Source organism: Hymenobacter sp. UYP22 (genome assembly GCF_040547285.1).
Lineage (GTDB): Bacteria > Bacteroidota > Bacteroidia > Cytophagales > Hymenobacteraceae > Hymenobacter.
The window spans coordinates 57672-115342 of record NZ_JBEPPK010000008.1 but is presented as its reverse complement, the minus strand read 5'-3'; the positions used below and the strand labels follow the sequence as shown (position 1 = coordinate 115342).

General features: G+C 60.3%; 38 protein-coding genes and 1 tRNA gene (2 of these 39 cut by a window edge). 17 read left to right on the top strand and 22 right to left on the bottom strand.

Features of this window, described 5'->3' with window-relative positions:
* Window positions 1–938, bottom strand: partial view of a protein adenylyltransferase SelO gene (locus ABIB60_RS14200; protein WP_354580767.1) — the 5' portion only. 670 nt of this gene lie to the left of the window's left edge; the window shows 938 of its 1608 coding nt (coding positions 1–938); the start codon lies at window positions 936–938; its stop codon lies beyond the left edge, outside the window.
* Window positions 939–1258: 320 nt separating this feature from the next.
* Here ABIB60_RS14200 and ABIB60_RS14195 point away from each other — a divergent pair, with 320 nt between their 5' ends.
* Entirely contained in the window at window positions 1259–2104 is an 846-nt protein-coding gene (locus ABIB60_RS14195) for a universal stress protein (protein ID WP_354580765.1), read from the top strand.
* 16 nt (window positions 2105–2120) lie between these two features.
* Here ABIB60_RS14195 and ABIB60_RS14190 read toward each other — a convergent pair whose 3' ends face one another.
* Entirely contained in the window at window positions 2121–3392 is a 1272-nt protein-coding gene (locus tag ABIB60_RS14190) for a hypothetical protein (RefSeq protein ID WP_354580763.1), read from the bottom strand.
* Between the two features lie 377 nt (window positions 3393–3769).
* Here ABIB60_RS14190 and ABIB60_RS14185 point away from each other — a divergent pair, with 377 nt between their 5' ends.
* The 4 genes from ABIB60_RS14185 (at window position 3770) to ABIB60_RS14170 (ending at window position 10212) form a co-directional block, all read left to right on the top strand.
* The gene (locus ABIB60_RS14185; RefSeq protein WP_354580761.1) at window positions 3770–5308 is read left to right on the top strand and encodes a SulP family inorganic anion transporter; all 1539 of its coding nucleotides are present in this window, start codon (window positions 3770–3772) and stop codon (window positions 5306–5308) included.
* Window positions 5309–5647: 339 nt separating this feature from the next.
* Window positions 5648–6685, top strand: a complete 1038-nt coding sequence (locus tag ABIB60_RS14180; protein WP_354580759.1) for a 2Fe-2S iron-sulfur cluster-binding protein — start codon at window positions 5648–5650, stop codon at window positions 6683–6685.
* 10 nt (window positions 6686–6695) lie between these two features.
* On the top strand, window positions 6696–7733 hold the full coding sequence (locus tag ABIB60_RS14175) for an FAD binding domain-containing protein (protein ID WP_354580757.1): 1038 nt from the start codon (window positions 6696–6698) through the stop codon (window positions 7731–7733).
* A gap of 226 nt (window positions 7734–7959) precedes the next feature.
* A complete protein-coding gene (locus ABIB60_RS14170; RefSeq protein WP_354580756.1) occupies window positions 7960–10212 on the top strand; it encodes a xanthine dehydrogenase family protein molybdopterin-binding subunit in 2253 nt (750 codons plus the stop codon).
* Window positions 10213–10464: 252 nt separating this feature from the next.
* Here ABIB60_RS14170 and ABIB60_RS14165 read toward each other — a convergent pair whose 3' ends face one another.
* The 3 genes from ABIB60_RS14165 to ABIB60_RS14155 form a co-directional block, all read right to left on the bottom strand.
* Window positions 10465–12264: a M61 family metallopeptidase gene (locus tag ABIB60_RS14165; RefSeq protein ID WP_354580754.1), complete on the bottom strand. Its 1800-nt coding sequence runs from the start codon at window positions 12262–12264 to the stop codon at window positions 10465–10467.
* 99 nt (window positions 12265–12363) lie between these two features.
* Window positions 12364–14568 carry a T9SS type A sorting domain-containing protein gene (locus ABIB60_RS14160; protein ID WP_354580752.1) on the bottom strand — a complete coding sequence of 735 codons (2205 nt, stop codon included), beginning with the start codon at window positions 14566–14568 and terminating at the stop codon, window positions 12364–12366.
* A 262-nt stretch (window positions 14569–14830) separates the two neighbouring features.
* Entirely contained in the window at window positions 14831–16174 is a 1344-nt protein-coding gene (locus tag ABIB60_RS14155) for a glycoside hydrolase family 2 TIM barrel-domain containing protein (RefSeq protein WP_354580750.1), read from the bottom strand.
* A gap of 254 nt (window positions 16175–16428) precedes the next feature.
* Between ABIB60_RS14155 and ABIB60_RS14150 the strand changes: the two genes are divergently transcribed.
* Window positions 16429–18819 carry a glycosyltransferase gene (locus tag ABIB60_RS14150; RefSeq protein WP_354580749.1) on the top strand — a complete coding sequence of 797 codons (2391 nt, stop codon included), beginning with the start codon at window positions 16429–16431 and terminating at the stop codon, window positions 18817–18819.
* Between the two features lie 112 nt (window positions 18820–18931).
* On the opposite strand, the gene ABIB60_RS14145 is transcribed toward ABIB60_RS14150, so the two are convergent.
* Window positions 18932–20023 carry an SMP-30/gluconolactonase/LRE family protein gene (locus ABIB60_RS14145; RefSeq protein WP_354580747.1) on the bottom strand — a complete coding sequence of 364 codons (1092 nt, stop codon included), beginning with the start codon at window positions 20021–20023 and terminating at the stop codon, window positions 18932–18934.
* Between the two features lie 140 nt (window positions 20024–20163).
* Between ABIB60_RS14145 and ABIB60_RS14140 the strand changes: the two genes are divergently transcribed.
* The 3 genes from ABIB60_RS14140 to ABIB60_RS14130 all read left to right on the top strand — a co-directional run bounded on the left by ABIB60_RS14140 (window position 20164) and on the right by ABIB60_RS14130 (window position 24268).
* The gene (locus tag ABIB60_RS14140; RefSeq protein ID WP_354580745.1) at window positions 20164–21177 is read left to right on the top strand and encodes an SMP-30/gluconolactonase/LRE family protein; all 1014 of its coding nucleotides are present in this window, start codon (window positions 20164–20166) and stop codon (window positions 21175–21177) included.
* A 223-nt stretch (window positions 21178–21400) separates the two neighbouring features.
* Entirely contained in the window at window positions 21401–22483 is a 1083-nt protein-coding gene (locus ABIB60_RS14135; RefSeq protein WP_354580743.1) for a fatty acid desaturase family protein, read from the top strand.
* A 480-nt stretch (window positions 22484–22963) separates the two neighbouring features.
* Window positions 22964–24268, top strand: coding sequence for a flavin monoamine oxidase family protein (locus tag ABIB60_RS14130; protein WP_354580741.1), 1305 nt, complete (start codon window positions 22964–22966; stop codon window positions 24266–24268).
* A gap of 82 nt (window positions 24269–24350) precedes the next feature.
* Here the strand turns inward: ABIB60_RS14130 and ABIB60_RS14125 are convergent, their stop codons facing one another.
* From ABIB60_RS14125 to ABIB60_RS14090, 8 genes are all read right to left on the bottom strand, one after another.
* Window positions 24351–24755 carry a hypothetical protein gene (locus ABIB60_RS14125; RefSeq protein WP_354580739.1) on the bottom strand — a complete coding sequence of 135 codons (405 nt, stop codon included), beginning with the start codon at window positions 24753–24755 and terminating at the stop codon, window positions 24351–24353.
* 278 nt (window positions 24756–25033) lie between these two features.
* Window positions 25034–26041, bottom strand: a complete 1008-nt coding sequence (gene asnA / locus ABIB60_RS14120; protein WP_354580737.1) for an aspartate--ammonia ligase — start codon at window positions 26039–26041, stop codon at window positions 25034–25036.
* Between the two features lie 460 nt (window positions 26042–26501).
* The gene (locus tag ABIB60_RS14115) at window positions 26502–27218 is read right to left on the bottom strand and encodes a PD-(D/E)XK nuclease-like domain-containing protein (protein WP_354580735.1); all 717 of its coding nucleotides are present in this window, start codon (window positions 27216–27218) and stop codon (window positions 26502–26504) included.
* 221 nt (window positions 27219–27439) lie between these two features.
* Window positions 27440–28435 (bottom strand): NADP(+)-dependent, decarboxylating phosphogluconate dehydrogenase, encoded by a 996-nt coding sequence (locus tag ABIB60_RS14110; RefSeq protein ID WP_354580733.1) that lies wholly within the window; start codon window positions 28433–28435, stop codon window positions 27440–27442.
* Between the two features lie 100 nt (window positions 28436–28535).
* Window positions 28536–29150, bottom strand: a complete 615-nt coding sequence (locus ABIB60_RS14105; protein ID WP_354580730.1) for a cyclase family protein — start codon at window positions 29148–29150, stop codon at window positions 28536–28538.
* A 109-nt stretch (window positions 29151–29259) separates the two neighbouring features.
* A complete protein-coding gene (locus ABIB60_RS14100) occupies window positions 29260–31905 on the bottom strand; it encodes an MGH1-like glycoside hydrolase domain-containing protein (protein WP_354580728.1) in 2646 nt (881 codons plus the stop codon).
* Between the two features lie 81 nt (window positions 31906–31986).
* Complete coding sequence (locus ABIB60_RS14095) at window positions 31987–32805, bottom strand: glucose 1-dehydrogenase (RefSeq protein WP_354580726.1); 819 nt, start codon at window positions 32803–32805, stop codon at window positions 31987–31989.
* A 158-nt stretch (window positions 32806–32963) separates the two neighbouring features.
* Window positions 32964–33039: transfer RNA gene (locus ABIB60_RS14090), tRNA-Lys, on the bottom strand.
* Between the two features lie 195 nt (window positions 33040–33234).
* Here ABIB60_RS14090 and ABIB60_RS14085 point away from each other — a divergent pair.
* The gene (locus tag ABIB60_RS14085) at window positions 33235–33834 is read left to right on the top strand and encodes a hypothetical protein (protein ID WP_354580724.1); all 600 of its coding nucleotides are present in this window, start codon (window positions 33235–33237) and stop codon (window positions 33832–33834) included.
* A 197-nt stretch (window positions 33835–34031) separates the two neighbouring features.
* On the opposite strand, the gene ABIB60_RS14080 is transcribed toward ABIB60_RS14085, so the two are convergent.
* Both ABIB60_RS14080 and ABIB60_RS14075 read right to left on the bottom strand, forming a co-directional pair.
* Window positions 34032–34784, bottom strand: a complete 753-nt coding sequence (locus ABIB60_RS14080) for a TerC family protein (RefSeq protein WP_354580723.1) — start codon at window positions 34782–34784, stop codon at window positions 34032–34034.
* A 31-nt stretch (window positions 34785–34815) separates the two neighbouring features.
* Window positions 34816–35622 (bottom strand): SDR family oxidoreductase, encoded by an 807-nt coding sequence (locus tag ABIB60_RS14075; protein ID WP_354580721.1) that lies wholly within the window; start codon window positions 35620–35622, stop codon window positions 34816–34818.
* A 215-nt stretch (window positions 35623–35837) separates the two neighbouring features.
* Here ABIB60_RS14075 and ABIB60_RS14070 point away from each other — a divergent pair, with 215 nt between their 5' ends.
* The 6 genes from ABIB60_RS14070 to ABIB60_RS14045 all read left to right on the top strand — a co-directional run bounded on the left by ABIB60_RS14070 (window position 35838) and on the right by ABIB60_RS14045 (window position 48335).
* Window positions 35838–38084: a GEVED domain-containing protein gene (locus ABIB60_RS14070; protein ID WP_354580719.1), complete on the top strand. Its 2247-nt coding sequence runs from the start codon at window positions 35838–35840 to the stop codon at window positions 38082–38084.
* An 85-nt stretch (window positions 38085–38169) separates the two neighbouring features.
* Entirely contained in the window at window positions 38170–42780 is a 4611-nt protein-coding gene (locus ABIB60_RS14065; protein ID WP_354580717.1) for a T9SS type B sorting domain-containing protein, read from the top strand.
* A gap of 84 nt (window positions 42781–42864) precedes the next feature.
* Window positions 42865–45201 (top strand): erythromycin esterase family protein, encoded by a 2337-nt coding sequence (locus ABIB60_RS14060; protein WP_354580716.1) that lies wholly within the window; start codon window positions 42865–42867, stop codon window positions 45199–45201.
* Window positions 45202–45334: 133 nt separating this feature from the next.
* Window positions 45335–46744 (top strand): 23S rRNA (uracil(1939)-C(5))-methyltransferase RlmD, encoded by a 1410-nt coding sequence (gene rlmD / locus ABIB60_RS14055; protein ID WP_354580714.1) that lies wholly within the window; start codon window positions 45335–45337, stop codon window positions 46742–46744.
* Window positions 46745–47202: 458 nt separating this feature from the next.
* The gene (locus tag ABIB60_RS14050) at window positions 47203–47577 is read left to right on the top strand and encodes a hypothetical protein (RefSeq protein WP_125419697.1); all 375 of its coding nucleotides are present in this window, start codon (window positions 47203–47205) and stop codon (window positions 47575–47577) included.
* A gap of 188 nt (window positions 47578–47765) precedes the next feature.
* Window positions 47766–48335, top strand: a complete 570-nt coding sequence (locus ABIB60_RS14045) for a transposase (RefSeq protein WP_354580712.1) — start codon at window positions 47766–47768, stop codon at window positions 48333–48335.
* A gap of 145 nt (window positions 48336–48480) precedes the next feature.
* Here the strand turns inward: ABIB60_RS14045 and thiL are convergent, their stop codons facing one another.
* Complete coding sequence (gene thiL, locus ABIB60_RS14040) at window positions 48481–49503, bottom strand: thiamine-phosphate kinase (protein ID WP_354580711.1); 1023 nt, start codon at window positions 49501–49503, stop codon at window positions 48481–48483.
* A gap of 222 nt (window positions 49504–49725) precedes the next feature.
* The gene (locus ABIB60_RS14035) at window positions 49726–50802 is read right to left on the bottom strand and encodes a T9SS type A sorting domain-containing protein (RefSeq protein WP_354580710.1); all 1077 of its coding nucleotides are present in this window, start codon (window positions 50800–50802) and stop codon (window positions 49726–49728) included.
* Between the two features lie 364 nt (window positions 50803–51166).
* Here ABIB60_RS14035 and ABIB60_RS14030 point away from each other — a divergent pair, with 364 nt between their 5' ends.
* Window positions 51167–51751, top strand: coding sequence for a hypothetical protein (locus ABIB60_RS14030; protein ID WP_354580709.1), 585 nt, complete (start codon window positions 51167–51169; stop codon window positions 51749–51751).
* A gap of 89 nt (window positions 51752–51840) precedes the next feature.
* Here ABIB60_RS14030 and ABIB60_RS14025 read toward each other — a convergent pair whose 3' ends face one another.
* The 4 genes from ABIB60_RS14025 to ABIB60_RS14010 all read right to left on the bottom strand — a co-directional run.
* A complete protein-coding gene (locus tag ABIB60_RS14025) occupies window positions 51841–52689 on the bottom strand; it encodes an alpha/beta hydrolase (RefSeq protein ID WP_354580708.1) in 849 nt (282 codons plus the stop codon).
* Window positions 52690–52907: 218 nt separating this feature from the next.
* On the bottom strand, window positions 52908–54953 hold the full coding sequence (locus tag ABIB60_RS14020) for a HelD family protein (protein ID WP_354580707.1): 2046 nt from the start codon (window positions 54951–54953) through the stop codon (window positions 52908–52910).
* Window positions 54954–55120: 167 nt separating this feature from the next.
* Complete coding sequence (locus tag ABIB60_RS14015) at window positions 55121–56539, bottom strand: glycoside hydrolase family 125 protein (protein ID WP_354580706.1); 1419 nt, start codon at window positions 56537–56539, stop codon at window positions 55121–55123.
* Between the two features lie 249 nt (window positions 56540–56788).
* Window positions 56789–57671: the 3' end of a GH92 family glycosyl hydrolase gene (locus tag ABIB60_RS14010; protein WP_354580704.1), read on the bottom strand. 1424 nt of this gene lie beyond the right edge of the window; the window shows 883 of its 2307 coding nt (coding positions 1425–2307); the start codon falls outside the window, past its right edge; the stop codon is at window positions 56789–56791.

The window sequence follows — 57671 nt, the reverse complement described above, 5'->3', positions numbered from 1 at the left end:
TAGCGGTAGGTGCTGAAGTCGGTGGTGTTGGGGGTCCAGCCGGGCTCGTACGGCTCCAGCCAACCGTAGGGGCCGTAGTCGATGGTCAGACCCAAAATGCTCATGTTGTCAGTGTTCATCACCCCGTGCACAAACCCCACCGTCATCCAGTGGGCTATCATCACGGCCGTGCGCCGGCAAATTTCGGTAAACCACTGCTTGTATACTTCCTCCGAGGGCTCACCCAACTCGGGGAAATGGTGGCGAATTACGTAGTCGGCCAGCTGGCGCAGATTATCCAGCTCCTGGTGGGCCAGCAGAATCTGGAAATTGCCGAAGCGCACAAATGAGGGCGCCACCCGGCACACAATGGCGCCAGCTTCGGGGCGGGCATTGCCGTTGTAAAACATGTCGCGCACCACCTCGTCGCCGGTGCTCACCAGGCTCAGGGCCCGGGTGGTGGGTACGCCCAGGTGGTGCATGGCCTCGGAACACAGAAACTCCCGGATAGAGGAGCGCAGCACGGCCCGCCCATCAGCCCGGCGGGAGTAGGGCGTGGGCCCGGCTCCTTTCAACTGCAGCTCCCAGCGGCTGCCGTCGGTGGCCAGCAACTCCCCCAAGGAAATAGCCCGCCCGTCGCCGAGCTGCCCGGCCCAGTTACCAAACTGGTGGCCGCCGTAGCGGGCGGCGTAAGGCTGCATGGTGGTGGCCACGCGGTTCCCGGCCAGCAGCTCCACCGCCGGCCCTTGCTCAGACGGCCGCGCTACACCCAGAAACGCCGCCAACTCTTCTGACCAGGCCAGCAGCCGGGGGGCTTGTACCGGCGTAGGCTGCACCGGCGAGTAGTGGTAGCCGGGCACCTGCCGGGGTACGTTTTCCCGGGAAACATCCCCCTGTAGCTCCTCCACAAAGGAATTGGTGAAGGTAGCCTGCTCGAGCGGTTGGCGTGAAGTTGTCATAGGCGGTTAACGTGCGGCCGGGGGAAATAATGCCGGTCGGCTGCGGGTAGCTACTAGCAAAGCGTTTCGATTGTTTTGGGTTGAGCTTGGAAACTGGCCCGTACTGCCGAGCCTACGCTCAGCGGCAATACACTGTCTATCAACACACTACTCCTGTCTGGTTTTTCCACGTCAGGGCCAGCTTCCCCGCTCCCGAATTGTAATAATTCAATAACGGATAGTTGGTTTTCAGAAACAGAATCAGTATATTTTCCCACGTACTCCCCTGCAGACCATTCAGTTACTGTCCCGTTCAGCATCCATTTTTCAGCTCCCATCCCATGAAAAATCTGCTTGTTCCCACTGATTTCTCTCCGGAAGCCCATTATGCCCTTGAGGCAGCCCTGCAGCTGGCCCACCGCAGCGGGGGCCACATCACGCTGCTGCACGTGGTAGATGCGCCGCCGGCTTCGGGTATTGCTACTTCGGGCGGCATGCTGAGCAGTGATGGCCTCAATAACGTGTACATGCTCAAGCTGCTGCAGGCCACCAAGCGCCGCATGCACGAGTGGATGGCCGAGGCCCGCCAACTAATGCCCGATGTACCAGTGCGCGACCTGGTGCTGACGGCCGAGTTTGAGCCGGCCGTGCTGGAAACCATCCGGGAGCATCACATTGACCTGGTGGTGATGGGAGCCCACGAGCACACTTCCTGGACGCGGTTTTTCCTGGATTCGCACACGGAGCGCATCATGCGGCTGGCACCCTGTCCGGTGCTTACGGTGAAGCATCCGGCCACCGACTTCACAGTGCAGCACCTGGTTTTCGCCTCCGATTTCACGCCCGAGGCCGACCGGGCCGTACCGGGGCTCCGGCAGCTACAGGCCCTGTTCCCGGAGGCCACGCTGCACCTGCTGGATGTGACTCCTTCTGCCGACCGGCACGGCGCGGCCCTGCACTCCATTGAGGACTTCGCCCGCCGCCACCAGCTCACGCATTACGAGGCCGACGTGTTTGATGCCCCCCGGGTGAGTACCGGCATTCCGCGCTTCGCCGAGCAGGCCCACGCCGATTTGGTGGTGATGCTCACCCACGGCCGCTCCGCCCTCAGCCACTTGTTTCAGAGCAGCACTTCCGAGGCCGTGGCCCTGCACGCCCCCCAACCGGTACTAACCATGCACGCCTGAGCCGGTGCGGGTTCTATCAGGACCCGGTATCCGGTACCAGAAGGAGTTGGTTGGCTCCCTGCTGAAGCGTTAAAGCGCGCCGCCAGGGCTTGATCCGACGGATATTCCGCAGGCTGATGGGCTGCCAGGTGGTGCCATTGTCGGCAGTTGCCAGCACCTGGCCGGCTTCACTCAGGAGGTAGCCTTTTCCGGTATTGGCCACGAAAGCCACCTGCCCGAAGCTGCGGGCCTGGGGTAGCGCGTACGGCTGCCAGCGGCCCTGAGTGAAGCGCAGCAGCTGCCGGCTGGGCAGCGGCACGTAGCGTAGCACGCCCTTGGAAAGGCGCACTTTGCGGTTGTCCAGCGTGGCCCATAGCTCACCGGTATCGGCCTGGGCCAGGGAGGTGACTTCCACGGTATCGGGCACATCCAGCAGGCGGTAGGGCGGGCGCAACGACACCGGCAGCTCGTAGATATTACCGGCCGTGGCACTTACTTCATCCGGCGGCAGCGTCGGCATCCGGTCACTACCGAAGATGAACAGCTGTTCACCGGTGGCTGAGAAGCTGAAGCCCCGCACGGCCCGGTGCACCGCCAACCCATACGGACGCGCCGGGACGTTGCGGGCCAGCTCAGGGCTGAAAGTGGAGTCTTGCCCATAAATCCAGACGTCGCCATCGGCGTGCAAGGGGCTGGGGCTCTCGTGGGGGTTGGCATAGGTGCCCACCAGAAAATTGCGGCCGATGGCCGTGAGGGCCGTGACGTAGAAGTTGGACGGAATTTGCCGGGTTTCCCAGCTTGCGCCGCCCGTCTGCGTCAGGGCAATAAAGGATTTCTGGCCTTTGTTGCCCACGTACTGGTGGGTGGAATGTTGCTTGAGCTGGGAGCGGCTGAGCTGGGTAACACCTTCCCAGGCTGGGTCGGGCGTGCGGTATTGCTGCCACCCTCGGCCGCACCCCGCCAGCAGGCCACCCAGCAGTAGCAGGCTCAACAAAGCGGCCCTAAGCTGCTGCCCTACCGATTTACGCAGGAGCAGCACTAGCACCAGCGGCAGCAAAGCCACCACCCCCACACTGCCCTGCTGCACCGGCAGCGCCGCCGGCCGGTAGTTGCCGGCTACGGCCCCGTGCGTGGCATCCAGAAAGTGAAACTGAGTTACCGTGAAACCGGCTGGCGTGGCTACCGGCTCCGCGTGGTTGCCCCGGAATCGGTAAAGTTGCCCGCCGTCCGCCAGCACGTAACCGGAGGAATCGGTAAGAAACTGAAAATCCTGAATCTGCTTGATGGCATCCAGTGTGAATACGCGCATAGTTTTATAGACACAGGATTTTAAGGGAATTTTCAACGGGCTTTTGTCCCTGGTGCAAGGGCCCGGTTTCTGCTCAAAAGTAAGTGCCGTGCCCGGAGGAGTAGCGCGCAGGCCGCGTGGTTGCAGGCCCCGCGCGTGAATTGCGGCCCGAGCCTTAAGCACGTCCGCATTTCGTTGTAATGGTGTATGGTAATGTTGCATGCCTGGGTGGCAGCGGCCGGCTGCGTATCTTTGCTGGGCGTATGTTGCTCTTCCTCTCCCCTTCCTTTCCTGCCAGCACGCCCACTCCACCCTGAGAAATTGGCCCGCTTACCCTTTGCCGCCGCTTCCTGCCCGAAGCGTGCGGCTTTTCTTTTGCCTTTTCCTTAGTGAGTTCGATGAGTACCCTCCCCGCGTATTTTTCCCAGTACCGCGTTAATGCGAAGAACGAAGTGCTGGCCGGCCTAACCACGGCCCTGGCCCTGGTGCCGGAAGTGGTGGCTTTTGCCTTGCTGGCCCATATTAGCCCCTTGGTGGGTATTGGCTCGGCTTTCATCATCTGTCTACTCACCAGTGTATTCGGCGGGCGGCCGGGCATGATTTCCGGGGCGGCCGGCTCGGTGGCCGTGGTCATTGTGGCCCTGGTAGAGCAGCACGGCCCCGAGTACCTGTTTGCCGCCGTGGTCCTGATGGGCCTGATTCAGATGGGCGTGGGGCTGCTGCGCTGGGGCAAGTTTATCCGGCTGGTGCCCCAGCCAGTGGTGTTCGGCTTCGTCAACGGGCTGGCCGTCATCATCTTTATGGCCCAGCTGGAGCAGTTTAAGGTAGCGAGCCCAGGCGGCAAGGAGCACTGGCTCAGCGGCACTCCGCTTCTGCTAATGCTAGGGCTGGTAGCCCTGACCATGGCCATTGTGTACCTGCTGCCCCGCCTCACCAAGGCCATTCCGGCCTCCCTGGCGGCCATTGCCGTGGTGTCGGCCCTGGTTATTCTGGGCGGGCTCGATACCAAATCGGTGGGGGATATTGCTTCCATTGCCGGGGGCCTGCCCCAACCGCACTGGCCCCAAATTCCCTTCACCTGGGATACGCTGGTACTGGTCTTGCCCTACTCCATTATCATGGCGCTGGTGGGCCTCACCGAAAGCCTGCTGACTCTGACCGTAGTAGACGAAATTACCGATACCCGCGGCCAGAGCAATCAGGACTGCATGGCTCAGGGCCTGGCCAACGTGGCCTCGGGCCTTACCGGGGGCATGGGCGGGTGCGCCATGATCGGGCAGACGATGGTGAACCTGGAGTCGCGGGGGCGGGGGCGCCTGTCGGGAGTGGTGGCGGCCCTGGCGCTGGCGCTGTTCGTGGTGGCCGGATCCTCCCTTATTGAGCGGCTGCCGCTGGCAGCGCTGGTGGGGGTAATGTTTACGGTAGTTATCAGCACGTTTGAGTGGGCCAGCCTGCGGATTCTGCGCCGCATGCCCCGTACCGACGTGGTGGTGATGGCCCTGGTAACGCTGGTAACGGCCGTGTCGCAGAACCTGGCGCTGGCGGTGCTGCTGGGCGTGGTGGTGTCGGCCCTGGCCTTTGCCTGGGAAAACGCCCAGCGCATCCGGGCCCGCAAGTATCTGGATGCCAGCGGGGCCAAGCACTATGAGCTGTACGGCCCACTGTTCTTCGGCTCGGTGCAGGCTTTCACCGAGAAGTTCGACCCCGCCGCCGACCCGGCCGAGGTGGTCATTGATTTCCGGGAAAGTCGGGTGGCCGATATGTCGGGCATTGATGCGCTGCACAAGCTCACGGAGCGGTACCAGCGGGCGGGCAAAACCCTGCACCTGCGCCACCTCAGCCCCGACTGCCGCCGCCTGCTGCAAAACGCCGGGGCCCTCATCGAGGTCAATATTCTGGAAGACCCCGAATACGTGGTGGCTACCCCGGAGGGCTAGCCTGCTGCGCGTATGGGTTTCCTACCGCCCCGGTTGACCTGGCAGCCGGGGCGGTGTCTTTTCTCACCTGTTGCTTTTGTAGCACAGTGTGAGCAGATTTTAGTATGCATTGCCACTCCCTGCTCGTGCAGAATTATGCCGCTACCGGAAGCCGGGGCCAAGCACCGGCTTCCGTAAGGAAAGTGGGTTTCATAGGTAACAAGGCATCTTTTAGACTCCTGGCAGCCGGCTTATACCAGCCGGCCTATTACCGAGTTAAGTTACGGCCGCCTGCTTACCTGAACAATGAGGCCACATTACGGGCTGGTTCACGTATGGTAGTATGAACTTGCTCCTACCATGTCTGATCAATTACGGCTCCCGCTCGGCGCATCCGCCCCGAACTGCCTGCTTCCCAACGGCCTTCACTTGCACGATTTGCGCGGCCAGCCCGTGCTGCTGGCTTTCGCCCCCGATGAGTGGAACCCGGCTCAGGCTCACCAAAGCACGATTTTCACCCAACTGCTACGCGAGTTTGACCACGGCAATTTCGCGCCCGACGTTGCAACTTCCTACTGGCACTCATTGAGTTGCCACGAACCAGTGGCGGCACAGTTTGGCGTAGCGGGCCAGCGGGCTTTGGTGCTACTGGATGAGCAGGGCCGGGTGCGCTGGCAGACAACGGTACTCCCCGGGCTGGAACTGCGGGCGGGCCAGGTGCTGGCGGCCCTGGAGGCTCTGCGCCCGGAGGCCGCCGCTACTGAAGTTTCCGCTACTGCCGCCCCGGTACCGGCCGCAGCTAGCGGCTTGTCGCGTCGCACCTTCGTCACGGCTACGCTGGCCGCGGCGGCGTTGCTGATGCTAGTGGGGGTTGCGGAAGCCGCCGAGCCCGTGGTACCTACCGAAACCCAACCGCCCATGCCAGCTCCCAGCGCCGCCACAGTGCCTATTACCCTAACCATCAACGGCGAAACGCACCGCCTGGAGGTGGAGCCCCGCGTGGCCCTGCTGGATGCGCTACGTGAAAACCTGCACCTGACCGGTACCAAAAAGGGCTGCGACCATGGGCAGTGCGGAGCCTGTACCGTGCACCTTGACGGGCAAAGCGCCTTGTCCTGCCTCACGCTAGCCGTGATGAGCGAGGGCCGAAAAATTACTACCATTGAAGGGCTGGCTCAGGGCGAAAGGCTGCACCCCATGCAGGCCGCTTTTGTAAAGCACGACGCCTTCCAGTGCGGCTACTGCACCCCGGGGCAGATTATGGCGGCCACCGCGCTGGTGCAGGACAAACAGCGCCGCTCGGCCGCCGAAATTCGGGAGGCTATGAGCGGCAACCTGTGCCGGTGCGCGGCCTACCCCAACATCATTACCGCCATTCAGGGAACTCAAACCGCCTAGCCGCTACCCTATGCACCCCTTTACCTACCAGCGGGCCACCACGCCCGCCCAGGCCGTAGCGGCCGTAGCTCCGGCCCCCGGCGCGGCCTTCATAGCCGGCGGCACCTCCCAACTCGATTTGATGAAGGAAGACGTGGCGCGCCCCAACCTCTTGGTGGATGTGACCCAACTGCCCCTCAACACCATTAGTGCCCTGAATGGCGGACTACGGCTGGGCGCGGGCGTATCCAACACGGCGGCGGCCCTGCACCCCGAAGTGCTGGCCCGCTACCCGGCCGTGAGCGAGGCCCTGCTGGCGGGAGCTTCCACCCAGATTCGAAACATGGCCAGCCTGGGCGGTAACCCCTTGCAGCGCACCCGCTGCCCCTACTTCCGCGACCCGGCCCAGGCCTGCAACAAGCGGGAGCCGGGCACGGGCTGCGCCGCGCTGCAGGGCATCAACAAGGTGCACGCCCTGTTTGGGGCCTCGGCCGCCTGCGTGGCCACTCACCCCAGCGACTTAGCCGTGGCCCTGGCCGCCCTCGACGCCCAGGTGCAGGTTACCGGTCCCAGCGGTAGCCGTACCATTGCTTTCCCTGACCTGCACCGCCTGCCCGGCGACACGCCCCAGCACGATACCACCCTGGCCCACGGCGAGCTGATTACCAGTATCGACCTGTCCGATTTCAACGGCCGCTCCCATTACCTGAAGGTGCGCGAGCGGGCTTCATACGCTTTTGCGCTGGTTTCGTGCGCGGTAGCGCTGGAAATGGATGGCAAGAAAATCCGGCGGGCACGGGTGGCGCTGGGCGGCGTGGCCCACAAGCCCTGGCGGGTGCCCGCAACCGAGGCGCTATTGGCTGGCAAAAAGCCCTCAGAAAAGCTGTTCCAAGCCGCCGCCAAAGCGGCTTTTGCCGACGCCCAGCCCCTGGAGCATAATGCCTACAAGATTCCGATGGGCCGCAACCTGCTGGTGCGGGCGTTGCTGGAAACCAGCGGCCTGCAGCCCCTGCAGGGTCCGGCTGGCACGGCCTTCGCCGCCAGCGTAGGCGGCATGGGCGGCGAATAGCTATGGGTGGCTAGCGAATGACTTTCATCTCAAGCAACTGGAAAATATACATCGACAATAAAGCTATGGAGGTTTCCTGAACGGTGTAGAGACGCATACTTGCGTCTCGTCGTTGAACAGCACACGGCGCGGACGACGAGACGCAAGTATGCGTCTCGTCGTCCGCGGCTACATCGTTCGTGAATCGGCTACAACAGCCAACCGCACTAGCTAACAGCTCAATAAAATGGTAGAAGCAACCGGAAAACCGCTCGACCGAGTAGATGGGCGGCTGAAAGTAATGGGGGCGGCGCGCTTTAGCGCCGAGTGGGACGTGCCGGGCCTCGCCTACGGAGCCGTGGTGAGCAGCAGTGTAGCTCACGGCACGGTGCGCGCCATTGATAGTGCGGCAGCCTTGCGGGCCCCCGGCGTGCTGGCCGTACTTACCCACGAAAATGCGCCCCGCCTTCAGCCCATGCCCGAAAAGGTGAATGGCTCCTTGTTTCGGGGGGAGGGTGGCATTACGGAAACCCGCCAGCCTTTGCAGAACGCCACCGTGGAATACGCCGGCCAGCCCCTGGCCGTGGTGGTGGCCGATACGCTGGAGCGGGCCCGCCACGCCGCCAGCCTGGTGCGCGTGACCTACGATGCGCGCCCAGCCGAGCTGAAAATGGACACCTCCACCCGCCGCACCCTGCCCGAAACCTTTACCGGCAACAAAGAGGAGAAGCTGCAGGTAACTGTGGGCGACCCGAAAACGGCCCTGGCCGCCGCCCCGGTCAAGCTGACGCAGGTGTACGAATCGGGCATCACCCACCACAACCCCATTGAGCAGCTGGCTAGCATTGCTCGATGGGAAACGCGCAACGGAGCTGAGTTCCTGACACTCTACGACACCACCCGCGGCGTGGAAAACCTGCAGGAAGTGGTATCCAGTTCGCTGAGCCTGCCCAAGAACAACGTGCACGTTATCTGCCCCTTTATTGGCGGCGCGTTCGGCTCGAAAGGCTGGCTGTTTGCCCCGCCCCTGCTCACTGCCATGGCCGCACGGGTGGTGAAACGGCCGGTAAAAATAGAGTGGCGGCGGCAGGATATGTTTGCCGTGGCCGGGCAGCGCGCCGCCACCCGCCAAACCCTCAGCCTCGGCGCCACCCCCGACGGCAAGCTCACCGCCCTGCAACACGATACCCAAACCCATTCTTCCCAGTCAAGCGGCTTTACCGAGCCCTGCGCCAGGGTTTCCCGCATGATGTACGCGGTGCCCAATCTGGGTTTCGTGCACCAGCTTAATCACCTGCACCTACCTTCGCCCTGCCCCATGCGCGGCCCCGGCGAAACCGTGGGCGGCTGGGCCCTGGAGTGCGCCATAGATGAGCTGGCCGCCGAACTGAACCTGGACCCCGTGGAACTGCGCCTGTGCAACTACGCCGAGAAAAACCCCGAAACCGGCAAGCCCTGGAGCAGCAAGCACCTGCGCGAGTGCTACGCCCGCGGCCAGGAGCTCATTGGCTGGAGCAAGCGCAACCCCAAGCCCCGCTCCATGCGCGAGGGCAACAGCCTCATTGGCTACGGCATGGCTACCACCATGTACCCCGCCGCCCGCCGCCCCGGCGAGGCCAAGGCCACCCTATTTGCCGATGGCCGCGCCTTGGTGCAAAGCGCCACCCACGAAATGGGCAACGGGGCCTACACCATCTTCCGCCAAATCAGTGCCGACGGGTTGGGGCTGCCGGTGGAGCAGGTGCGCTTCGAACTGGGCGACTCCACGCTGCCGGCCGCCCCTACCAGCGGCGGCTCGGCCACTACGGCTACCATTGGGCCGGCCTCTTTGGCCGCCTGCCGCAATGTGCTGGCCGCCCTCAAGCAGTTGGCTATCCGGGATGCAAAGTCACCGCTGTACGGGGCTACCGAGGATGCACTGGAGGCCCGCGACGGGCGGCTGGTGCGCAAGGACAATCCCACTCAGGGCGAGGATTACGGGGCCATTCTGCGCCGGGCCAAGCTACCTTCTTTGGAGGCTACTGGTGAGGCTAAACCGGGTGAGGAGCGGGAGAAATACTCGTTTTACTCGTTCGGGGCAATATTTGTGAAGGTGCGAGTGGATGAATTGACCGGCACCGTGCGGGTGGATAAGCTGTGCGCGGTGCTGGACGTGGGCCGCCTGATGAATCCCAAAACGGCCCACTCTCAGATTATCGGGGGCGTGTCTATGGGCCTGGGCGCGGCTCTCATGGAGGAAACCCAGTACGACCCGCGCAACGGCCGCGCCGTAGTCCGCAACCTAGCCGACTACCACGTGCCCAGCATGGCCGATACTCCCAACATTCAGGTGGAGTGGCTGAATATTCCTGACCCGCACATCAGTGAGCTGGGGGCCCGGGGCATTGGTGAGATTGGCTGCGTGGGCACGCCCGCGGCTATTACCAACGCCGTGTACCACGCCACCGGCCGCCGCTTCCGCTCGTTGCCTCTCACTCCGGATAAACTCGTGCAAGGGTAGTCTTGCACTACTTACAGCAAAAAAGTCAGCCCCGGCCCTCAATCATGAGGGCCGGGGCTGACTTTGTATGATGCTGCTGTTTAGAAATTACTGGAACGTCCTGCAGAGCCGGCGGCGAAGCATCTGGCGTGCTGACGTCTGAATAGGTTGGTATACGTCAGCACGCCAGATGCTTCGCCGCCGGCTCTGCAGGACGACCTATTGATTTTTACGACTTTCTACATTACTTCAATCCTCCAGTTTGCGAAAGACTTACAGGTTTTTCATCCAGGTTTCCCGCAGGGCCAGCTGAGCCGGCGTGGCGTTGGGGTTTTGAGCGAATACGTAGCGTTGTACTTCCTCGGTGCTGCCCAGCTTCACGCGCACGGTTTGCTCTTGGCCGTTGCGGATGATGGTCAGCGGCAGCTCGGAACCGGGGGCGCGGCTACCGGCCCGGCGTAGGCCGGTGAAGTCGTTGCGCACCCCATCCACAGCTACCAGCTGGTCACCTACCTGGACGCCGGCGGCCTGCAAGGGGCCACCCACGCGGGTGAAGTACACGTTGGTTTCCCGCGGTGCCAGGCCCACTGGGCCCAGCGTAGCTACCTGTTTGCCGGTGTGTACAATAGGCTGGTAGCTGACGCCTACCTTGGCGTAATACTCGGCCAAAGGCAGCGGCTCGGCGCCCTGCACGTAGCGCTTGAAGAAGTCCCCGATTTCGGGGTAGGTGAGCTTGGTGAAGTCTTCGAAGAAGGTTTTCTCGCTGAAGGGCTTGTTGGGGCCGTACTGCTTGGCCAGTTGCAGCAGCACGTCGCGCAGGCCACGCTTGCCGCCGCTCAGCTCCAGCAGGCGCAAATCGAGCAGGCCGGCGGTGAGGGCCCCGCGCTGGTAGATGTTGCCGTACTGGCGCTGCCCCTCATCCGAAAACGAGTTTAGGCCCAGGCGGCTCAGGCTGTAGGTGGTGTCGGAGCGGGTGCGGTCATACTGCACTTTATCGTGTAGCATGCTCAGGTAATCGTCCAGGGGCACCAGGCCGCCGCGCAGCTGCATCATATGGGAGGCCCACTCGGTGGTGCCCTCGTACAGCCACAAATGCTCGGAGCCGGTGGGTTGCACGAAGTTGAACTGCTCAATCACCTCGGAGTGAATGTTGAGCGGGGTCATCACGTGGAAGAACTCGTGGGCCGCAATGTCCACCACGCCCTGCGCCGACTCGGGCGTGAGCGGCTGCTCGGGCAGCACGTACTCGGAGCTGTAGGAGTGCTCCCAGGCCCCGGCCGAGCGGTCGGCGAAGTGGTAGAGGAAGGCGTAGCGGTTCACGGGCAGCTGGCCGCCGAAAAAGCTCTGCGCGGCCGTCAGCATCTTTTGCATATAGCCCAGTAGGGGCTCAGCCTGCACCTTATCGGTGGCTGAGTAGCAGTAGAGCGCCACGTCGGCGTTGCCCAGCTTGGTACTGGCTTCGGTGAGGCGGCCCAGCAGAATGGGTGAGTCCACGGCGTGGTCATAGCTCTGCAGGTGGTAGTAGCCTTCCTTATCGGCCTGCAGCACCGAGCCGGCTTTCCAGCCGCTGGGGTACTGCAGCTTCAGGCGCAGGGGCTTGGCCTGCATGCCCTGGGGGAAGCCCAGCAGCGTCTGGCCGTTCAGCAGGGCGTGGTCCAGCTCCAGGGAGGAGCCGCACATGCGGTAGATGTTGTGCTCCTTGACCGGGGTATCCCAGGTTTCAGCAATGGTGTAGCGAATTTCCCGGGTTTTTTCGGGCTGGCTGAGCTGCCACTGGTTGGTGTTCAGCTGCTTCACCTCCAGGGCCTTTCCCTCGTCATCGAAAGCCTGGAAGTTGCTCACGAAGCGGCCCATGTCCATCACCTGGTAGGTGCCGGGGGCGGTGGCCGCAAACTGGTAGATAGCCTGGTCTTTTTTGAGCTTGGGCAGCTCCAGCTTCACCTGAAAGGCATTGCTGTTGGTGGCCGGGTCCATGCTCACGGTGTAAGTCAGCTCACGGGGGGCTTTGGCCAGCGCCGGAGCAGCCAGGGCGGTCAGCAAGCCCAGGGCAGCCGAGCGGAATAAGAAAGGCATTGAGAAAAAATGAAGTTGGTAGTAGCCCACAGACGCAGCTTCGCCGTCAGCCGTTGCCTCTACTGCATTATCTCCCCACAAGCGTAGGTTCTGCCCGCGCTATTGCCGGAGCAGCCTGGTAACGGTGCGCTGGCTACCCTGCTGCACCGAAAGCACGTACAGCCCCTGGGGCAGCTGGCTTACTTCAGGCAACACTATCGAACTAGCTCCTTTTGCCAGCTGCAGCTTGCGCACTACGTGCGTATGGCCCAGGGCATCTGTACACAGTAGCGTTACCAAGCCGGCCTCGGGGCAGTACAGCTGCAAGCTCACTTCCCCCTGCGCTGGGTTAGGCCATGCCTGCATTGCCAAACCAGAGGCCGGTGTACTCAGGGCCGCCAGCGTTAGAACAGACGAGTACGAGGTTTTGCCGTTTGCGTCCACCTGCTTCAGCCGATAATACACTACTGCCACCTGGTAACGGCCCAAACTCTCCGACCAGGAATACGCCGTTTGCTGGGTGGTAGTGCCGCGGCCCTGTACCCGGCCTACCGTCTGGAAAGCGTGGCCATCAGAACTGGATTGGATTTCAAAGTACGCGTTCTGAGTTTCAGTGGCCGTTGCCCAACGCAGCACTGCGCTACCGGCCTGTCGCTCCGCCGTAAAACTAACCAGCTCTACCGGCAAGGGAGTGGCTTCTTTTTCAGCAGCGCCCGGGTTGCCGGCGGCTCCCGCCGCAGTTGGGGTTCTGGCGCCAAAGAAGTCCCGGTCGCCGGGCTGCAGCCCGAACTCAGTGGCCAAGTTCAGCCCCTGCCCAATCAGCGCCGAGGTAGTTTGCAGCTTGTAGGCGTTCCAGGAAGGCTGCAGGCGGCTACTCACTTTATTATCCATGGTGCCGCCGCCGCCGGGACTCACAAACGCCGGATTCTGGGCCAGGCCTGCCACTCGGCTGCCTACCATTTCCTGCTGGGTGGCCGTGCGCCAAGCTGCCAGTTCAGTGTACATTGCTCCTCCCCACCGGATTTGCAGCGGTACCCCGGAGCCCCAGTAGCAGTTGCCCTGCAGCCGCACGTTTCCGGTGGCAACCACGCTAACCTGCGGCAGCCCGCTCGTGGTCTGAAAAATGTTGTTGCGAACCTCAATCTGGTTGACTCCGTTGCTGGATACATAGAAAGCCTTGGCCTCCGTGCCATCGGTAGCTGGCGTCAGGTACACGGTATTGTTGTGAATAGAAGCCCGCTGGATTCCGCCATTGGCCCCCGATGACCAGAGCATAATAGCTCCCTGCCCGTAGCGGCGGGCATCATTCTCACTGATGTTGTAGCGAATCGTCAGGTCGTGCATGGGTGGGGCCCCGTCGAACTGGGCCAGCAGGTAGCCGGCGCCGTCGTTGTCGTGGGAGTAATTGTACTGCAGCACGGAATTGGTGCAGCCTCCATCCAAGTCGAAGCCGCCCCCATCGTGGGCCAGCCCCGAGCGGTTGTGGTGCGATTCGCAATCCTGAATAACCAAGTTATTGCACAGCCAGCCCCAGATACCCACCGGCCCGCCGCCCGGGTTGCTGTTCAGCCAGCCATTATTGTACGCCTCGCAATGCTCAACCAGCGCTCCATCAATACCCGCCAGCACAATGCCGTTACCCGTATGGGTGGTAGTCACATCTTGGCGGCCCGCGTTGTTATACGCTTCGCAGTTTGTCACCACCCAGTTCCGATGGCTTAGCTGCGGATAGAACGAGTAAGAGGACAGTCCCGCCTCTCCATTATCGTGCACCCGGCAGCTATTGATGCGCACATCATCGTAACCGCTACCGGCGCTGGCGCTACCCAAAATGATACCCGATTTCAGGTAGCCGCTTACTTCCAGGCTATCCAACACCAGGTGCTCCAGCCGCTCATTTGCCAGGTCAGTGGTGAAGATGACGCCGGAGTTGTTGGTAGTTAGCCGCCCGGAGCCCACAAAACGCAGCCGCCGTAGTTCCACGCCGCCAGTATTCGGCGCCCAAAACCCGTAGTTGTTGCCGCTGCTGATGGTAGCGGCAGACGGGCCGTAAGAGCTAAACACGATAGGCCGGGCCGCAGTACCCCGGTTTTGCAGCCAGATGGAGCCCACGAACGTAGTCCCTCCTTCAAACATAATTTTATCGCCGGGCTGAAACTGCGCCGCGTTTACCCGCTCAATACTGCGCCACGCCGAAGCCACCGTGGTACCCGGTGCCGAATCGTTGCCAGCCGCACTGATATAGTACGTTGTGGCAAAAGCCACCGGAGCCAACAACAACGACCCTACAAATCCAACCAAAAATAGTACAAGTTTCAATTTCATGCAGCACGTTTCTTTTTCGCACTGCAATACTACTGACAGTTAGTAAATATAAAAATATAAATGTTTTATAAAGAAATATAATCCCTTACAGGGCTTATTTGCCAGGAACAGTGCTAGTTGGCAAAACAATGACTTCTAGACTACTCCAATCCATTACCCATTATTATCAACAGAAAAGTCATAAAACAGCTACTCATAGTCATAACCATATAAGTTGGCTTTTAACAAGATATTGCTTTGCCTAAATAGCTAGAATGCAGCCTTATTCCGCATTTTGCACGAAAAATGGCACATTAGCCGTGGCCACACTGCCTTTTCCATCAAACACACTCACGGTCAACCGGTAAGCTCCGGGCTTTGCTGGCGTACGTACCACGGCCCTGCCCCCGCCTGTGTTGTGAATGTTAGTATCATAGACAGAGGATGTAATATCCGTAGCGGGCTTAAGTATGCGGTCTTCAGTTAACACCCACTCAAACCGGAGCAAATCATTTTCAGGATCAGAGGCAGATACTTCGGCGAGGTATTCAGTATCAGGTAGCAGGCTCTGTTCTTTTATGAGCAGATAATCTGCGAAAGACAACTCCCTTATTTGTGGCGTTAGATTAGTGGGTTTATGGTTTGACCAGAGCTCCTGCATGATGTCCACAGTAGCCGTTTTCTCACCGTTAGGTGAAAATAGGCTATACCAAGTATCGGTGTATTCAAACTTGTTTCCCCAGTAGAAAACGTAGGAACCCATGCAGACACTTGGATTACCCAATATCGCCTGTATGTAACGCTCCTTGGTAAAATTCGCTTTTTCCGTACTGCTTTGCTCAGCCGCGGCACCCCATCTCCTCTTCGGCGACTCCCAATAGCCCCGAGCTCCAAACTCCGTCACGATGTAAGGGCCCTTCCAGCCTCTTTCTTGTAGTCGATCAACCAACGTAGGCAATTCACCAAACGAATTTATGCTAACGAAGTCTAAATCAGGACATAGATGCTTAATGTGTTTAACGTTAGGGAGCGAATTATCCAGGGTAGTGGTTACCGGATGAAATGGATCTAGCTGATGGATCATTTCCGCTATATCGTTGATACTCATGTATAAATGAGGATTATCAGACGAAAAGTCCACCTCGTTACCTATATCCCAGGCCAGCAGTGCGGGGTGGTAGCGGTAGCGCAGCACCTGTTGGCGAATTCGCTCCTTTTGCTGCGCCACTTGCTTGTTGTCGTAGTAGTCGAACTGCTTTGACTCGTGTTCCATCCACAGGCCCAGCAGCACGGTGAGGCCCTGCCGCTGGGCCTCGTTCAGGCGGTCATCGGCGTAGTCTGCCGACCAGAGCCGCACTGAGTTGGCCCCGGCCGCCCGGAGCTGATCGTAGTGCTGAAGCCCGGCCGCTCCTTTAACAAAGTACGGCCGGCCATTGCGCTGCAACTCAAACCCCTTGGCAGTACGCACTACCCGCACTGGGATTACCCCAGCGGGCACAACCCCAGGCGCATCCTGCTGCGCATGAGCAGCTTGCCGCCATGTGTGAGCCGCCACTCCCCCTAACAGTACAGCTAGCAAGGCGAGGCAATAGGGCGCGGCAGAGGCAACAATTGAATGTTTGAACATTAACCAGAAATAATAAAATACAACCAATACAGGATTGAAAAATATATTATATTTACCAAAAAAGTTTAATTTAAAATTAAAATGTGCCTATAAATAGAACTTTACGTATGTCTAACTCCTTGTTGTCGTCGTTGTGCGCCTGATTTATCCTGATTGGTATGAAGAGAAGATTTGTAGCGGAAGCACTACCCGTATCACCCAGTGCAGACAGAGCACGTTCTGGCAAGGCAGCCCCTGTTTCTTCCAACCCTGGCTTGGTTGTAAAGCAGGCCGCTGGAGTAGCGCAAATGCGGCTGCTGGTGGTTCTGGGGCTTGTCAGTCTCGCGTACTTCGTCGTCTGGTTTTCTACCGCCGATCCTATTGGCTACGCTCCCCTGTTCTGGCTACTCACTATTTCACTGGGCTTTAAGCTGTTGCGCGCCTTGCACGAGTGGTACCACTACGTGAGTGTCACGGAGCCAGTACCGCCAGCGGGGCAGTTGCCCTTATTCAGCGTAGATATATTGACTACTGCCTGCCCCGGTGAGCCGCACGCCATGATTGTGCACACGCTGGAGGCCATGCAGGCCATTACGTACCCGCACACCAGCTACCTCTGCGACGAAGGCGACGACCCCTATCTGCGGGCCGCATGCGAGCGGCTGGGCGTGGTGCACGTTACGCGCAAGCTAAAAGTTGACGCCAAAGCCGGCAACATCAACAACGCCCTCCGCCAGGCCACCGGGGAGTTGTGCGTAGTGCTGGACCCCGACCATGTGCCCGCGCCTGATTTTCTGGACCACGTAGTGCCGTATTTCACCAACTCCCAGGTGGGTTACGTGCAGGTAGTGCAGGCCTACGGCAATCAAGATGACAGCCTGGTGGCCCTGGGAGCAGCCGAGCAGACGTACCATTTCTACGGCCCCTTGATGATGGGCATGAATACGTACAACACTACCCAAGCTATAGGGGCCAACTGCACCTTCCGCCGGGCGGCCCTGAACTCCATTGGGGGGCACGCGGCGGGCCTCACCGAGGATATGCACACGGCCATGCGCCTGCACGCCGCCGGCTGGCAGTCGGTGTATGTGCCGCGGGTACTGAGCCGGGGGTTGGTGCCATCCACTTTGGGCGCTTTTTACGCCCAGCAGCTTAAGTGGGCCCGGGGGGCGTTTGAGCTATTATTTACCGTGTTTCCGCACCTGGTAAGCCGGTTTAGCTGGCGCCAGCGGCTGCATTACCTCACGCTGCCACTATACTTCCTCTCAGGCCTGGTCACCCTCATCGACCTGGCTGTTCCCATTGCTTCCCTGGTGCTATCGGTGTATCCCTGGCATATTTCCCTGCCCGATTTTGCCTTGCATCTCGCTCCCTTGCTGGGAATTAGTTTGCTGATCCGACTTAAAGCCCAGCAATGGCTACGTGAGCCGCACGAAGCGGGTCTGCACCTGGCCGGGGGCATTTTGCGGGTGGGCTCCTGGTGGATTTACCTGCTGGGCTTGGTGTACACTGTGTTGCGGGTACGGGTGCCCTACATTCCAACACCTAAAGAGGGCAATACCCGTAATGAGTGGCGTATCTCGGTGCCCAATATCCTGGCTGTTATGCTGTGTGCCGCTGCGGTTAAGTACGCCGGGTACGTCGACTGGAGTCCCTATTCGCGGCTGATGGCTTTCCTGGCGACCTGCAATGCGGCCATCTTGACGCTGGCCGTGGGCATGGGCCAGCATACCTGGGTGCGTACTCTGGTAGCCGATTTTCAGGAACGCCCCCTTGCCGATTTGATGCAAGCTGGCCGCCGCGTAGTAGCCGGTGCCACCACCCAAGCCCAAACTCTTGGGGCGGCCTTGGCCATGAGCAGCCTGCTCATGGTGGGCGGCATAGATGTAACCGCCTACGCAGTCAGAGAGTCGGGCGAATTTGCTTCGGCGGCCTGGTTGCTGGACGGGGGTACCAAACTGCGGCTGGGTGTTCAACAGAGCTATCCTTCGTTGGTACTGCCGGTAAAATTGTCCCCGTTTTCTACTTACTCCGCTCTGCCCAGCCAAGCCCCCGATGTAGTGGGGTTGCCCCTACTGGGTAAGGTACCGCTGGAAACTATAACAGCCCTGCAACGCCAGGGGGTTACCCCTTTGCTCAATTGGACGGTGCCTTCCTCCGCCGCTGATTGGCAGCCGATGATATCCGCCCTGAGCGAGTTGAAAAAGCCCGTTTTGCTTCGTCCTGTTCTTTCCAGCAGTTCTCCTGCCACCTTCCGGCAGGACTGGAAAGCACTGGTACAGAAGTTTCGGGCGGCCGGGCTTAACCATGTGGTATGGGTCTGGACTCCTCCCCGCGCCGCTGCCCTGCCCGCCTATTTTCCCGGGGAAGAGTGCGTTGATTGGGTAGCGGCTCCCTACGCCGGGGGTACCGACGAGGAAGAAGCCCATGCTCCCTCTTACGCCGCGTACCGCCACCAATTTGCCACCTGCATTGCGCTGCATCAAAAGCCCGTTATGCTGTTATCGACGGCGGCTTCTCCCAGCAATAACCAGTTAGCGCGCCAGATCCGACAGCGGTACCCTGAGGTGAAAGCCATTATTTTTCAACCACGGAGCCGAGCCAGAAGCATCCCTCTTCTCACTAGCCGAAAGCAGTACACGCAGGTAGCCCTCAACAGCAACTAAGCTGAGCGAATAGGAAAAGCCGGGGCCCGCACGCAAAACCTAGTGTGAGGGCCCCGGCTTTTTTCAGTAACTACCGCTGACAGCAGTTCCTGGCTGGCCTAGTGGCGGTTGCCTACAGTTTCATCCGGTACAGCCGAAACGGGTATTCCACGCGGTCCTGCCCGTTATTCCACTTGGGAGTGCGCTCAATCTGGGCAGCGGTGAGGTAGAGGTAGCCGTCGGCTCCCAACCCAAAGGAATCGGGCCAGAGCAGGCGCGCATCCTGCACCACGGTTTCCAGGCGGCCGGCGGGCGTTAGGCGGCGCACGGCGTGGCCCGGCGAGTCGGTGAGGTAGACGTTGCCGGCCGCGTCAGCCAGCATACCGTGTGAAATGCCTACCTCGCCCAAGTCCTCAACCTGCGCGGCCAGTTGCGCCGGGCTACTGGCCGGGTTGCGCAGTGCTTCGGTGGCAATGCGGTACAGCCGGGTCTGGTTGATGGCGCGGTAGTAGAGGTAGCGGAAGTCGTGGGTGAGGGCAATACCGTTTACGTTGCTACTGAAGGCCTTACCGTTCTTATCCTTTACTTCTTTACCATCAATGCGCAGCACGAAGCCCGGCGCGGCCATTACCGATTTGTGGCCCTGCAACACCACCCGGCTACGGCCGCTGCGCAAATCCAGCACAACCAGAGCGGCTAGTTTAGGGTCGGAGAGGTAGGCCACCTGGTGCTCGGTATCTACGCGCACATCATTCAGACCCGACCGTTCCCGGGGCAAATCTTCGAACCGATAAATGCGCTCCACTTTGTTGGTAGCCAGATTGATGTGCACCAACTCCACCCCAGCTACCACGGGGGCCTCATCATCGGGGTTGGCGGGGTCCAGCACCCAGAGGTGGTCGTTGCGGTCTACAAACAGGGCTTGCACATTCACCCAGCGGCTGGCCGCCTGCGTGGAGTCCCACTGGTTCCAAGGGGCGTCCGGAAAGGGCCGACGCTGCCCGTTCACTATTTCTGCCAGGCCCATGTCGTATTCTTTCTTCTTTTTAGGGAAGGTGACGAAAACGCGGTTCTGGCGGGATACAGCCACCCCAATGGGTTGGTGGCGTCCAAACTCAGCTACCGGCTCCAGCGTCGTCAGCGGCTGGCTGGGTTGGGCTGAAACGGTTAGGGCGCTACTACATGCTATTGCTGCCACTAGCAGCACAAGGCGGGATACAGGCATAAAAAAACGCGGGGTTCAGGCTTCCGGTTGAGGTTGCCTACGCGGGCGCTCGGCGCGGGGTTGACTGGCAGCCCCACAACCCTGCACCCAGTTGGCCGGTACATGAGGTACCGTCGTGTTGTATCACGCTGGCTCCGTGTATGCGCTTTTTCTGCTTTTCCCTGGGCTTCCTGCTGCCCCTGCTGGCCCCGGCCCAAACGCCGGGGTTTACTACCATCGGGCAGGTGCGGGCTGTAACTCCGGCTTTTAATCAGCTTATTGCCCCAGGCACACCCATTGAGATAGTGGCCTCCGGCCTGGGCCACTCCGAGGGGCCGCTGTGGGTGCCAGATAGCACCATGCTACTGTTTTCCGACTCGCCCACCCGCACTGTTTACCGCTGGTCGGAGAAAGCCGGGCTAAGCAAGTTTCTGGAGGGAAGCGGCTTTAGCGGGCGCATGCCCTACGGCAAGGAGCCGGGTACCAACGGCCTGGCCCTGGATCTGCAGGGAAATCTGCTGCTGGCTGAGCACGGTGACCGGCGCGTGGCGCTGCTGCCTCTTGCCCAGCCCAGCGGCAAGCGCACCCTCACCGATGCCTTTGAAGGCCGCCGCTACAACAGCCCCAACGATGTGGTAGCGCACCCCAATGGCTCCCTGTACTTCACCGACCCTCCCTACGGCCTGCCCCAGCAAGGCCAAAGCCCATTGCGTGAGCAGCCCGGCAGCTACGTATACCGGCGCGGCGCCAGTGGGGCCGTCAGTCGGGAAGTAACCGACCTCACGCTACCTAACGGCTTGGCGCTGTCGGCTGATGGCAGTCAGCTGTTTGTTACGCAATCCGACTCCCTGCGGCCCGTTATTATGGTGTATCCGGTGCGCGGCAGTGGCAAGCTGGGGCCAGGCAAGCTGTTTTTCGACATGCAACCCCTGGCCCGGCGCCCCAAAGAAGTGCCCGACGGACTAAAGCTGGACCGCGCCGGCAACGTGTGGGCCTCCGGGCACGGAGGGTTGGTGGTCATTTCGCCCCAGGGCCAGCACCTGGGTACTATTGATGTGGGCGAAGTAATATCCAACTGCGCTTGGGGCGACGATGGCCGCACTCTGTATTTCACGGCGGGCTCCTTGGTGTGCCGCGTCAAAACCCTGGTACAGGGCACTACCGGCGGGCGGTAGGGCCCACGAGTTGGGTGGTACAATGTTCCGGCATTTACCGAGCGCACGGAACGTGTACTACCCGAATGAAGTTGGCAGAGCAAGTATAGGCTACCTGTTAGGTTTCTGGTGTGCTCAAGTGGCGACCAGAGGCCCTCGTTAGTTGCCGAAGCCGTAGGTGTACGTTTTCTCTTTTTTTCATAGCCGAAGCGGTCCGGACTGCTCTAGCGCAGCCCCCTTCCTTATGCGTGCCACGCTCAAATTCACCAACGTAGCTCGTTCTACGTTCTTTTCCACCGTGCGCCAGCGGGCAGATGCCTACTTCACCAGCCAGCAACTCTCGCGCCATGCCAACGGGGCTATGTGGGCAAAGGCAGGGTTCTTTCTAAGCAGCTTTGTGGTTCTGTACTGCCTGATTCTGCTTGGCTCATTCACACCCCTAACGATGCTGTGGCTGGCGGGCCTATTGGGGGCTTGCAGTGCGTTTATTGGCTTCAACATCTGTCATGATGCCTTGCATAACGCCTTCTCAGCCAACAAGCGGGTAAACAAGGTATTCAGCTTGCTTTTTAATCTGATTGGAGCCAATCCCTACGTGTGGACCATCACCCATAACGTGGTGCATCATACCTATACCAACATTCCCGGTCACGATGAAGATATTGAGGTAGCGCCCGGCCTGGTTCGCTTATCCTCCGAGGATCCGCTTCGGCCGTGGCAGCGCTTCCAGCAGGTGTACGCCTTTCCGCTGTACGGCTTAGCCTCCCTGTCGTGGGTGTTGCGCAAAGACTACGTAAAGTTTTTTCAGGATAAAATTGGGGAACACCCCACCCCTTCCCACCCGCGCCGCGAGTACATCAACCTGTTTGCGTACAAGGCCCTGTACTACGCACTCTTCATTGTGGTGCCGCTGCTTGTACTGGAGGTAAGCTGGTGGCAGTTTTTGCTTGGCTTCCTGTTTTTGCACTTTGTTGAAGGCTTGGTGCTGGGCTTAGTATTTCAATTGGCGCATGTGGTAGAGGGCACCGCGTTTCCCCAGCCCACTGCGGAGGGAGATATGCAGGAAGCCTGGGCCATTCATCAGCTGCGTACTACGGCCAACTTTGCGCCCCGCAGCGCGCTGGCTAGCTTTCTGTGCGGGGGGCTCAACCGGCAAATCGAGCATCATTTGTTTCCCAACGTTTGCCACATCCATTACCCGGCACTTTCCCACATCGTCCGGCAAACTGCGCAGGAGTTTGGCTTGCCCTACCTGGAAAACCCTTCCTTCGCGGCTGCCCTACGCTCCCATTACCGAATCCTGCACAAAATGGGCCGCGCTGCCTAGGCTGTGTGGAGAGTCGGGTAGAGAGAATGTCATGCAGAGCAGAGCGAAGCATCTTGCGTGCTGAGGTTGAAGTTACTAGCACAACCTCAGCACGCGAGATGCTTCGCCTCCGGTTCAAGACGCCACATGCTCTGCATGACGTGCTAGGCAGGACAGTTTATCAACTCTGCACACGCTCTAGCAAGCTTAGCGTTCAGGCCCTGAAAAATGCCTACCAGCAAGCCCCCGCTTTTCTTCTCACTTGGAGGGAGGGGGCTTGTCGGCAGAAAGCAAAACAGGTTATGCAGTGCGCACCGAGCAGGACGCTTACTCCATTTACCGGACTGCTTTTGCCAAAGAAGTAATAAGCCGCCGGCCGGTTTCTCCCAACGATATGCAGCAGTAGCTGTTATCAGCTGGCGGAAGATTCGCTCTGGGTTTTTGGTAGGCGCTGGTCTTGGCCCCTTGCCGCCCTGCTATTTTGGTTTTGAGGATTACTTGATGCAACTAGATGTTTTGATACTGGGAGCCGGGGCAGCAGGCTTGCTGGCGGCCCGCGACTTGGCCCAGGCGGGCCGGCGTGTACTGGTGCTGGAGGCCCGCTCCCGGGTTGGGGGCCGCATCCACACCTTGCCCGCCGAAGCTGGTTTCAGCGCGCCCACCGAGGCCGGCGCCGAGTTCCTGCACGGCGACGTGCCCCTGACGCGCCAACTGCTGGGCTCCTACGGCATTGGGTGGCAGGCCACGGCCGGCACTACCTACGCGGTAACCCAGGGTCAGGCCGAGGAAGCCGCCGCCTTTCTGGATGAGATGCCCTTGCTCCTAGAACGGCTCTACCAGCTACCCCAGGATATGCCCTTGGCCGATTTCCTGACCCAGTACTTCCCAGGCTCCGAATACGCCCATCTACGCCGCCAGGCCACCAGCTTTGCCGAGGGCTACGACGCGGCCGATGCCCGCCGGGTTAGCTCGTTTGCGTTGCGCGAAGAGTGGAGCGGCACCGGTGCTGAGGACTCGCCCCGCCCCGTGGGTGGCTACATTGGGCTGGTTGAGGGCTTGGTGCGGGAGGTGCAAGCGGCCGGTGGGCGGCTGGAGCTTACGGCCCAGGCCGTCAGCATTAAGTGGCAGCCCGGCCGCGTGGAGGTTACAAGTCAGGATGGCCGCCTCTTTGCAGCTGCGCGCCTGCTCATCACCGTGCCCCTGGGTATATGGCAGGCCGAAGCCGCGCAGCCCGGCTACGTGGCCATTCACCCCGAGCTACCCGAGCACCGTGCTGCGGCCCGCGCCCTGGGCTACGGCCCCGTTATCAAAGTATTGCTGGAATTTCAGCAGCCCATCTGGCAGCAACTCTCCCCCCAGCTTCGGCAGCCCCTGCCGGGGGCCGGCTTCTTGTTTTCTGATGCTCCGATACCTACTTGGTGGAGCCAGCAGCCCGGCACGCAGCCCTTACTCACCGGTTGGCTGGCCGGCCCAGCTGCCGAACAACGCCGCCTTACCCCCGCCGCAGATCTGCTCACGGAAGCGCTGGAATCGTTGGCTTACCTGCTAGACACTGCTCCCGAATACCTACGACAACAGCTACGGGCGCACCAAGTAGTGAACTGGGCCGCCGACCCGCTGGCCCTGGGAGCCTATGCTTATCCCACGCTGGAGGCCATTGAAAATCGCACCATCTTGGCTACTCCGGTAGCCGGTACGCTGTTTGTGGCCGGGGAGGGTGTATACAGTGGCCCCTACACCGGCACCGTAGAGGCTGCCCTGGCTACTGGCAAGGCCGCTGCCCAGCAAATATTGCAAACTGAATAGTAGCCCGACTACGCATGCAACAGCAAGCCCCCGTTCCTTTAGAGTGGAACGGGGGCTTGCTGTTACCGAAGGAGGCTACCAACTAGCGCCGGCCATTGCGGTGCTGGGCTTCCCAGCGGGCTTTTTCACTGGGCGTGACGCGGTGGTTTTTGGAGTAGCCGTAGTTGAAGTCCTTGCCCTGCCGGTAGTCTTGGTCGTCGCGGCGGTCCTTGTTGCGCTGTTCATCCCGACGGTCGTTGTCGTATCGGTCGTTGTCGTATCGGTCGTCGCGGCGGTCATTTTTACGGCGCAGGGCTTCCAGGCGGGCTTTTTCGGCAGGGCTCAGGCGCCGGTCGTTGTCGTTGCGTTTGTCGTAGTTGTTGCGGCGCTTATCGTCATCGTGGCTGGCAAGGCTGGCTTTGGCTGCTACTGGGGCGGCCACCGCCAAGTTGCTGGCACTGCACAGAAGAACAAGGGCACTGGCAAAGGAAAGCAGGGAAGTTTTCATGATAGTAAAAGGAAAGAAGTGGAAGAAAATAGCCGTTTCCAAGACAGGAGCAGCGTTTTTACGCTGGGTAAGCGCTTGACACCCCACTTGCAAGCCTGGTGCCGAACCTGCCCGCTAACGGCCCCATCACCGGGTTTTCTCTTCCGGCTCCGCACTTTCATCGACCAACCTGCCGGATTTTCCCTACTACCCTACTAGACACAAAAAAGGGTGGGGAAGCTACGGCCGCCAAACCTGCTCCCCCACCCGGCTGCACGTCGCAGCATTTCCGGCTTACTCTACAGCAGCCCCACTCCGGCACCGGCCAGCTCTTCCCGCACCGCCTCGGGCCAGATGCTTACCTGCACCTCCCCTATGTGGCCCTTGCGCAGCATAAACATGCATACCCGGCTCTGCCCAATGCCGCCGCCGATGCTCTGGGGCAGCTCATCCTTCAACAAGCGGGAGTGAAACGACAGTTCCTGCCGATCCTGGCAGCCGCGCAGGGCCAGTTGCCGCACCAGTGCGTGCTTATCCACCCGGATACCCATCGACGACACCTCAAAGGACGTTTGCAGCACCGGGTGCCAGAGCAGAATATCCCCGTTGAGGCCGCGGTAGCCGCTTGCCGTTTCAGTGCTCCAGTCGTCGTAGTCGGGGGCGCGGCCGTCATGGGGCTCCCCGTGGCTGAGTTCATGCCCGATGCCTATCAGGAATACCGCGCCGTGTTGCTTTACTGCCGCGTGCTCCCGCTCCTTGGGCGTAAGTGTAGGGTATTGCTTTAGCAGGTCCTCGGCGTGCAGAAAGGTGATGGATGCGGGCAGCACCGGCGTAATTTCGGGGTACTCGGAAGCTACCCGGGCCTCGGTGGTTTTCAGGGCGTCATAAATGCGCTCTACAGTAGCTTTCAGGAACTCCGGGGTGCGTTGCTCGGCGCTGATGTGCTTTTCCCAATCCCACTGGTCCACGTAAATAGAATGGATGGGCGAATAGTCTTCATCGGGGCGCAGGGCGCGCATATCCGTAAGCAGGCCCCGGCCGGCCTCAATGCCCAACTCTTGCAGGCGCACCCGCTTCCACTTAGCTAGGGAGTGCACTACCACCGCCCGGCGCTCATCCAGGGCCTTAACAGGAAAGCCCACGGGACGCTCAATGCCGTTCAGGTCGTCGTTGATGCCGGTGCCGTCCAGCACGGCTATCGGCGACGACACCTTGCTTAACTGCAGTTGAGCGCTCAATTCTTTGGTGAAAATTTCTTTCACAAAGCCAATGGCTTCTTCCGTTTTTAATAATTCCTGCGCGGTCATGGTGGGTATTTATTTTAGGAGTTTATGAAAATTTTTATTTCGAAAAAGGCACACGAATTCCTCTCTCCCGCTGCGGGAGTTTTTTCAGAAATTCAACAAGTATTTGTGCACAATTAGCACAACTGGCTCCCGACTACTGCACGTGCTGGGCCGGGCCATAGGCACAAAAAAAGCCTTCCGGGCTGCGGAAGGCTTTAAAAGAAAATCAAGTAGTGATTTTTCAGTTCTCCAATGGAGCAATAGCCTTCCAGTCCCGAATAAGATTATTATTCGAGTTATTATTCTGGAGATTATTGCGGAAATGACGCATGAACTAGGTCAGTTTTTGTCTGATGTATGCAAGTATAGAAAACTCAATTTAAAATTACAAGAGCTGCCGCACTATTATTTTTATCAGCGCTACTCATACACCCTTATTGTATATCCTCGTTTTATTACCGTACGCAGCTGTACGCGGGCTTTATTCCGCTTCCCCGGTTAAGGCATTACGCACGTCGCGCACGGCTTGCACCACCGACAACGGCACTGGTGCATCGGGCTTGAGCAGGCGCAGCAGCCGCATGTACTTGGCCCGGCCTTCATTGCGCAGCAGCGGCGGCACTTCGTACGTGAACACCTTGAAGGGCTCCACCTTTTGCACTCCTACCAGCAAAAACCGGTCAGCCCGCAGGGCATCGGCGTAGAAGGCGGCCTGGCGGTCATAATCATACTGCGAGCATTGCTCCACGAAGTGGTTATGGTCGCGGGCCATGGTGGTTTTAAAGTCAATGATGGTATAGGGCTGGCCGGGCTGATCCACCACCAGGTCGGCGCGGAGCTTGCAGAGCGTATCCGTGACGGGCTCCGTAAAGATGCAGCTGGGCTCTGGAATACCAACTTCCAGCAGGGCATTCACTTCCGGGTTCAGCTTCACCCCTTCCACCATCCACCACACCAGCGTATCGTTGATGCCAGGCTCGCCGGGCTGGTACAAATCGGGCTCCAGCAGGGCCGTGTGGAAGGCCGTGCCCAACCCCAGGGCACCGCCTACGCTGTTGTGAGGACGAGGCGGGCGGCCATTTAACGCGTCGCGCAGGCGAGAAAGGTCGGAATTGGCAATGGCCGGCAGGGCACGGTAATCATCGTACGGAATGCGCAGCAGATCAGGACGGGCGGGAGTGGTGGTTGGTTCAGTCACGTAAAAAGAACAGCGGAGCCCTGGAAAAGGCTCCGACAAAGAAAGCAAAGTCGGTTTTGGTAGGGGAGTATACGGCTTTTTCCGGGAAGTGAGGCCGGTGCCTTCGCCCGCAACGCCCGGTAGCCCTGCTTGCCCGTAAGCCAGGCATTCCGGGCAGATGGCCTGTTGCGCCACCTACCCGGAATGCCGGTACTGCGTAAGCATCACGCTCCCAGGGGGCTCTAGTGCGAACCGCTGGGTTCTTTATCGGCCCGCTCCCCGGTTTCCTCGGGCATTTCGTACTCGCCCACGCGGCCATACTGCCGCTCCCGCTGAATGCCCTTGTCCTCGCCGTAGGGGTGGCCGCCGAAACCGTGGCGCATCATGGCAATGGATTTGGCCCAAGTGGGCTCTTTGTCGCGGGAGGTGAACAACTGCATGACCGACTGCGTGATGACCGGAATGGGCACCTCCATGTGCAGCGCATCGGCCACCAGCCAGTTTACCTCGCCAGTGTCCTCAATGTAGCTGGGCACGTTGAAGCCGCCTTCCTCGTCGTACATCTTCTTCATGAGCTCCACCAGCCAGCTGCGCACCACTGATCCATTGTTCCACAGCCCCAGAATGGCGCTGATATCCAGCTTTTCGCGGAAGTGGGTGAGCATGCCCATGCCTTCACCAATGGCCTGCAGCATGCCAAACTCAATGCCGTTGTGCACCAGCTTCACGTAGTGCCCGGTGCCGGCGGGGCCGGTGTGCAGGAAGCCGTTGGGCACGGCCGTTTCCACAAAAAACTCCTTCAGCTGACTCACCGCTGCTTCCTCACCGCCTACCATGTAGCAGGCGCCGCTACGAGCCCCACCAGGGCCACCGCTGGTACCGCAGTCAAGGAAGTACAGGCCCTGCTCCTTGAGGCGGGCCGCGCGCCGGATGGAGTCGCCCCAGTAGGAGTTACCACCATCCACAATAATGTCGCCTTGCTCCAGGTGGGGCTGCAGCTGCTCAATCAGGCCATCAACGGCTACCCCGGCCGGAATGTACAGGAACACCTTACGCGGGCGTTGCAGCTTTTGCACCAACTCTACTAAACTACCCACTACGTGCAGGTTTTCCGATTCCAGATCGGGGCGCGGGTGCAGGTCCATGCCTACTACGGGGAAGCCTTTCTCGGCGGCTTGCCGGGCCAGGCCGGCCCCCATTTTACCCAGGCCAATAACCCCAATTTGCGTTTTACTCATGATGACAAGTGGTAAAGTTGTGGGATGGTGAAGTTGCGAAACAAGGGGTCTGGGCTTTTATACCGCGCGAACGAGGCGCCAGACTCTCTGCTTCACTTGCTCACCGTTTGCGGGCAATTACCCGGGCCGGAGCCCCATCGGCGCCGGCAATTTTCAGGGGCAGGCAGATCAACTCATACTCCCCGGGCTCGGCATGCTGCAGAGCCAGGCCCTCAATTACACTAATGCCGGCTTCCAGCAGAATGTGGTGGGTATCGGCGGGGCCTACCGAAAGGTAATCGACGCCCACGCACACCACGCCCTGGTCGCGGAGCCACTCGGCGGCGTCGGCGTGCACCCGCACAAAATCGGGGTTGAAGGGTTGGCGCGCCCAGTCCTGCCGGGAATTTTGGGTTTTGAACAGCACCCGGCTACCACGCGGCAGCGGCAGATGCTCAATTTCAGCCTTGGTAACAAACTGCGCATCCTGGATTTCCACCAGCAGCGCCGGCCCCATCAGGGTAGACAAGTCAAGCTGCGTGACGTCTGGTCCATCTTTGAGAAAATGCAGGGGCGCGTCTACGTGGGTGGCGGTGTGCACACTCAGGCTCATTTCCGTTACGTTGGCGGCGTCACCGCCCGCTATGCTCAGTGTTTTTTTGATGTGTACCGGCGCATTATCGGGCCAGTAGGCCATGCCGTCGGAAATGGTGGTGGTGAAATCAAGCCAATCCATATTTTTAGTTGTCGGTTACTGGTGGTCGGTTGTTCGGTTAAAGATTGTCCGTTTCTATTGGTTGGATGATGAGCTAACAACTGACCACCAGCAACTGGCAACCACCATTTCATTCATCAGACGAGCGGGGCTGCAGCAGTTTGGCAATCAGGCCCGTCCAGCCGGTTTGATGGCTGGCCCCAAGGCCGCTGCCCGTGTCGCCATGGAAATACTCGTGAAACAGCAGATGGTCGCGGAAGTGGGGGTCATTTTGCAGCTGCTTATCCTGTCCGAAGCAGGGCCGCTGCCCCTCCGCATTGCGCAGGAACAGGGCGGTGAGACGTTCGGTAAGAGCCTGGGAAATTTCCAGCAGCGTGCAGTAGCGCCCGGTACCGGTGGGGTATTCCACTTTAAAATCGGGGCCGTAGTAGTGGTGAAACCGTTGCAGGGATTCCACCAGCAGGAAATTCATGGGCATCCAGATGGGGCCCCGCCAGTTGCTATTGCCCCCGAATAGGGACGTGGTAGACTCGGCAGGCTCGTAGTTTACCACTGCTTTGTCGCCTTCATCCCGCTGAAATACAAAGGGGTGCTCCAGGTGAAACTTCGACAGGGCCCGCACGCCGTAGTCCGACAGAAACTCAGCTTCATCCAGCATCCGACGCAGCAGCAGCTTCATGCGGTGGCCGCGCAATAGGCTCAGCAGGTGGCTTTGGCCTTTGCCGGGCTCCTGCCAGCGGCTGACCAAGGCCGCCAGCTCGGGGCGGTGGTCCAGAAACCAGTTGAGGCGGCTGATAAAGCGGGGCACATCCTGCAGGGTATCGGTATCCAGCACCTCCACGGCAAACAGCGGAATCAGGCCTACCATGGAGCGGACCCGCAACGGAAAGCGGCCGTGGTCGGGTGTGCTGAGCACGTCATAGTAGAAGCCGTCCTCATCATCCCACATGTCTATTTTCTGGTCGCCCATGTTGCTCATGGCCGAGGCAATGTAGAGGAAGTGCTCGAAGAATTTGCTGGCCAAATCCTGGTACACGGGGTTAGTGCGGGCCAGCTCCAGGGCAATGCGCATCATGTTCAGGGCAAACATGGCCATCCAGGCGGTGCCATCGGCCTGCTCCATATGGCCGCCGGTGGGCAGCGGGGCACTCCTATCGAACACGCCAATGTTGTCGAGACCCAGAAAACCGCCCTCAAACACGTTGCGGTTGTGCTCGTCCTTGCGGTTCACCCACCAGGTAAAGTTGAGCAACAGCCGGTGGAACACGCTTTCCAGAAACGCCGTGTCGCCCTGGCCGCGCTGTTTGCGTTCCATCTTGTACACCCGCCAAGTGGCCCAAGCGTGCACGGGCGGGTTCACATCCTCCAGCTTCCACTCGTAGGCCGGCAGCTGTCCGTTGGGGTGCATGTACCAGTCCTGGCACAGCAGGCGCAGCTGGTTTTTGGCAAAATCCACATCCACCATCGCCAGCGGAATGCAGTGGAAAGCCAGGTCCCAGGCCGCGTACCAGGGGTATTCCCACTTGTCCGGCATCGACACCACATCGGCGTTGTTTAGGTGGGGCCAGGTGTGGTTACGGTTGTCCAGGCGACTCTCGGGCGGGGGCGGCAGGGCCGGGTCGCCGCGCAGCCACTCGGCCACATCATAATAGTAGAACTGCTTGTTCCAGAGCATACCGGCCAGGGCCTGGCGCTGCACGTTGCGGGCGTCGGGGCTGTCGAGGCCGGTTTGCAGCTCCTGGTAGAATGCATCAGCTTCGGCCTTGCGCTGGCTGATGATGCCGGCAAAATCGGCAAACGGCTCAGGATGGCCCGGGGCTGCCAGCCGCACGCGCACCGTGCGGCTTTCCCCGGCCGGCACCAACAGCTGGTAGTGCGCGGCCGCCTTGGTGCCTTCCCGCGCGGGGTTTACGGCGGCGGCTTCACCGTGGAGTAGGTAGTTGTTGATGCCGTCCTTGCAGAAGGCAGAGGCCCCGGGAGCCCCGTACAGCCGCCGGGCATTCGTTTCGTTGTCACAGAATAGCAGCTCTGCCGCCGGGCCCTCTCCTTGCTCATAGTACAGGCACAAATCGGGTAGGTTGGCGTGCGCAACCCGGATGGCGCCCTCAGTAGCCGCTGTCAGGTTAGGCTTGTCCTCGGAATAGCCCCAGGCCCAGGTGTTGCGAAACCACACTTGCGGCAGTACATGCAGCGGGGCTTCCTGCGCGCCCCGGTTGTGCACCGTTATCTGCAGCAGTAAGTCCTCGGGGCCGGCTTTGGCGTATTCCAGAAAGATGTCGAAGTAGCGGTTCTCCCGAAAAACGCAGGTATCCAGCAGCTCAAACTCCGGTTTTTGCCGGTCGCGGCGGGCGTTTTCCTGCACCAGCCAGTCGTACGGGAAAGCGTGCTGCGGATACTTGTACAGCATCCGCATGTAGCTGTGCGTGGGCGTATTGTCGAGGTAATAATACAACTCCTTTACGTCCTCGCCGTGGTTACCCTCGGGGCCGCTCAGGCCAAAAAACCGCTCCTTCAGAATGGCATCCTGCCCGTTCCAGAAGGCCGGCGCCAGGCACAGGAGCTGCCGCTCATCACAGACTCCACCAATACCCTCTTCGCCCCACCGGTAGGCGTAGCTGCGGGCCATGTCGTGGGTAGTGTAGGTCCAGGGTTGGGAGTCGGCGGAGTAGTCCTCGCGCACCGTGCCCCACTGCCGGTCCGATACGTAAGGCCCGAACCGGTGCCATGGGGCGCTACCTTCCCGGGCAGCCTGCTGCCGTTGTTTTTCCTCGCTCATTTTGGAGTAGTTATCAGGTGCTGGTTGGCCAGTTGGTAGTTGTCAGCAACGCGTCCTGAAAACCACCAGCTAAAAACCGCCTCACCCATTATCCGCGAAGCCAGGGTACAGGGTCATGCCGCCGTCGGCAAACAGCGTAGTGCCCGTCACGTAATCCGATTCGTCGGAGGCCAGCCACACGGCTACTTTGCCAATATCGGCGGGCTCGCCAATGCGGCCGTAGGGAATAAGAGTAAGCAGGCTTTTTTCCTCCTCGGGCGTATCGCGGGCCGATTCGTTGATGGGCGTGGCAATGGCACCCGGCCCAATGCTGTTAACCCGGATGCGCTGCGGAGCCAGCTCCTGGGCCATGCTCTTCATCAGCTGCATGATGCCACCTTTGCTGGTGGCGTAGTTCACGTGGCCGGCCCAGGGAATTACCTCGTGCACCGAGCTCATGCAGATAATCTTGCCGGTAGCCTTTGATATTTCCGGCTGCGGGCCCCGGCGCACGAACTCCCGGGCGGCCTCCCGGGCACACAGGAATTGTCCCGTCAGGTTCACGTTGATAACGTTCTGCCACTTTTTCAGTGTCATCTCCAGAAACGGCGAGTCATCCTGAATTCCGGAGTTGTTTACTAGGATGTGTAATGTACCACACTGCCTCCGAATCTCCTCAAACATGGCCAGCACCTCTTTCTCCTTGCTCACATCGGCGTGCACGGCGTAGGCTTTACCCCCGGCTTCTTCTATCTTTTTGACCACTTCCGCCGCGCCCTCCGGGCTGCGCGCATAGTTCACGAAAACGGTAGCGCCTTCTGCGGCCAGAGCCTCAGCTACTCCGGAGCCAATACCGGAGCTACCGCCCGTTACCAGGGCAATTTGGTGTTGTAGTCGCTTTGCGGACGCAGAGTTAGCCATGCTGGTAAAGAGGTTGGTTTCTCTACCTAGACTAGGAATACTGCCCTTTAGTTACATGAATTTCTGATGAAGATCTGACTATCAGTTATATAACAGTAAAAATAACTGAACTATGTAGCCCCAACAACAAAAAAGCCCTGTCGTATCCGACAAGGCTTTGGTGATCCCGCTGGGATTCGAACCCAGGACCCATACATTAAAAGTGTATTGCTCTACCAGCTGAGCTACAGAATCAGTTTCTTTGTAACCAGCGGGCGTTTCTCGCTGATTGTGGCACAAAAGTAGAGGCCCAAACCTAACCGTGCAACTGTTTTGCTGAAAAAAGCCTACCTTTTTTTTCTATTTCCAGCGGTACTTTCCCAATCCGTTCAGGCCCAAAAAGTTAGTCCGGCTCTTCTGAAGGCCGATTCTTTGTTTCAGGCCGGGCAAGTGGAGAAGGCATATCCGCTTTACCGCCAAGCCAGGGAGCAAGACCAGCAACAGTCGGCCCGGCAGTTGCTGCGCATGGCCTACGTGCAGGAGGCATTGGGGCATTACCCGGCGGCTCTGTACTACCTGAGTACGGCGCAGGCCTGGCAGCCGCGCCAAGCTACCTGGCGCAAAATGGTAGGCTTGGCGCAGGAGCACCGCCTTACCGGCTACCCCGATACCTGGCGGCAAAACCTGCTGATTACGGTGCAGCGCTACTATTACCGGCTGTTGCAAGGGCTGCTGATTCTGGCGGTGGGGGGTGGCACCTTGCTGCTGATCCGGCGACGTACGGCCGACCGGGCCTGGTGGGCTACGTACGCCGCGTATTTGGCCGCGGTGGGCGTGTTTCTTAATCTGCTGGCTCCGGGCCGGGTTGGGCTGGTAGCCCGCCCCCGCGCTCCGCTTATGGCCGGGCCCAGCGCCGGCTCGGCCTGGCTGACCACGGCAGCGGCCGGTGACCGGTTTGAGGTGCGTGGGCAGCAGGATATCTGGTTTCGGGTGCAGTGGCAGGGCCGCGACGCTTACATCCGCCGCCCCGATTTGCTGCTGGTGGAATAAGTGGTGAAGCTGTCAGTGGTGAACTTGTGAAGTGGGTAGCACAGATGATGACAGCAGCCAAAAAGAAGGCCCTTACCCCATCTGAATGGCCATTACTATGATGGTTTGTTCAGATGGGGTAAGGGCCCTGCTCCGTTAAGGCCGAGGGGCTTATCCCCGGTTAATGCTTTATACCTTCACCTTGCACAACTCTCCTGTTAAGCCACGCGCCGCCGCACCCAAGTTACCAGCAGCGGCACCGCAAACACCGCCACCGTGAGCAGTGTGAGGCCGATTTCGGCGGTTTCGCTGGTGAGGAAGCGGCTGAACGGGTGCGTGGGGGCGTAGTGCTCTACCAAGGAAAGCAGCAGCTTCAGCCCCAATATACCGATAACCACGAATGCGGCCGTTTCCAAAAAGGGGTATTTGGCCATCAGCAGCACGAATGCCTGGGCCACCAGCCGCATAGCCAAAATGCCGATAAATACACCCGTACACACCAGAATCAGGTTATCGGTGAAGGCTACCACGGCGAATACGTTGTCGATGGAAAAGGCCAGGTCCATGAGCTCAATGAGGGCCACGGTGGCCCAAAACTGCCCGAAGGTCCCCAGGGTACGGCGGTAAATCCAGCTCTTCTCCTTATCCACTCCATCATCTGCCTGAGCGCCGCGCTTGGGCAGAAAGTAGCTGGCAGCCAGATACAACAGGTACAGACCGCCCAAGGGCTTGAGAAACCAGACCTCTACTAAATAGGAGGCAAACAGCAGGCAGATACCCCGGAACACGTAGGCCCCAATGATGCCGTAGCGCAGAGCTTTCTGGCGCTGCTCCTTGGGCAAGTCGCCCACCATGGTAGCCAGCACGGCCGCGTTATCCACGGAGAGCAAGCTTTCGATAATGATCAGGTTGCCCACTACTGCCAGGGCCGCCAGCGGATTATCCAGAATTTGCTGCAGGTGATGGTTCATGCAGAACAGTGGCCCCCGGCCGGCTTAAAAGTTACAGTACAAAATCAGGCTCCTCCTTACGGAAGTGGTTCAGCACCAACTTATCAGCCAGGCCGGGCAACCACTTATTCAGGAACACGGTGAGCTTGCCCGTGCTGGTGAGCACCAAGTCGCGGCGGCGCTGGCGCACGGCTTCCAACAGATGCTGGGCCACTTCCTCGCTGCTCATCATCTTCTGCTCATCCCGCGGCGACTCCCCTTGCTTAGAGCCATCGGCGGCCAGGGCTACGTTGCGGATGTTGGAGGCCGTAAAACCCGGGCAGGCCAGCAGCACGTGCACGCCCTGGGGCAGCAGCTCGGTGCGCAGGGCTTCCAGAAAGCCGTGCATGGCAAACTTGGAGGCCGAGTAGCCGGTGCGACCAGGCAGCCCCCGGTAGCCGGCAATGCTACTGATGCCCACAATGGAGCCCTTAGTCTGGGTGATGTAGGGCAGGGCAAACTTGGTGGTGTACACCGTGCCGAAGAAGTTGGTTTGCATCAGCTGACGAATCACGTCCAGGCTGGCGTCGCGGAAGAGGGCGCGCATGCTGATGCCGGCATTGTTGATGAGTACATCTAGGCGGCCAAACGCGGCCAGGGTTTCCTGCACGGCCCGCACCGAGTCGGCCTCCACGCCCACATCGGCCCGCACGGTGCGGTGCTGAATACCCAGACGGGCCAGCTCGTGGGCCGTTTCCTGCAGGCGAGCTTCGTCGCGGCCAGTAATAACGATGCGGGCGCCGGCCCGACCAAACTCCAGGGCCGTGGCCCGGCCAATGCCAGAGGTGCCACCCGTGATGAGCACAACTTTATCTTTCATGCAAGGGAGAAAAACTATCAGGATATTCCGGTTGGGAATACGGCAAAACTACGCGGATTTCGGCAGAGCGCCGGGCAGAATCCCGCATCCGTCGAATTTCGGGGAGCTGGAGCATTAGAAGCTGATATATTGAATTCGCAGCCGAGAAAATTGTATTTTGGTTCGCCGTTATTCCCGGAGTTTCCCATCCTCTTTTTTCCCTTTAGTGCTTTTCTATGATGCAACCCTTACGCACTCAATTGGGTGAGAAGATGAGGTACGTCTTCGGCTTACTCAGTGTACTGATACCCTTTTTGGCTTTGCAAGCCCGGGCCCAAACCTGCCCGCCGGCAGCCGCGGCCTGCACGCCCGGCAACGCACCCGCCGCCAATTACCCGTTTGCCATGGGTATTTTGAACGTGACGCTGGGGGGCATCAACTCTACCACCGCCGGCGTGCAGGAAGGCTACAAGAACTACGCTTGCACGCTGGCAGCCGCAGCCCTCACCGTTGGCATTGATGCGCCCATTTCTATCCGGACCAACAGCAACGCCGACGAAAATGTGCGGGTGTGGGCCGATTTGAACAACGACGGCACCTTCAGCCCCAGCTCCGAATTGGTGTTCAGCTCCAATGCCAAGCGCGTGCACACGGGCACGGTGCGGCTACCAGTAGGTACCGTTACGGGCGTGGGCCTGCGCCTGCGCGTGGCGGCCGACTACGTGAATGCTCCGGTGCCCACGCCCTGCTCTACGCCTCAGTACTCGCAAACCGAGGATTACGCTCTGGTGGCTTCTGCCAGCGCGCAGGCCCCGGTAACCGAGTTTACGGCCGACCAGACCCGCACCTGCTCCGGCACCGTGCAGTTTACCGACCAAACGCAGAATGGCCCCGGCAGCTGGCTCTGGAACTTTGGCGACGGCACCACCAGCACCCTGCAGAACCCCAGCCACCGCTACACCACGCCCGGCACGTTTACCGTGGCCCTGACCACCACTAACAGCGTAGGCAGCAACACCAAAACCCGCACCGGCTACATCATCTACGATAGCGCCGTGCCAGTGGCCGCCACCTGTACTGCCACCACCTCGGCGTACTGCTGCGGCTACGGTATTACGAGGTTTGCCCTTGGAGGCTTTGTCTCCACCTCAGCCGATGGGCAGGCTGGCTACGAAGACTTTACCTGCACGGGCAAGCTGGAATTGCTGGCCGGAAACCGCTACCCTTTAAGCGTGCTTACCGGTGGCAGCAACCCCCACGATACCCGCGCGTGGCTGGATGTGAACAACAACGGCACCTTTGAAGCCAGTGAGCAGATATTTCAGGCCCTGAACACCAGAAACCCCAGCGGCACCTACACAGTGCCGGTTAATGCCCCGCTCAACCAGCCCCTGCGCCTGCGCGTGGCCGCCGATTTTGTGGGTTCCGGCTTTACGGCTTGTGCAGGCATCCAGTACGGCCAGGCCGAGGACTATACCGTAACGCTGCGCCAGAGTACCCAGCCACCGGTAGCAGGCTTCACATCCAACTACGTGCCGGGCTCCTGCCAAACCACCGTGCAGTTCACCGATCAGTCGCAGAACGTGCCCACCAGCTGGCGCTGGAACTTTGGCGACGGCACCACCAGCACCCTGCAGAACCCCAGCCATACCTACACGGCAGTTGGCAGCTACCAGGTAACCCTGACAGCCACCAACGCCTACGGCACCAACACCTTTACCAGCGGCACTACGGTACTGGTAACCATTCCGTGCCGGCAGTATTGCTACGCCACCGGAGACAACACCTCCTTTTGGATTACGAACGTGGCGCTGAGTTCCGGCCAAACCACCGTATTCGCCAATACTTCCGATGCTGACCCCAACGGCTACGGTAACTATGCCGGCAAGCTCATGACCCTCCGACTGGGCCAGACCTATGCGTTAACGGTAGCCAGCAATATCAATGCCCAGCGAATAACTACGGTGTGGCTGGACTGGGACCGGAACGGGGTGTTTGATACCTCGGAGCTTGTTGCCAACCAAATCACCACGAATCCGGGCATCATCTCAGTGGCAGTGCCTAATCAGCAGAGCCTGATAGGGTTTACGCGGATGCGCATCATTGCCCGCCTCAATAACAACTCCCCGTATGCCTGCACGGGCATTGTTGCTCAGCCTAATACGGAAATCGAAGATTACAGCGTGCAGGTTGTGTCGACTACTGCCACCCGGGCGGCGCAGTCGCTGCCGGGCCTGTCGGTTTCGCCCAACCCTACCGCTACCGGCGTGGTGGCGTTGCATGTGGCAGATACCGGTGCGGCCGACACCTACGCGGTGGAAGTAACCAACAGCGTGGGCACCTGCGTGCACCGCAGCACCGTGCGCCTGAGCGCCGCTACCGACGCCTCCCTCAACCTGAGCCATTTGCCCCCGGGCCTGTACGTGCTGCGCCTGGCCGGTACCCACGGACAGACGGCCATCCGGCGCGTGCTGCGCAACTAGCCTGCCTTCCTCCCGCTCTGCCTCCCTCCCGCTCTGCCGCCGGCCCCTCGGCGGCGGGCGCCCTCCCCTACTTTCATTTGTTTATATGCGCACAACTTTACTGCGTACCTGTCTGCTGTTGCTTGTTGGCTTATTACTAGGCGCCCGGCCAGCGGCAGCCACCCATTTGCTGGGTGGCGAAATGAATTACAAATACCTGGATGCGAAAGGCCCCACTGGGGCGCCTTTCCGCTACCAGGTAACGGTATTGGTGTATCTGAATAAGGAGTTTGGCTCGGCGGCACCCGATGGGCGGCCCAGCGTGGAAATTACGTTTTATAACAAGTCGCAGAATGGGGCGCGCATCACCAGCATGACGGTTCCCCGCACCAGCTTCGCGGAAATTACCCCGCCTACGCCGGGCGGCTGCACGCTGCCTACCAGCCAGCCACCCCGCGTAACGCTGGCCAAGTACGTAACTACCGTGAACCTGCCGCTGTCGTTTGATGGGTATTACGCCGTGTACACCGACATAGCCCGCAACAACGACGTAACCAACCTGCAGAGCCCCGGTGCCACCAACATGACGCTGTACATGGATATGGCGCCGCCCCTGTTGCCGAATACCTCCCCCGTATTTTCGGATACAGCCGTGGCCGTTATCTGCCAGGGCGATACCACCATCCTGCTCAACAACGCCTACGATGCTGACGGGGACCGGCTGATTTACTCCTTTGGTACTCCTTACCAGGGCGCTGCGCCCTTCGGCAACTTTGCCCCGCCGCCGCCCCCCGTTACTTACGCCAGCGGCTACAGCGTAACCAAACCATTCGGGCCGGCGGCCGGCAGCTATGCGGCGCTGAATGCCAGCACCGGCATTAGCACGTACGTGGCTCCTAACCAAGGTAAGTATGTGGTGGCCGTGGATGTAAAGGAGTACCGCACGGTTAATGGCCGGGAGGTGCTGGTAGGCACCACCCGCCGCGACATTCAGCTGGTATCGAGGCCTTGCCAGGCCAACCTGGCCCCGGTATTTACGCCTACCTCGGTGGCTGTACGGGAATTTACGGTGGAGGAAGGCCGCTCCTTGAACTTTGGGGTTACCTCCACCGACCCCGAGGGCAAATTGTTGACCATGCGAGTAAACAGTGCGCTGCTGGATGGCAGCGGCCCGTTTGATTTTAGCGTGAACGGCAACCAGGGAACTGTGCCGGCCGGCAGCCCAACAGGTAGTGCCACCGTTACGGCCACAGCATCCGTAACGGGCGCTTTTGTGTTCAATACGCGCTGCGGCAACGCCCGTGCCACACCTTATGATGTGGTAGTAACGGTGAGCGACAATACCTGCGGCAGCAAAACCATTGCCGGGGTATACCGCATAACAGTAACGCGGGCGGCCGGCCCCAACCGCATCAACGGCGACACCATCATCTGTGACCGAACGCAGAGCCTGCCCTACACGGCGGCGGGCCCGACGGCCGGCTCCTACCGCTGGACGGTGCGCGGCGGTACTATTCAGGGTTCTGCTACCGGCAACTCAGTACAGGTACTGTGGGGCACCACCGGCACCGGCACACTCACGGTACGCGGCGTATCCGGCCTGGGGTGCCCCACTGATTCCGTTCAGCGCACCGTGGATATTCGGCCGGCCTCCACGCTGGCTGTCAGCGCCGATGTAAGTATCTGTCCGGGAAGCTCAACTACCCTCACGGCCAGTGGCGGGCAGCTGTACAGCTGGACCAGCAGCAGCGGCCAGACGTTTACGGGAGCCAGCATTACAGTGAGTCCGGCCCAAACTACTGTGTACACCGTGCGTTCTACGGATGGGGTGTGCACGGCTTCCCGACAGGTAACCGTAACGGTGAACCCGGCGGCCGTAGCCAGCCCTGGGCCAGCGCAAACAGTGTGCTCGGGGGTGCCGGTAACGCTGGGCAGCGCGGCCGTGGCAGGCTACACGTATCAATGGAGCCCGGCTACCGGCCTGAGCAGCAGCACAGTTGCTCAACCGGTACTCACGCTCAGCAACACCACCGGGGCCATCCAAACCTACACCTACACGCTCACGGCCACCACGGCCCAGGGCTGCACCGCAACCAGCGCCGTTACCATCACCGTAAACCCTGCTGCCACCGCCAACGCCGGCCCCGACCAGTCCGTGTGTTCAGGAACGCCCATTACGCTGGGCAGCGCGGCACTGGCAGGCTATACTTACCAGTGGAGCCCCGCCACCGGCCTGAGCAGTAGTACCACGGCTCAGCCGGTACTTACCCTCAGCAATACCACGGCTACTACCCAGGTATTCAGCTATGTAGTAACTGCCACTACGGCGCTGGGCTGCGTAAGCCAGGATACGGTGCGCGTCACTATTTATCCGGCGGCCGCAGCAGCGGCCGGGGCCAACCGCACCGTGTGCTCCGGGGAAACCACGGTGCTGGGCACGGCGGCCGTGGCGGGCTTCAGCTACCAGTGGAGCCCCGCCGCCGGCCTGAGCAGTGCTACCGTGGCCCAGCCCATTTTCAACCAGCTTAACACCAGCACCCAACCCCAGACCTATACCTACACGCTCACCGTTACCACGGCCCAGGGCTGCGTAGCCACCAGCACCGTCACCATCCGGGTGAACCCCGCCGCCACCGCCAATGCGGGCCCCGATGCCGCCCTCTGCGACGGCAAGCAGTTGACGCTGGGCACGGCGGCGCTGACCGGTTATACCTACCAGTGGAGCCCGGCCGCCAACCTGAGCAGCGCCACTGCTGCCCGCCCAGTGTTCACGGCCCGCAATGCCACCCAAACGCCCCTCGTGCTGACTTACGTGCTAACGGCTACCACGCCCCTAGGCTGCGCCACCCGCGATACGGTAGTACTCACGGTGAACCCGCGGCCGGTGCCCGACAGCATTCAGGGCTCGGCCTCGGTGTGCCCCACGGTGCAGGGCGTGCGCTACAACATCCGCAACCCGCGCAACACAGCCTACCAGTGGCTGGTAACCGGCGGCACCATTGCCAGCGGCCAGGGCACGCCGGTTATTACCGTTAACTGGGGCCCGGCCACTGCCTCGGCTTCGGTGCGCGCGTTTCAACTGAACTCCTTCGGGTGCTCGCCGGATACCGTTACGCTGCCCGTGCGGGTAAACCAGCAACTGGCCACGCCCCGGCCCACCGGCCCCTTGCAGGTGTGCCTGGCCGATGGCCCTTTTACCTACCAGACGCAGTTCACCAACGGCTCCGTGTATGCCTGGCAGATTGTGGGCGGGACGCAGGTAGGCACCAATCAAGCCACGGTGCAGGTGCGCTTCACCCGCGTGGGTTTGGCGAAGCTGGTAGTTACGGAATCGAGCAACCCAGCCGGCGGTATCTGCCGGGGCACCAGTGATACGCTATACGTAAACGTGCTGCCCTCACCCGCTACTACCCTGGCCATTAGCGGCCCCAGCCGAGTGTGCGCGGGCGCGGGCAATGTAGTATTCTCGCTACCGGGGGCGGCTACTTCCTCCTATACCTTCACGCTGAATGGCACTACGGTAGCCGGTACGGGCAACTCAGTTACCATCAATAACCCCGTTGCCAGCGCCACACCCTACACCCTTACCATCCGGGAAACCACGGCCAGCGGCTGCGTGGGCCAACCCTACACCAAAACCTTTGTGGTAGTGCCGCCCCTGGCCATCAGCGGCCCGGCCAGCTACTGCCCCGAGGCGCGCACCGGCCTGGCCTACTCTACTACGGGCCTGGCAGGCGGGCAGTACCAGTGGACGCTTACAGGCGGCACCATCACCGGCGGCCAGGGCACTAACGCCGTTACCATTGATGTGCCGGCCGGCTCGGCCAACGCCACGCTCAGCGTAACGGAAACCACCAGCCAGAGCTGCACCGCCACCTTCACCATCCGTCCGGACAACGCCACGGTGGCCCTGAACACGGCCTCGGTGGATGCTGCCACCCAGGACCGGAGCATTACGCTGGCTCTACAAGTGCCCAACAACACCGGCAACACCAACCGCGTGCAAATTCTGCGCCGCGAGGCCGGCAGCACCGGCGCGTACACCACGGTGGGCAACGTGGCTAACTCGGCCACCACTTTCACCGACAACGCCGTGGATGCCGATGCTAAGGCCTACCAGTACCAAGTCAACCTGACCAATGCCTGCGGCACCGTGCTCAGCAGCCAAACCCACACCACCATCCTCACCCGCGCCACCGCCACCCAGAGCACCGGGGGCCGCGACGTAGGTAAGGTGCAGGTGAACTGGAGCGCCTACCACGGCTTCGCAGTTAAGGAGTACCGCGTAAGCCGCGTGGCCGACAACGGCACCGCCGAGTTGGTGGGTACCGTGGCCGGCTCAGTGCTGACGCTGGAGCTGCCCAGCAGCACGGCCGGCTTTGCCCAGTGCTTCCGGGTGCAGGCCATCAGCACCGAGGCCACGACCCGCATTTCCTTGTCCAATGATGCCTGCGTAAGCTTCGACAACAAGCTGGGCTTCTACAACATCATCACCCCCAACGGTGACGGCAAGAACGACGTGCTGTTCATTGATAACGTAGCTCTGTACCCGCGCAACACGCTCACCATCTTCAACCGCTGGGGTAAGCAGGTGTATCAGACCAGCAACTACCGCAACACCTATGGCGGCCAGGAGCAGGCTCAGGGTGTATACTACTATATGTTTAAGCTGGAGGACGGCACCAGCTACAAGGGGTGGTTTGAAATTGTGCGCTAATCCGTACCAGCCATACTAGCCACTCGCAAAAGGCCGTTCGGAATAGCCGGGCGGCCTTTTTACTTGCTCTGTTTTCCATATACGATGCGCTACCTCTGCCTGCTGCTCCTGCTCATTTCAGTTCCCCAATTTGGGTACGCTCAGGCCCGGCTCAACCTCAGCTTCGAGCCCGAGGCTAACCGGCACCAACCCTTCCTGCTCTGGAATGCCCGGGTTCCGGCGCGCGTGCTGCGGCTGGACACACTTACCAAGGCCGCCAACGGCCAGGGCAGCTTGCTGCTGGATGTGAGCCAGGCCGAAGAGCCCGTGGGCGGAGCGGTGTACACCAATATCTCGCCCATCGACTCTCTGCGCGGGCACACGGTGACCATCAGCGGGCAGCTCCGCACCCAGAACTTCACCGGCAAGGCCTTTTTGTACGCCCATGCCCAGGCGGCCACAACGGGCGAAAACCTGGCCAGCCACGACGACTTCTCAGCCCCGGCCCTGCCACCCAACTCGGACTGGCAGCGGGTACAGATTCAGCTGCCGGTGCCGGCCGGGGCTGTCAGCCTGCTGCTGGGGCTACGGTTCCTGGGCCAGGGGCGCGTGTGGCTGGATGATGTGCGGGTAGAATGGGACTCTGGCCAACACTACCCCGACCACCTGCTGCCCGGCACCGAGCCTCTGGTGCTTAGCGCCGCCGCCCGCCAGCCCAACTGGGACTTTGAGCGCCGCCCCGCCGCCCTACCCGACCCGCGCTACCGCGCCCAGCCCGATTCAGCAGCTCCCGCGCACGGCCGCTACAATCTGCGGCTGGAACCTGTCCGTTCGGGTGTTCCTGCCTACGCCTACCTCGGCCAAGCCCCGCTGGACTCCAGCCTGCGGGGCAAAACGCTGGTGGTGCAGGGGCAGTTGCGATACGCGCCAGCTACGCCCGCACCTGCTCTGTACTACACCCTACTGGCCGAAAGCAATGGCCCGGGAGGCCGAAGCGGAGCCCGGGGCCCGTTGCAGGAGCTGCCCTTAACCGCCGCCACTCAACCTGGCACCGGCTGGCAGCCGTTTCGGGTGGAGGTGCCAACCACTTGGAACGCCTACTATACGCAGCTGGTGCTGGGGGTGCGCCTGGCGGGCCCGGGGCCGGTGTGGGTGGATAACGTGCAACTGCTGGTAGATGGCAAGCCCTACACTCCTCCACTCGACCCCGCCACCCCGGCCCGCCCCACGGCAACCGAGCTGACCTGGCTCCGGCAGGCTGCCGTGCCGCTGCGCACCACCCTGCCCGATGCCGGCGACACCAAAGACCTGGCCGCGCTAGGCACCCTGGTTGGCAAGGCCCAGGTAGTCGGGTTGGGCGAAACCACCTATGGCTCCCGCGAAATTGCCCAGCTTCGCCACCGCCTGCTCCGCTACCTCATCGAGCAAAAAGGCCTGCGGACAGTGGCCCTGGAAGCTGATGCCGCCGCCTGCCTTGCCCTTAATGACTACCTGCAAACTGGCCAGGGCAACCCGCGCCAACTGGTGCAGGCGCTAGGCTCCTACAACTCCCCGGAAACCCTGGCCCTGGTGCAGTGGCTGCGCACCTACAATGAGCGGGCCACCGGCAAGGTGCAGGTGTGGGGCCTGGAATGTGGGCAGCCAGCGGCCCTCACCGCCTACCTGCGGGACATGCTGCCCGAACGCGCCACTGCTTTACGGGGCCGCCTGGATGAGCTGGGCCGCCAGCTGCAACAGCTGCCCGCCGCTGCAATCCGGCTGAACCCCTTCACTGAACCTGGCCAAACCACTGCGCAACTCACGGCGGCGCGGGCTACCCTGCAGCAGGTACACACCGCCCTGGAGGAGCAGAACCGCCTAAGCGGCAGTCTACTCCTGTCCGAAGCTGCCTTGCAGCGCCAATTACTGCTTCTATTGGAGCAGTTTGCTGGCTTGCACACCCTCGACTCGGACCTCACTACTACCTACCGCGCCAACACCCTAGCCGAAAACATCTACTGGCTGCATCAGCAGGCTGCTGATGGGCGGCTGGCGGTGCTGGCCCACAACTCCGTGCTGGCCGCCACCAATGGCACCGGCCAACGGCTGCGGGCCACCTATGGTCCCGACTACGTAGCGCTGGGCATGGCCTTCGGCGCCGGCAATTTTCGCACGGCAATTCGCGCGGAAAACGGCACGGCGGGTTTCCGGCCGGCCGTAGCGGCGGCCGCTGAGCCGGGTAGCTACGAGTATTATTTCCAGGCGGCGCGGCTGCCACTCTCCTACCTCAACCTGCGCACTGCGGGCCTAGCGCCTGGCACCCAGTGGCTACACCAAAACCTGCTCTTCCGCGACGTTGGCTATGCCCTGCCATCAATGCAGTTCCTGCGCCACGATGTGCGCCGGGAATTTGATGCCGTTCTGTTCCTGCCCACCACCACCGCCCTCCAGTCTCTACCCTAGCTTGCCGCGTGTCGGAAACGACTCCCGGGCCTTCACGAACGACGCCCAGCCCCTGCTCAACGCCTCTGGGCAATCCTCCACAAAATCCGACCAGTCCATCAAATCCGCTGTAATCAGTGGTTATCTTTGCCGGGTGAGGAAATCAGTTAAAAACATCCCGGCGGAGCTGCTCCGCGAAGTCGAAATTACCGACATGGTGGCCGAGGGCAAGTGCCTGGTGCGCCGCGAGAACCTGGTCATCTTTGTGACGCAAGTGGCCCCCGGCGACGTGGTGGATCTGCGCGTGACCAAGGCCAAAAAGAATTTCCTGGAAGCCGTACCCACGCACTTCCACAAATACTCGGAGCTGCGCGTGCAGCCGTTCTGCGAGCATTTCGGTACCTGCGGGGGCTGCAAGTGGCAGCACCTGGGCTACGAAACCCAGCTCCGGTTCAAGCACCAGCAGGTGGCCGACACATTGCAGCGCATCGGCAAAGTAGCCCTGCCCGACATCCTGCCCATCCAGCCCTCCCCCGACCAGACCTACTACCGCAACAAGCTGGAGTACACCTTCAGCCACAACGGCTGGCTGACGAATGAGCAGATTGCCAGCGGCCACAACTACGAGCGGCGCGTGCTGGGCTTCCACACCCCCGGCCGCTTCGATAAGATTCTCGACATCAATCATTGCTGGCTGCAGCCCGACCCCAGCAACCAGATCCGGCTGGCCGTGCGCGACTACGCCTTGGAGCACGAGTTGCCCTTCAACAACCTCGTGACCCAGGAGGGCTTCCTGCGCAACCTCATCATCCGCACGGCCAACACCGGCGACCTGATGGTGATTCTGCAGTGCTACTACGCCCACGACGCGCTGTTTCCGCTGCTGGATTTCCTGCACGAGCGGTTCCCGCAAATCACCTCCCTCAACTACGTGCTCAACGACAAGGGCAACGAAACCTTCCACGACCTGGAGGTGGTGTGCTACAAAGGCGAGCCGCACATTCACGAGGAAATGGAAGGCCTGCGCTTCCGCGTCGGCCCGAAATCCTTCTACCAGACCAACTCCGACGGCGCCTTCAACCTCTACAAAATCACCCGCGACTTCGCCCAGCTCACCGGCTCGGAGCTGGTGTATGACCTCTACACCGGGGCCGGCACCATCGCCAACTTCGTGGCCCGGCAGGCCCGGTACGTGGTGGGCGTGGAGTATGTGGAATCAGCCGTGAAGGACGCCTACATCAACTCCGAAATCAACGGCACCACCAACACCGAGTTCTACGCCGGCGACATGAAGGACGTGCTCAACGCCGAGTTCATCCAGAAACACGGCCGCCCCGACGTCATCATCACCGACCCGCCCCGCGCCGGCATGCACCCCGATGTAGTGGCCCGCCTGCTCGAAATGCGCGCCCCCCGCATCGTCTACGTCAGCTGTAACCCCGGTACCCAGGCCCGCGACCTGGAACTGCTAGACGAAGCGTATAAAGTGGTGAAAGTGCAGCCCGTGGATATGTTCCCCCACACTCACCACGTGGAAAATGTGGTGCTGCTGGAGTTGAAGTAGACAATCCTGTTTGGTAAAAAGTCGAAACATCGTGCATAGCTACAGCCTTGCTTCCTTTATTGCTTTCGTTATTGGCTGGGCAGCAATGCAACTTGCAGCGTTTGCATGTATGCTTATCGATAGTCAGAAAATCACATTTTCGGATACAAGAGGATTATTGTTCCTTGCCACGGTCACTTGGTTCACCAGCCTAGCTTTCAATATTATCTGCATCCAGCTACCTAGAAAATACATCAAATCACTTTGTCTTAGGTTAAGGTCTTTCTCGTTCGCTCTTCTTATAAGTTTATATGGCCTAATGGTATTTATATCCGTTTTTTCCTCTCTTCTCTTCAGAGAAGACTCAAGTTCAAGCAGAGGATTCGAGTTTGCATTATTATTAATGGCAGCTGTTAACGGATTTTCTTTCGGAGCGGCCTTTCACCTGTTGTGGAAACCTGCCCAAACTGAATAACAACATGGACTACACCAACGACCCTGAACTAAACGGCAAATACCTCGGCACCATCACCAAGGACTTTGCTACCGTGTCCGATACGCTGAGCGAGGCTTCCTCGCAGATTCGCAAGCGGGATATTTCCAAGTATCCCATCTTCGTGTTTGCCCGCCAGGAGGTGCCGCTGGGCGGCCTGCTCATCAACGCCGACGAGCTGAACCTGGAGTGGCACGTGTTTGCCAGCTACCTGGAGCTGTTCGTGCAGCAGGGCATCATCAACGAAAATGGCATAGAGGCCTTCCAGCAAACCTACCGCGACGCCGACGAGTACTGCTGTCTGTTCGTACTCGACGAGGAGTTCACCAACTTCGTGTACGTGCCCTACCCGGAGGACTAACCAGCACGTTGTGGTCCTACGACTTCCACGCAGCGGGTCGTAGGACCACTCTCATTGAGCAATACTCCGAAGGCGCCTTACCGAGTGTCAGCAACCTCAGCAACGAGAGAGGCCCTACGACCCGCTACGCGGAAGTAGTAGGACCTCTTCGTTCTTATCTCTACCTTATTGCTTTCCTATATGCCGTTATGCCAAGCCTTATTCTTCAGCCCAGCAAACTTTACCACGTATATAACCGGGGCAATAATCAGGAGCTGCTTTTCTACAAGCCCGAGAATTACCGTTACTTCCTGGTGAAGATGCGACAGTATCTGGCCCCGCACGTCCGCATTCTGGCCTGGTGCCTGATGCCCAACCATTTTCACTTGCTGCTGGCCACCCCGGATGATTTCAACTCCCCGGCATATAGTCAGGCAGTCCGGACGTGGTTATCCTCCTACACGCGCGCCATTCAGCGCCAGGAAAACCGCACTGGTTCCTTATTCCAGCAGCACACGCGCGCCAAAGAACTGGACACCGAGCAGTACGCTAGTATATGTTTCTGCTACATTCACCAGAATCCGTTGCGGGCAGGACTGGCCCGCAACGCCCAGCAGTGGGTGTGGTCGTCGTACCTAGATTATATTGGCTTGCGGGCCGGTACCTTGTGTGATTTCGCTGCCGCCCGAGAATTGCTGGATTTGCCTGACGAGCCGGCAGAAATAGGCCAACTCATCCTGCAAACACTGCCCGATGACGTGGCAACAGCTTTATTTTAGCTTTAGTGAGATGTGGTCCTACGAGTTGCCGCAGGCCTCGTAGGACCACTTTCGTTGCTGAGGTTACGCAAGATCAGTAGTTCATTCTTGTTCAACGAAAGTGGTCCTACGAGGCCTGCGGCAACTCGTAGGACCACACCGTGGGCTATTCAAAATGCTGGAAGCCCTGGGCCCGGAGCGGGATGGGTTGGCCGGATTTGGTGATGAGATTGGCACCTTCGCTCTTGTCCACCATGTGACCGATGATGGTGATATCGGGGTGGTTTTTGATTTTGGCGTGGTCCGAGAGGGGCACCGTGAACAGCAGCTCGTAGTCTTCGCCCCCGTTGAGCATGCACATGATGGGGTCGAGGTTGAACTCACTGGCAACTTCCAGGCTGGGGTTGGCAATGGGCAGGTTCTCAGAAAAGATGCGGGCCCCAGTGCCGCTGGCTTGGCAGAGGTGCAGCACCTCGGAGGCCAGCCCATCAGAAACGTCAATCATGCTGGTGGGTACCACGCCCAGGTCGCGCAGCTCGTGCACCACGTCCATGCGGGCTTCGGGGCGAAGCTGGCGCTGCAGCACGTAGGGGTATTTGCCGAGCTCAGGCTGGGTTTCGGGGTCGGCTTGCCAGGCTTGCTTTTCGCGCTCCAATACCTGCAGGCCCAGATAGGCCCCGCCCAGGTCGCCGGTTACGCAGAGCAGGTCGTTAGCCCCGGCCCCGCTGCGGCGCACAGCTTTACCGGCTTCGGCCAGGCCCAGGGCCGTAATACCAATGGTGAGGCCGGCGCGGCTGCCGGTGGTGTCGCCGCCCACGAGGTCCACGTTATAGGCTTCGCAAGCCAGCCGAATACCTTCGTAGAGCTCCTCCACGGCCTCCACCGAAAACCGGGAAGGCACGCTCAGCGCCACCACAATCTGGGTGGGAAGGGCATTCATGGCGGCCACATCCGAAACGTTCACGGCCACGGCTTTGTAGCCCAAGTGTTTCAGGGGGCAGAAGGTGAGGTCGAAATGCACACCTTCCACCAGCAAATCGGTGCTAATGACCACTTCCTGCCCGGCCGGGGGGGCCAGAATAGCCGCATCGTCGCCGATGCCGAGGACGGTGCTGGGCTGCTGCAGGTGCACGGTTTCCTGAATCCGACGAATCAGGCCAAATTCTCCCACTTTATCTAAAGGCGTCATATACTCACGGATTTTGCTGATTACGCAGCTTGCGCAGATTTCTTGCCCGACTGTGCAGGCGGAGCAAAGGTACGAACAGCACACCGCTCGGGGGTACAGGCGCTACTGGTTGCTTTAGCCACGCATAGCCACTGAACAACAACAACGCCCACGACAAGTCACGGGCGTTGTTGTTTTTGGGGACAGCACGAAAAAATATGTGCAATCAGCAGAATCTGCTACTTACTTCACCATCAGCTCTTTGTACACTTTCAGCTGTCCATCCTGCGACACAAACTGCACGAAGTACAGGCCGGGGGTGAGGCCCGAAACGTTCAGGGTGAGGATTTCCTCGCTCAGGCCACGAGGCTGAGCGGTGATGCGCTGGCCCAGGCTGTTCAGTACCGTTACCGAGCCTACTTTAGCACCTTTGATCTGGACGAAAGCCTGACCGTTGGCCGGGTTCGGGAACACGCTGATGGAGGAGTTGAATTTCTCCAGCGTTTTCAGCGGGGCGTAGCTGCCGTAAGGGCCGCTGTACTCATGCGCCCCCAGGCGGGCGTAGCTCTGCGCGGTGGGGTCCAGTGTGTTGTTGGGGAAAGCAGTAGAGTAAGACTCCCACTCGGTAGCAATATTGAACCCGGTGCGGGCCGTTGAGGTACCACCCTGGGGCTCCGGGTTGGTGCGGACGCCAGTGGAAACCGTTTCCCGACGAACCAACGACTGGTTTGCGGAAGTAACAGCCGTGCCGGCGGCATCCTGCGCCGACCAGGAAGTGCCCGGATCCTGACCGATTACCCCGAAGATGTCTACCAGAATGGGCGTACCCAGCCCGGCCGAAGCCCCGGTCCAGCGTACCAGCGCCATGGCGTCGTTGCCGCTGAAATAAGCCGCACCACCGAACGTCAACACCGAGTTGGTGGCGTCAGGAGCGGTTTGGTACGGGGCACAAAGCTGGTCGGCTTCGTTCAGGATTTTGGTCAGCGTTGCTTGCCCGCAGGCGTACACAAACACGTCAGCCGAGTTGAGCACGTTGGAGCCGGTGGTGCGTTTCAGCTTCTCCTCCTGGAAGGGCGTTGTAGCGCCGTTCGAGTAGCGCCGAATCGAGTAGGCATTCAGGTTGACGGGCCCGAGCGTGGGGTTGAACACTTCCATAGCCCGCTCGTTGCCAGTGGAGTTAGATATACCGCCGTTGTAGCTGGTGCCGGATTGGTGCGCTCCTTCGTCGTACTCAGAGAAGAAAAGCTCGGTTCCTTGACCAAACGAGGTAGTAGCGGTAGCCAGTAACAGGGCCGAGGCCAGAATGTAGTTCTTTTTCATGCAGTTGAGGTTGAAAAGGTGTGGATGAACCGACCACAAAGATAGGGCAATTACGGCGGCCCTGGACAATACCAAGTCAGGAAAAAAGCAGGCCTTTATAGTCGAGCTTATTGCTTACTTCATCTATAACCAACATGAATTCAATACCTTATCTATTTCATACAGCGCGCAACTCTGCTGGCACCTGCTTGTTATATTTATGCTGCCGGCTGGTAGCTGCTCTTGCCCAGCTGCCGGGTTGGGTGGCCGTCTTGGTAGGGCAGCAGCTAGCGGCCGATGCTCCGTGAAAGCCTGACGCCTTGCATTGACCGTTTTTGGCCGAAATTACGTTGATGTGCTACCCTATTCGCTTTACACTGCTGCTATGATGCGCCTTTCTTCTTTTTTGCTGCTGCTGGTAACCGTTAGTTTCCTCAGCTGTAACCGCACGCCCAAGGCCATCGACCCTGCTTCGGCCCAGGCGGTGAAGGTGCAGCTGGATATTTTGCAGGACAGCGTGGAGGCCCGCTGGAGTGAAATGCAAACCTCCGACGACGCCAAGCTACGCGACACCAACCGCCTGCTGCGGGAGCTAACGGCCCAGCCTGCTGCCAACCGCCAGCAGCTGGCCAGCCTGCAGTATGCCAACGACCGGCTTTCCCGCCTGCGGTACAACCGCCAGACAATGGCCGAATCGGCCCGGATTGATGCGTATGATACGGCCCAGGACTCGCTGTTGCGGGTGGTGTACGCCCTCGTGCCTGCCCAACCCGAGCCGGGTTCGGCAGTGGCCCAGCTTACCACCCAAATTCAAACTGCCGATACGGACCTGGTCAGCTACCGCGTCCGCTACGATGAGGCTGCCACCCGTTTCAACAACTATTTGCAGGTGCACGCCGCCGAACTGGAGCAGCTGGGCGGCAAATACGCCGCGCTCAAGTCCCTGCCATTGTTCACACTGCAGAACTAACCGGGGCGGCCGCGCAGCTCAGGCTTTTCAGGTCATCCAACGCACTCTCACCGCATACGCTTTTAGCCTTCTTTGTAAGCCTGGGTCAACTACTTAGCGGAAGTCGGCTTGGGCTGGAATACACTCCGAAAAGCCTGCAGCGCCGCCGGATGATAAATGGTGGCATGGGTTTCCGCTGGCAGAGTTTGGTAGTGTACCCGCAGGCTGGTTTGGGGAGCTTTGCGCAGCACCATTGCCAAACGCTGGGTCTCGGGTATCTTCTCGTTGTCGCGGCTGGAGCCGATGTAGAGGGTTTTGGCCGGGCCAGAGTAAGCGCGCAGCTGCTTTTCCATCTGGTTCACCAGCTGGCCCTTGTTCCACCACACGCTGGGGTCGAAGGCCACATAGGTAGTGAACAGTGACGGTTCCAGCAGCAACGTTTCCAGCACGAACAAGCCCGCCAACGACTCCCCCACCACCGCAGTTTCGGGACTGGTGCGGTAGCGTTGCCGGATGTGGGGCATCAGCTCCGCTCGGATAAAGGTGCGGTAAGCAGCGGAACCCCCAACGCGTGGGGCTATCTTCTGGTCTTCCGGGTTGGTGGTGGGGCCGGTTAGGTCGCGCCGCCGCTGGGTATTTTCGATGCCTACCAGGATGAACGGCCGCATGGAGCCATTGCCGGTGAGCACCTGCACCAGGCCGGCCACGTGCAGAAAGTCTTCGGCCAGGCCCCCATCGGGCATGTACAGCACGGGCAGCGGGGCAGCCGTGGCCGAATCGACGTAGGCGGGCGGCAGGTACACGTTGATGCGGCGGGTTTCGCCGAGGGCGGCCGAGGAAAGCGTAAACGTTTCGCCCATAACCAGCGGAGCCGCGCGGCCCTGGCTGCGGGCCGGGTGCGCGACCACCAGGAAAAGCACCACCAGCAATAACCCGGACAAATACGCAGTTTTCAGCATCAGACGCAGGAATAAGTGAGCGAGTTTGAGAATGTATGAAAACGTCGTTTCTGTCACGCTGAGCTTGTCGAAGCATCTCTACCGCTTCGTTGCTACCCTCTTGGATTAGCCAGAGGTAGAGATGCTTCGGCTGCGCTCAGCATGACAGAAACGACATTCTCAAACTCGCTTTTAATGAGTATGAAACTCTATTGCCCCTAGCTTAAGCCCACCGGTTTTCAGGCCGGAAGAAAGGCCGTGGGCTCCCCGGTGTGCGTGAGCGTAAGCCGGTGCATGGCCCGGGTGCAGGCAATATACAGCATACCTTTATCGACGGCGGTGGTGTAGTTGCGGGCGGAAACGAAGGGCACCACTACCTCATCAAACTCCAGCCCCTTGGCCAGGTGGGCCGTGGTAATGATGACGCCCTCCTTGAACTTCGTGGATTCATCGGTGAGCAGGTGCACGTTGGGCCCTTCCAGCGCTTCGTATGCCTGCTCGGCCTGCTCCAGGGTTTTGCAGATGATGCCCAGCGAGTGACTACCGGCGTTTTTGAAGCTCGTAATCAGCTGCCGCAGGGCCTCCAGCTCCTCCTGACGGGTAGAGAAGCGCGTTACCGTGGGAGCTGGCCCGTGCCGCTCCAGCGGCAGAATGTTGGGGTTGGGCGCAATGTGCTGGGCAAAGGCCGTAATTTCAATGGTGGAGCGGTAGCTGCGGTAGAGCCGGACAATGTCGGCCTGGGGAAACACCCGCTCAATGGCTTCGGCCGAGGAGGCGCTGTAGGGGTTTACCGTCTGGCTTACGTCGCCGAGAATGGTTTTGCGGCAGCGAAATATCCGGGACAGCACGGCGTACTGCACGGGCGTATAATCCTGCATTTCGTCTACCAACAAGTGCTTTACGTGGTCGTAGCCGGGCAAGCCTTCCAGGCGGATGCGCAGGTAAATCAAGGCAAACACATCGGCGTATTCCAGGGGCTGACTGGGGTGGAGCTTCAGCAGCTCGGGCCGACCGACCCAACGGAAAAAGTCCCGGTACAGATCCAGCACGTTCTGCAGCTTAAACATGCGCGGAATACCCTCCCCGATGGCGGCTTTTTCCTGGCCCGTGAGCTTGCGGCCGGCCGCGTCGCGCACCTGGGCCCGCACATCATTGGCCACCAGCGCAAACCGTTTCAGCAACGGCACCCGGTGGTAGCTCCGGAATTTCTGCTGGATGAACGCGGCGGGCACTACCGTACGGCCCACGCGCAGCTCCCGTACCGTGAAATAAGTATTCTCGATGTGCAGCAGGTACTGGTTCAGCTGGCTTAGGAACTCAAACGACGACTTAAACCGGATACGCTCGATAAACGCCGCGTCGTGGTGTTCCAGCAGGGCCGAAACCTGGTCGAAGAAGGTCTGAAACTGGTAGCGGTTTTCCAGCAAATCGGCGGCCAGCTCCTCCATGCCCAGCTCCGGAATGTGCTCCTCCCCCAGCTCGGGCAGCACGTTGGAAATGTAGTCGGCAAACACCTTGTTGGGCGAGATAATCAGGATGTCTTTGGCCTGGATGGTTTCGCGGTAGCGGTAGAGCAGAAAGGCAATGCGGTGCAAAGCAATGGAGGTTTTGCCCGAGCCGGCCACGCCCTGAATCACCATTACCGTGGCTTCCTCGTTGCGGATTACCGCGTTCTGGTCGCGCTGAATGGTGGCGACGATGTTCTTCATCTTATCGTCGGATGATTTGGCCAGCTCCTGCTGCAACACGTCGTCGTGAATGTTCACGTCGCTGTCGAGCATGAATTCCAGGCGGCCGTCCCGGATTTTGTACTGGCGCTTCAGCCCGATGGTGCCCTCAATGGTGCCCGACGGAGTGGCGTAGGCGGCCTCACCCAGCTCGAAATCATAGAATAAGGAGGAGATGGGAGCCCGCCAGTCGTAAATCAGGTTCTGGCGCTGCTGTTCATCGAAAAAGGAATGTACCCCGATGTACACCGCCGACGCGGCCTGGCCCCGGGGGGCAAAATCGATGCGACCGAAGTAGGGCGACTGGCCCAGCTTGAGCAGGCGGCGCTTGCGGGCCACGGCCCCCTCGCCCGTGAAGGCCATCCGGTTGATGGATTGGTCGGCGGCTACCATATCGGCCTCATCCATGCCCGACTGGTGCTCGTGGATGTACTGCTTTTTCTGCCGCAGCTCTTCCGAGAACTGCTTTACGGCCGTATCAACCCGCCGGACCGCCAGCCCCAGCTTCTCCTTTATTTCTTCCAGGTATTCTTTTTCTTCTTGCTGCGTGGCGTTCATGGCGGGCTGATCTTGAAAAACGAGCCCTAAAGGTAGCCCCTTGCGCGTAGCCTACCGCAGACTAGTGCACCTGATGGGCCGTTACCCCGGCTAGCAGGCGTAGCTCTATAAAGCACCTCGCAGGCCCTGAATTCGGGTAGTACGGGCGGTAAGTCAGCCGTTTGAGGCTAGGCCAGCAGCTGGGGCTTCTCCTGGTATACCTTCCACAGAAACTCCCCGAATAAGGTGTTGGCCCAGGCAAACCAGGCCCGGGTGAACTTACTGGCGTCGTCCTTGTGGAAGGCTTCGTGCATGTAGCCGGTGCCGGCGTGGGTGGCGCGCAGGCTCTGCACGCAAGCCCGGATTTCGTCGTCCTGCAAGCTGGTGAGGCCGCGCATAGTCAGGGCAATGGGCCAGATCATGTCCTGGCCCACGTGGGGGCCGCCGATGCCCTCGGCGGCTGTGCCCTTGAAAAAGAACGGGTTGTTCTCGGAGAGCAGAAACCGGCGGGTGTTCTGGTAGATGGGGTCGATGGCTGGCAGGGCGCCCAGGTAGGGCAGGGCCAGCAGGCTGGGCACGTTGGCGTCGTCCATGAGCACCTGGCTGCCGAAACCGTCCACCTCGTAGGCGTACAGCTTACCGTGTTTTGGGTGGTCGACGACGGCGTACTGACGCAGGGCGGCTTCTACCTCGTCGGCCAGGGTGGTGAGCTGCCGGGCCGTGGCGGTATCCTGGCGAAGCTGGGTCAGCATCTCGGCGGCCTGACGCAGGCTGGTGACGGCGAAGAAGTTGCTGGGCACCAGAAAGGAATAGAGCGTGGCGTCGTCGCTGGGGCGAAAGGCCGAGCAGATCAGGCCCACCGGGCGCACGGGGTAGCCGTAGCCGTTCATGGGCTGGGTATCGGTGGCTTTGGCGGTTTCGCGCTGGAACTTGTAGGGGCCCAAACCATCCTTGCGCTGCTGCTCCCGGAAGGTTTGCAGCACCAGCGTAATAGCCCGCTGCCAGGTCGCATCAAATGGAGCCGTGTCCTTCGTGATTTTCCAGTAGTGGTAGGCCAGTCGGATGGGGTAGCAGAGCGAGTCGATTTCCCATTTCCGCTCGTGCACACCCGGTTGCATAGCCGTCAGGTCCGATTTCCACTCCCCTACCCGCGTGTCGTCGCCGTAAAACGCATTGGCGTAGGGGTCTTTGAGGATGCAGCGAGTTTGGCGGTTGATGACGCCGGCCACCAACTGCCGCAGCTCCGCATCCTTGCCCACAAACTGCAAATAGGGCCATACCTGGGCCGAGGAGTCGCGCAGCCACATGGCGTCAATGTCGCCGGTGATGACGTAGGTATCCGGCCGCCCTTCGCGCAGGGCGTAGGTAACCGTGGTATCGAGGGTGCTGGGGAAGCAGTTGCCGAACAGCCAGCCCAGCTCCTGGTTGGGCACCTTCTTCTGAAACTCTTTGATGGCCGCTTCCACCGCGCGGCTCCGAAACCGCCGCTTCGCCTCCGCGGGCCGCACCACCGGGAAGTTAGGGGCCACGGCCAGCACGGAGGTAGGTTGCAGCAGCGTGCCGCCGGAAAGCAGCGTAAGTCCCTGAAGAAAGTGGCGGCGGTTCATCGGTTCAGTGGGAATTTGTGAGGAGAATTTGGGTGTACAAGAACGTCATGCGGAGCCAAAGGCAACCTGTGCGATGATGTCAGCAGCTCTTCAGGAAGTCCGGTAGATAAATTCCGAACGTCATGCTGAGTGCAGCCGAAGCATCTCTACCGCTGATACTTAGTGCCAGTGCAACGAAGCAGCAGAGATGCTTCGGCTGCGCTCAGCATGACGTTCTGTTATGTACCTGGCAGAGCACGCTGACCTTTTTTACAGCACCGACTTCGGCCGGTCGGCGGGAGCCACGCCCCAGGTCAGGCTGGGATTCGGGCCCATTTCAAACACCAGCGTTCCGCCCTGCAGCAAATCCTGGTGCGTGATGTAGGACTTGGAATAGGGCTGACCGTTGCGGGTTACGCGCTGGATGTACTTATTTGCCGCGCTGTTGTTTTTCGCCTCGATGATGAGCGTTTTGCCGGCGGCCAGCCGGATGGTAGCCCGCTCCACGGCCGGACTGCCGAACACGTAAGCGCCGTTGGCCGGATTCAGCGGGTAGAAGCCCAAGGTGGAAAACACATGCCAGGCCGACATCTGCCCCACGTCCTCGTTGCCGATGATGCCGTCGGGCTTGGCCGTGTAGAAGTTCTCGGTGATGAAGCGCACCTTCTCAGCCGTTTTCCAGGGCTGGCCCAGGTAGTTGTAGAGGTAGGTGATGTGGTGGCCCGGCTCGTTGCCGTGGGCATACATCCCCATGAGCCCCGAAATATCTGGGGAGGCTTCCGCGCCCATGCTGCCTTTCACCAGAAACAGGGAATCCAGCTTCTGGGTAAACCGTTGCTCCCCGCCCAGCAGCGTAATCAGGCCCTCCACATCCTGGGGCACCAGCCAGGTGTACTGCCAGGCGTTGCCCTCGGTGAAGTCACTCTTCATATGCACCGATTGGAACGGGTCGAAGGGCGTGCGCCACTCCGTTTGCGAAACGCGGCCGCGCATAAAGCCGGCTCGCTTGTCGAAGTAGTTCTGGTAGTTGCGGGCCCGCTGGCTGAAGTAGGCGTAATCCTCGGTCTTACCCATTTTACGGGCCATCTGAGCAATGCACCAGTCGGCTAAAGCGTATTCCAGGCCTTTCGACACACTTTCCACCTCGCCGTTG

Coding starts and splice junctions, on each gene's coding strand:
- ABIB60_RS14020 (WP_354580707.1), bottom strand. CDS start 54,953: ATGAACGCCACGCAGCAAGAAGAAAAAGAATACCTGGAAGAAATAAAG.
- ABIB60_RS14130 (WP_354580741.1), top strand. CDS start 22,964: ATGCAACTAGATGTTTTGATACTGGGAGCCGGGGCAGCAGGCTTGCTG.
- ABIB60_RS14025 (WP_354580708.1), bottom strand. CDS start 52,689: ATGCTGAAAACTGCGTATTTGTCCGGGTTATTGCTGGTGGTGCTTTTC.
- ABIB60_RS14030 (WP_354580709.1), top strand. CDS start 51,167: ATGATGCGCCTTTCTTCTTTTTTGCTGCTGCTGGTAACCGTTAGTTTC.
- ABIB60_RS14160 (WP_354580752.1), bottom strand. CDS start 14,568: ATGAAATTGAAACTTGTACTATTTTTGGTTGGATTTGTAGGGTCGTTG.
- ABIB60_RS14110 (WP_354580733.1), bottom strand. CDS start 28,435: ATGAGTAAAACGCAAATTGGGGTTATTGGCCTGGGTAAAATGGGGGCC.
- ABIB60_RS14190 (WP_354580763.1), bottom strand. CDS start 3,392: ATGCGCGTATTCACACTGGATGCCATCAAGCAGATTCAGGATTTTCAG.
- ABIB60_RS14140 (WP_354580745.1), top strand. CDS start 20,164: ATGCGCTTTTTCTGCTTTTCCCTGGGCTTCCTGCTGCCCCTGCTGGCC.
- ABIB60_RS14195 (WP_354580765.1), top strand. CDS start 1,259: ATGAAAAATCTGCTTGTTCCCACTGATTTCTCTCCGGAAGCCCATTAT.
- ABIB60_RS14125 (WP_354580739.1), bottom strand. CDS start 24,755: ATGAAAACTTCCCTGCTTTCCTTTGCCAGTGCCCTTGTTCTTCTGTGC.
- thiL (WP_354580711.1), bottom strand. CDS start 49,503: ATGACGCCTTTAGATAAAGTGGGAGAATTTGGCCTGATTCGTCGGATT.
- asnA (WP_354580737.1), bottom strand. CDS start 26,041: ATGACCGCGCAGGAATTATTAAAAACGGAAGAAGCCATTGGCTTTGTG.
- ABIB60_RS14185 (WP_354580761.1), top strand. CDS start 3,770: ATGAGTACCCTCCCCGCGTATTTTTCCCAGTACCGCGTTAATGCGAAG.
- ABIB60_RS14050 (WP_125419697.1), top strand. CDS start 47,203: ATGGACTACACCAACGACCCTGAACTAAACGGCAAATACCTCGGCACC.
- ABIB60_RS14045 (WP_354580712.1), top strand. CDS start 47,766: ATGCCAAGCCTTATTCTTCAGCCCAGCAAACTTTACCACGTATATAAC.
- ABIB60_RS14170 (WP_354580756.1), top strand. CDS start 7,960: ATGGTAGAAGCAACCGGAAAACCGCTCGACCGAGTAGATGGGCGGCTG.
- ABIB60_RS14015 (WP_354580706.1), bottom strand. CDS start 56,539: ATGAACCGCCGCCACTTTCTTCAGGGACTTACGCTGCTTTCCGGCGGC.
- ABIB60_RS14135 (WP_354580743.1), top strand. CDS start 21,401: ATGCGTGCCACGCTCAAATTCACCAACGTAGCTCGTTCTACGTTCTTT.
- ABIB60_RS14080 (WP_354580723.1), bottom strand. CDS start 34,784: ATGAACCATCACCTGCAGCAAATTCTGGATAATCCGCTGGCGGCCCTG.
- ABIB60_RS14180 (WP_354580759.1), top strand. CDS start 5,648: ATGTCTGATCAATTACGGCTCCCGCTCGGCGCATCCGCCCCGAACTGC.
- ABIB60_RS14065 (WP_354580717.1), top strand. CDS start 38,170: ATGCGCACAACTTTACTGCGTACCTGTCTGCTGTTGCTTGTTGGCTTA.
- ABIB60_RS14105 (WP_354580730.1), bottom strand. CDS start 29,150: ATGGATTGGCTTGATTTCACCACCACCATTTCCGACGGCATGGCCTAC.
- ABIB60_RS14060 (WP_354580716.1), top strand. CDS start 42,865: ATGCGCTACCTCTGCCTGCTGCTCCTGCTCATTTCAGTTCCCCAATTT.
- ABIB60_RS14035 (WP_354580710.1), bottom strand. CDS start 50,802: ATGAAAAAGAACTACATTCTGGCCTCGGCCCTGTTACTGGCTACCGCT.
- ABIB60_RS14075 (WP_354580721.1), bottom strand. CDS start 35,622: ATGAAAGATAAAGTTGTGCTCATCACGGGTGGCACCTCTGGCATTGGC.
- ABIB60_RS14070 (WP_354580719.1), top strand. CDS start 35,838: ATGATGCAACCCTTACGCACTCAATTGGGTGAGAAGATGAGGTACGTC.
- ABIB60_RS14165 (WP_354580754.1), bottom strand. CDS start 12,264: ATGCCTTTCTTATTCCGCTCGGCTGCCCTGGGCTTGCTGACCGCCCTG.
- ABIB60_RS14175 (WP_354580757.1), top strand. CDS start 6,696: ATGCACCCCTTTACCTACCAGCGGGCCACCACGCCCGCCCAGGCCGTA.
- ABIB60_RS14100 (WP_354580728.1), bottom strand. CDS start 31,905: ATGAGCGAGGAAAAACAACGGCAGCAGGCTGCCCGGGAAGGTAGCGCC.
- ABIB60_RS14155 (WP_354580750.1), bottom strand. CDS start 16,174: ATGTTCAAACATTCAATTGTTGCCTCTGCCGCGCCCTATTGCCTCGCC.
- ABIB60_RS14145 (WP_354580747.1), bottom strand. CDS start 20,023: ATGCCTGTATCCCGCCTTGTGCTGCTAGTGGCAGCAATAGCATGTAGT.
- ABIB60_RS14095 (WP_354580726.1), bottom strand. CDS start 32,805: ATGGCTAACTCTGCGTCCGCAAAGCGACTACAACACCAAATTGCCCTG.